The organism is Vibrio sp. Vb0304 (assembly GCF_033338995.1).
Taxonomy (GTDB): Bacteria; Pseudomonadota; Gammaproteobacteria; order Enterobacterales; family Vibrionaceae; genus Vibrio; species Vibrio alginolyticus.
Map to the genome: position 1 here is coordinate 1 of NZ_JAWOTT010000024.1, position 57,671 is coordinate 57,671.

Consider the following 57,671-nt stretch of genomic DNA (forward strand, 5'->3'; position numbering starts at 1 on the left):
TGGTGTTGACTGTGGATCTGCTTCAATCGTTCAGTCGCCACGTGAGTATAAATTTGCGTGGTCGATAAGTCACTATGTCCTAAAAGCATCTGTACGACCCTGAGATCTGCGCCATAGTTCAATAAATGCGTGGCAAAGGCATGACGCAGTACGTGCGGCGACAGCTGATCAGTATCAATCCCTGCTATCAAAGCATAGTACTTAATACGGTGCCAAAACGTCTGACGAGTCATTTGTCTTGCGCGTTTACTAGGAAAAACAATATCAGATGATGTATCACCAAGTAACGCAGGGCGCCCTTGTTGAATGAACGTCTCGATCCAATCGACCGCGTTTTCCCCCATAGGAACCAGGCGTTCTTTACCGCCTTTACCAGTCACGCGCACCACCCCTTGGCGCAAGCTAACATTTTCCATGGTCAAACTGACGAGCTCTGTCACACGCAACCCTGTCGCGTAGAGTAGCTCTAGCATCGCTTTATCGCGCAATTCTATAGGGTCATTCGGGTCTGGCGCTTCGAGCAACGCGTCCACTTGCTCTTCACTAATATCTTTGGGTAAACGTTGTGGCAGTTTAGGGCTAACCAAGAGCGCACTCGGGTCATCAGCACGCACCTTCTCACGATGCAGGTATTGAAATAAACGACGAATAGCCGACAACATACGCGCACGGGACGTCTGTTTGTAATCTAAGTCTACAAGGTGGCTTTGATATTCTTGCAAGCCAGACAAACTGATAAAATCAAGACGGTATCGATGTTTTTCCATCCACACGAGCAGCTTCATTAAATCGTTTCGGTAGGAAGCCAACGTGTTCTCTGATAGGCCACGCTCCATCCACATCGCATCTAAGAATTGCTCAACAAGCGAAAAATCTTGTTGATTGACAGGCTGTTGTGCCGTCATGAATGCTTCCTTATCTGTTTATATTTACAGTATTTAGATTAAAGCACCTGCCAATCCAATACCATAAAAAATCATCCCACATAGGATATTCGCTGCAATCTTCCTCAATTTATGGTTAGAATCTTCCACAACAGCAACACAAATAACGACGAATATAATGAAAATCGGACTCTTTTACGGCTCAACGACCTGCTACACCGAAATGGCAGCAGAGAAAATTCGTACCCTTATTGGTGAAGACCTTGTCGACATTCACAATGTGAAAGAGACACCGTTATCACTAATGGCGGACTACGACTTATTACTCCTTGGCATCTCAACTTGGGATTTTGGTGAAATTCAAGAAGATTGGAACGCGATTTGGCTAGACATCGCGACCACACCACTGAAAGGCAAAGTTGTAGCGCTGTTTGGTCTGGGTGACCAAGAAGGTTACGGAGAGTGGTATTTAGATGCGATGGGCTTACTTCACGATGAATTGCAAGCCACAGGCGCAACCTTTATCGGTTACTGGCCAAATGAAGGCTACGAATTTGAAGCATCGAAAGCATTGATCGAAGATGGCAGCAAGTTTGTTGGACTTGCGTTAGATGAAGACTCACAGTACGAACTGAGTGATGAACGCATCGAAAAATGGTGTGAACAAGTTCTTGTGGAATTCCACGACACGCTTTAATAGCGCAAACACGTCATCATTAAAAAGTAAAAAGCCCGATGAAGTAATTCATCGGGCTTTTTATTATCTTGATAACGCGAAGTGATTACGCGGTTTCTTGTGCTAGCTCTGGGCGAGGTTTCGCGATGAAGAACATGCACACGATAGCCGCAAATGTTGGAAGCACCCAACCCATGCCGACTTCGAATAATGGCAACATGTTAAACGCAGAAACATCAATACCCGATACTTTTGCCGCATCAACCAACGCAAACAGCAGAGATACAAGCAGTACTGCACGGTAAGCAAAGCGTGGATTCGGCAGTTTGCTGCGCACAAATGTTAGTGCAACCAACGCAATCGCCACAGGGTACAGCGCAAACAATACTGGCACTGACAGAGAAATCAGCTGCGCAAGACCAACGTTTGCAACCAATGCACAAACAGAACCATTAATCAGTACCCATTGCTTGTATGACAGTGGTGTTTTCGAGCTGAAGAAATCTGAACACGCAGAAATCAAGCCAATCGCGGTTGTCAGACACGCTAGCAATACGATGACAGACAGAACGATTTGACCGTATGGACCAAACAACGCTTGAACGTATTGGCTAAGCACTAGGCCACCATTATCAGCACCAGCAGCAACCGTTGCACTCGTCGCACCTAAGTAAAATAGTGAGATGTAAACAAACGCAAGACCAGCAGCAGCAATACAACCTGCATAGATCAGATATTTAGTAGTTGCAGAGCGCTCAGTAATGCCTTTACCGCGCAGTGCATCAACCATCAGCATGCCAAACATCAATGACGCGAACGTATCCATTGTGTTGTAGCCTTCTAAGAAGCCTTTGGTCAGAGGCTGCGTTAGGTATTCACCGTGCGCGCCAATCATATCGCCCTGAGGATCAAGGAAGACAGCGACAGCAAGAATGATCAAACCAACGAACAATGCTGGTGTCAGTACTTTACCGATGAGATCGATCAAACGGCCTTGGAACCATGAGAACATCATTGCTGCGATAAAGAAGATCACTGAGAACGCTGTCAGATGCGTTTGTGACGCCTCAAGGAAGAAAGGTTTCACCGCCATCTCGTAAGCCACTAGGCCAGTACGAGGCGCTGCAAACGCAGGACCAATGATGATGAAAATCAGTGCAGCCATAAGAACTGCCGCTTTTTTCGGAAGATCTTGCGTCAAGTGATCCCAAGAACCACCAGCAACAGCAATAGCAACGATAGTAATAAGAGGTAGACCTACCGCTGTTAGCAAGAAACCAAACATAGCTGGCATTAAGTTTTCACCCGCTAACTGACCCGCTAGAGGTGGAAAGATAATATTGCCCGCACCTAAAAAGAACGCAAATAGCATAAAGCCTACTGCGATAATATCTGTTAGTTTTAACGTCTGCTTCACAGATAACCCTTGTCTTTTAATTAATGAATGTTGTGTATGCTTAGACCACTTTTTGTATACCTAAAGTCAATAAGTACACGTGGTTCAATCTATAAAATTTTCGCCGCATAATGACGAAAGACTCATCATTTGGCAACCTTTAAGAAAAAAACACCATATTAATTTAGTTTTCAAACTTAAAAGCAGTGGATATAACCATATCCAAATAAAAGACCAGTTCTTTATCTCGATCAATTAACAATACAATTTAATAACCAACAAAACAACAATCTATACAATTAATAAACAATAGAGCAATCCACTTAATTATTGAGCAAATATAAAACAATCATGAAGAACAAAAAACTGAAAACTAAAGGCTTCAATTTTAAGCAATTTTGTATTGAGGGTGGCGAGAGTGGTATGCCAGTCAGCACAGATGGGGTAATGCTTGGTGCTTGGATTCAAAGCCCTAACGACGCTAAAATTCTCGATATTGGCACTGGCACTGGCCTGCTTGCCCTGATGTGTGCTCAACGCTTTACAGAAGCTCAAATAACCGCGGTCGATATCGAATTAACAGCCGTTGCTGCCGCGCAAAAAAATATGGCCCAGTCTCCTTGGTCAGATCGTGTAAGTGTGCATCACACCGACATACTGCACTTTACGCCGACACATCCATTCCAACGCATCATTTGTAACCCGCCCTACTTCAACAGCGGCGAGCAATCGAAACACAGTCAACGTGCAACCGCGAGGCACACTGATACGCTAGGCCATAACGCATTGCTGCAGCGTTGCTATCATTTGCTTGATGACGAAGGGAGAGCTAGTTTTGTGTTGCCAATCACCGAAGGCGAGCAGTTCATTGAGCTAGCATTAAACCAAAGTTGGTATCTATCGCGGATCTGTCGTGTGCAACCATCAGAAAAGAAACCAGTACACCGACTGTTATTTGAACTGTCAAAACGACCTTGCGATTTGCAGACGTCACATTTAATTATCCGTTCAAATGACGGCTATAGTGATGATTTCATCCAGTTAACCCGCGAGTTTTATCTTAAGATGTGAAATAACATGTGATCCTTATCACCAATCACTTTATAATGTGCGACCTTTTTGTATTCTATGCTGTTGTGGCGAACCATTAACCAAGCTTTGCTTGTGGAGAACTCATTGTGATCAGAACCTTTGCTGAACTTGATCTAGACCAAAACCTACTTGAAGCCATTGAAGAGATGGGTTACGAACGCCCAACAAAAATTCAGGCAGAAGCGATTCCACAAGCGTTGGACGGTCGTGACATTCTAGCGTCAGCGCCAACAGGAACTGGTAAAACGGCCGCCTTCGTCCTGCCAGCATTGCAATACTTGCAAGACTTCCCTCGTCGTAAGCCTGGACCTGCGCGTATTTTGATCCTAACGCCTACTCGCGAACTGGCGATGCAAATTGCCGATCAAGCACGTGCTTTGGCAAAAAATACCAAACTCAACATTTTCACCATCACTGGTGGTGTTCAGTACCAAGAGCACGCCGACATCCTTGCAACAACACAAGACATTGTGGTTGCGACACCTGGCCGTTTAAAAGAATACATTGATGCAGAACGTTTTGATTGTCGTGCAATCGAATGGTTAATCCTTGATGAAGCAGACCGTATGCTAGATATGGGTTTTGCTCCTACAGTCGATCGCCTATCTAACGAATGTCGCTGGCGTAAGCAAACCCTTCTGTTCTCAGCAACGTTAGAAGGGAAAGGCGTAGAAGGCTTTACCGCTGATCTGTTGAATGACCCAGCAGAGATCGACGCAAAATCGCCGCTGCGTGAGCGTAAGAAAATTGCTCAGTGGTACCACCGAGCTGATGATGCTGAACACAAACTGGAATTACTAAAACACATTATTACTCAGCAAGCTGAGCGCACTATCGTCTTTTTAAAGACTCGTGAGCGTTTGGCTGAGCTACGAGCGCAGCTTGAAAGTGCACAGATTCCATGTTCTTGGATTCAAGGTGAAATGCCGCAAGATCGTCGTAACAATGCGATTTCTCGCTTCCGCGATGGAACTGTGAACGTGCTGCTCGCGACGGACGTTGCTGCGCGTGGTATCGATCTTCCGGATGTATCACACGTTATCAACTACGACATGCCGCGCACGGCTGATGTTTACCTTCACCGTATCGGCCGTACGGCTCGCGCAGGTAAGAAAGGTAACGCTATCTCAATCGTAGAAGCACACGACCAACCAATGATGGATCGCGTTGCACGTTACGTGAAAGAAGACATCAAAGAGCGTTTCGTGAAAGAGATGCGTCCTAAACACAAAAAGCCTGTGTTTAAGAAGAAAAAGAAAAAAGACGACAAGAAAAAAGTAGCGAAAAAGAAAACCGCTAAGAAGAAGTAATCTTGTTGGGGCCAAGTAGCTCAAGCTAGAAAATAACAAAGGGTTGGCAATGCCAACCCTTTTTCGTTTGTGCTGATAGAGATTAACGTAGACTACGTCTCAATCAGCTTTATTTTTGCTCTTCGCGTTTAAATACTAACTCTGTTGGCGTCGATTCATCTTCCACAAAGTAGTAACCCGCCGTATCAAACTTAGTCAGGTCTGCAACGCTCTCAACACGGTTTTCAATGATGTAACGCGCCATCATACCGCGCGCTTTCTTCGCGTAAAAACTGATGACCTTGTATTGACCATTCTTACAATCTTTGAATACTGGCGTGATCACTTGCGCATCTAAATTCTTTGGCTTAACCGCTTTAAAGTATTCATTTGATGCAAGGTTGATAAGGACATTATCACCTTGAGCAGAAATCGCTTCGTTAAGCTTGTCCGTAATTACATTGCCCCAAAACTGGTACAAGTTCGTACCCTTGTCGTTTGCAAGCTTGGTACCCATTTCAAGACGGTATGGCTGCATCAAATCAAGTGGTTTTAGTAAACCATAAAGACCCGATAGCATACGCAGATGATCTTGAGCATATTCGAAGTCCGCTTCAGATAAACTTTCGGCGTCTAGCCCTGTGTAAACGTCACCTTTAAATGCAAGAATGGCTTGTCGTGAGTTTTCAGTGGTAAACGTTTCACTCCACTCTTGGAATCGACCCACATTTAAATCGGCAATCTTGTCGCTCACTTTCATTAAAGAGGCAACATCAGCAGGAGTCAGTTTGCGGCAAACATCGATAAGCTCTTTTGAGTATTCGACCAACTCAGGTTGAGTAAATTTTTCTGTCGCTAACGGAGACTCGTAATCAAGAGTCTTCGCTGGAGAAACTACGATAAGCATGACTTTCCCTTCTCTAATTTTGTTTTTAATAGGGTACAAAAAAAGCCATGCATTGTCTGCATGGCTTTTTACATCGTACTAATAGCTTTCAACTATGAGTGATAGCTCACTTAGTCTTTTTTATCGTTGTACCAAATGCCTTCTTCAAGCTGAGATTTCAGCTCTGGGAAATCATTCGCATCAAATGTTGGCACTTTGCCTTCACCAAGCTGGCGGTTGTAATCTTTGGCCAGTTTAATCACGATGCCAGATAGCAAGATGATCGCCACCAAGTTGACTATCGCCATCAGACCCATAGAGACATCAGCAAGCGACCATACGACTGGTAACGAAGCTAGTGCACCAAACATCACCATACCAAGAACAATAGCGCGGAAAATGCTTAAGCCCGCTTTATGATTGTGCTCTAGGAAGATTAAGTTCGTTTCAGCATACGAGTAGTTTGCAATGATTGAAGTAAACGCAAAGAAGAAGATTGCCACAGCAACAAAGATGCCGCCCCAATCGCCAACTTGTGAGCTCAATGCACGCTGAGTTAGCTCGATACCCGTCACTTCTGTTGCTTGACCGACATACTCACCAGACATCAGGATGATAGCCACTGTCGCAGAACAGATAACGATCGTATCCATGAACACGCCTAGCATCTGTACGTAACCTTGAGACGCTGGGTGTGGTGGGTAAGGTGTTGCTGAAGCTGCCGCGTTAGGTGCAGAACCCATACCTGCTTCATTCGAGAATAGACCGCGCTTGATACCGTTAATCATTGCCTGTGCAATTGCGTAGCCAAGACCACCTGCTGCTGCTTCTTGCAGACCAAATGCACTCTTAAAGATAAGCATCAATACATCAGGTAATTTCTCTAGGTTAGAGAACATGATGAACAGCGCTAGGGCTAGATAAAGTAGTGCCATGATCGGAACGATCATCTCAGCAACTCTTGCGATACGCTTGATGCCACCGAAAATAACAATTGCAGACAGTAAAACAACGGCAATACCGACATACAGGTTATTCCAACCAAATGCGTTGCTCATTGCATTGGCAATTGAGTTAGCTTGTACGGCGTTGAATACCAAACCAAAAGCGATGATTAGGAAAACTGAGAACAACACGCCCATCCAACGCATGCCCAGGCCTTTTTCCATGTAGTAGGCAGGACCACCACGGTAGTTGCCATCATCATCTTTGGTTTTGTATAGCTGCGCCAGTGTGCTCTCAGCAAACGATGTTGCCATACCAAGCATTGCAATCAGCCACATCCAGAAGATCGCACCAGGACCACCCGCAGTCAATGCAACTGCAACGCCCGCCATGTTACCTGTACCAACACGTGCAGCAAGACTAGTACAAAGCGCTTGGAAAGAGGAAATACCAGCTTTGTCTGCTTTACGGCTGTTCTTAAGAACAGAGAACATGTGGCCGAAATGGCGGAACTGAATGAACCCTAATCGAACGGTGAAGTAAATACCAACACCAACAAGAAGATAAACCAGAATCGAGCCCCAGAGGAGATCGTTCATCAAATTGATTAAGTCTGTCATGTGTACCTCAAAGTGAGTTGCGCCAGTCTATGCGTCCTAGCCATCCACCAAATTGCCTGCTAAGTGTCAAAGTGTGCTTAGCTTTTTAAGTAATGTTTATGGGCAATCTAGAATCGTAAACGTCGCTTCATGCATCCATTTTACGTACCAGCGTATTTTTTGACGGGCGGATAATGCAACCTAGGAGCGCAAAAATCAATATGCAACAACAAGAATAATGTTGTTATTTTTCACTATAAAGTCACCAAAAAATAACATAAATAGAAGACTTAACACTCAAACTGCGCAACATTTCAATTACCAAACACCAACATAAATAATTATTCTTCATTAAATGGAATGGCAAACCGTATAAACAAGAACAAGCTAGTATTCACAAGGTGTTACATAAATTTACGCTAGTGACTTACCATCTAATTGAACACTATTCCATCAAACTGATTTTATGCAACTTTAACCTTTGCGCAGTGCACCCATTCATCAAATCGAATTAACATAGAAAATCTCTCTATTTAATCGTTTTCTTGAGATCGTTTGTGCATTTTTTATCCACATCGTTGCAATAAAAAGTGTGATTTTGAGAATATTTTTGCACGAAAATGTCATGCTACCGACACAAATGCGAAATATATCATGGTTATTCTCACGGCTATTGTGGTACTTAAAAAACTCCACAAGGACTGGTTACAACAGTTTAGCTTAAGAAAGGTAAAGGTGGCTTATGGAAGGCTTTCAACTAGATGACATTTTTAATCTGGATACTACCTCAACAACCAAATCTCGTGCCAAACCAGTAAAGCGAAAGTGGCGTGAAATAGAAGAGATGAACGACAGACGCAATTTGCTTAAAGAGCTGCGCGAACTTGATGTCTGTACCGATTATAACTTGGAAGACATTAAACTCTAATTCAAACAAAAGGCACCTTACAGGTGCCTTTTGTTTTTTGTTTACAGTGACCGTAAACACCGTGAGTTTATGTACCAAGGTTTAAGTATGAATACCATTATTACTCAATGAGAATCTTCCGTACTTTTTGCCGAGAAATATGCACACTAAATTTTCGGTTGATTCCCAATAAATAAGAAATGTATCTCACAAACCCGAGAGACGGCTTTCGCTCGCTCAGGTTTCATCACTCAGGCTTAAACATACTCAGTATCACTTTGACGAACACGTTCGGCCAACTGCTTATAACGATCAGCAATCGTGTCACCAAACACAGGATCATCCTCACTGACGCTCCATAAGCTCTCGACGTGCTGCCAATCTTCTGTGGTAAATAACTCTTCAATGAGAGGCAAAATTTTTCGCTCTTCTAGCTCCAAGTGGTGCCTTTGCGATTCTATGAAATCTTCTAGGTGAGCGACAAACATGTCTTGTGGCACAACAGCATCCTGAAGGATCATCTCTATCACGGATGAAAACTCTCTGGTTTTACTCGCTAACTCTAGATGTTCTTTCTCTAAATTTTCCATGGTTTGTTGCTTACCATAGTGTTCAAGAAAGTGGTGATAGAGGATATCTTCTTTCGGGTGGTGTACTTTCTCCGAATGATTAGAGAGGTAATCAACAATCTCGCTTACTAACGCATAGTTGATTACACGTTCTTTTTTTATCTCATTAAGCTTATGGCGCAGTATCGCCAACAGACGAACCATATAACCATGTTCGCGTCGAATTCTTTCGATCATCATAGCGTCTCTCCTTAACACCTACTTTTAGTAAGTGTACATGAGAAATTTACTATCAGCCTCGAGCGTGCTCAAAAAAACAGCGATCATACCACCCATGATCGCTGTCTCTTCATTTATACCGTTAATGGCAAATGCCAGTTAATTGGTGCTTTTTCTTGTGATGTAAGCAACTGGTTTGCTTGAGAGAAATGCTTACAACCGAAAAAGCCTCGATGTGCAGAAAGTGGCGATGGGTGTGGGGCAGCTAACACATGGTGCTTATTGCGATCGATAAAACGACCTTTCTTCTGTGCATGTGAACCCCACAGCAAGAACACTACACCTTCTTGATGCTGATTAATGGCTTCAATCACTCGATCAGTAAACGTTTCCCAACCTGTCTTTGAATGTGAATGCGCTTTACCTTGCTCCACCGTTAATACCGTATTGAGTAACAATACGCCTTGTTCAGCCCAGCTTTGCAAAAAACCATGCTGAGGGATTTGGAAACCTTCAATATCTTGCGCCAGCTCTTTATACATATTAACCAGTGACGGTGGCGTTTTAATGCCAGGAAGTACAGAGAAACACAGGCCATGCGCCTGATTTGGGCCGTGGTATGGGTCTTGTCCTAGAATCACGACCTTAACGTCTTTGAACTCGGTAAAACGAAACGCGTTAAAGACATCTTTTGCGGGAGGAAAAATAGCTTTGCCTGCGGCGCGTTCGGCTTCAACAAAATTCAAGGTGTCTACAAAGTAGATCTGCTTTTTCTCTTCGCCGATCACATCGTGCCAAGTGGGTGACTGATTCATGGAAAGTTCCTGTCCTAAATTTTGCTTCTATTCTAACGAGCGAAACTCAAACAAACAAAAACTTACCACGAACTTGAGACAAGTAATAAAAGACTAATGCTTCTGTGGCGTTCGAAAGTGCCCCTGTCCGGTAATGTGACGATTAGGCATCGGTAAGCGAAGCACGCGACGAGTGTAAGCATAAGGAGTAAAAGAGAGTGGTCGAGACATGTTGGCATCCTTCTTTGCTAATTCAGAGATTGATGTTCAATGACTAAGAAAGAAAGGTGCCAACTTTGTGGTTACGCCATTAACTGTCAATGGCCGCTAAATGGAATTGACGCAACGTGTTGATCTCTTGCTGCCAAATATCTGGATCAATTGTTTCTAAAATCAGAGGGATACCATCAAAACGAGGGTCTTTCGCGATGTACTCAAAGCAATCCCACCCGATCTCTCCTTTACCAAGAGAATGGTGGCGATCTACTTTGCTGGCAAACTCTACTTTTGAATCATTTAGATGCATTGCTCTTAAATAGTGCATACCTACGATACGGTCGAACTCTGCAAAGGTGCGCTCGCAATCTTCTTTTGTACGTAAGTCATAACCAGCCGTAAAGGTATGGCAGGTATCAATACAAACGCCGACACGATCTTTATCTTCCACTTGCTCGATGATTTCAGCAAGGTGCTCAAACTTCCAGCCTAAGTTAGTGCCTTGACCTGCCGTATTCTCGATAACAGCGATCACATTCGGCACCGCTTTATGCGCAAGATTGATCGACTCGGCGATCGTTGCGAGGCACTCCTGTTCAGAGACTTTCTTTAGGTGACTACCCGGGTGGAAGTTAAGCAAAGTCAGCCCTAACTGATTACAACGCTCCATTTCATCAATAAATGCCGCGCGGGATTTATTCAGCTTTTCTTCTTCCGGCGCACCCAAGTTAATCAGATAAGAATCATGGGGAAGAATATGTTCTGCTCCGAAACCCAGCATTTTACAGTTCGCTTTAAACGCACTGATGGTTTTTGCTTCTAAAGGCTTCGCCACCCACTGGCGTTGGTTTTTTGTAAATAGTGCGAATGCATTCGCGCCAATTTCACGAGCTCTCAACGGAGCTTGATCGACCCCACCAGCAGCAGAGACATGTGCACCAATGAGTTTATTCCCAAGCTTGTTTTTCATGTTTGTCATTTAATCACTTTAGACTTTCAGTATTGCTACCTAAATACAGATAGTTGCGTTAACCAGTTTAAACTTTAATCTCAATTTGTAGTAAATTTACAACAAAACCAGTTATTAAATATTTTTTATATTATCAAATAAATTGTAATTAGTTTGTTTTCAAAGGTTTTATTGATTTAACTCAATAAAATTACCTTAATAAAAATGATGTTTTTGGTTGTTTTTTGACTTAAATCAATATTAAAATAGTGGATATTAGCTATATAATACTCAGCTCAACGAAAATTCGAAAATTAACACCAATAATCACCACGTAAGTGGTCTAGGAGATAGTGATGATCCAAGGTATCCAAATTACAAAAGCGGCAAACGACGACCTACTAAACTCTATCTGGCTATTAGATAGCGAAAAAAATGAAGCTCGTTGTGTTGCTGCAACTGCTGGCTACGAAGCAGACCAAGTTATCGCAATCAGCGACCTAGGTGAATACGAAAGCCGTGAAGTTGCAATCGAAACTGCTCCTCGTATCGAAGGCGGCCAACACCTAAACGTGAACGTGCTTAAACGCGAAACACTAGAAGATGCAGTTGCACACCCAGAGAAATACCCACAACTAACTATTCGTGTTTCTGGTTACGCAGTACGTTTTAACTCGCTAACTCCAGAGCAACAACGTGATGTAATCGCTCGTACTTTTACTGAGACTCTATAATCTCTCAGTAAACTAGCTCGCTAGAATTTAAAAAGCTTGGTCTGCAATGACCAAGCTTTTTTTGTTTCAGAATCCTTCTAAACCCTTTCTATAATGGAAAGCAACTCGCCTCTAAGGTGCATTTCTTTGCGAAGGATCTTTCTGAAACGCTTGCGCTAAAGAGGTTGGATCAAGCCTATCTCTTTGCAGTGACGCCCCTTCTGCCCACCAAATCATTTGATGCATAGTGCGATTCATATAGTTGTCCCACTGCGTCTGCTCCGACTCATCCGCAGCAACGCCCTGTTCATCAAAGACTTCTTGCGCTTTCGGAATGTGGATCATCGCAGAGACAGGTAGACATCCAAGTTCAGATAAGAAGGTACGCATAGAAACAGCAGCTCTAACACCACCCCATTGTCCGGCAGAATAGGTCACGATAGCACTCGGCTTGTAAGAAAACAGCGAACTGCCGAAATGGTTAAGCATGTTCGCCAAAGCAGGACTCATCGAATGGTTATATTCCGGGCTAACCATCACATACCCATCGGCCTGTTTGATTTTGTCTGCCAGCTCACTTAGGTGCTGCGGAACTTTAGAGCGGCGATAAGCAAACTCGGGCTTAAACACATCGCCAAAGTCGTAATTCAAAGGGTCGATGATTTCGACCGTATGTTGCGAATGTTGACTCGCGATGAGTTTTTCACACGCTTTACTGACTCGCATTCCTAAACGGGCTGGTCGTGGTGGCGTGCTGTTTCTCACTGAGCCAAGAAAAATCAAAAAATGCATGCTTCTCTTTTCATCTCATTTAGTTAAGTTCGTTTCTCAATAATAAAGAGAGTCAAAACTTACCGACAATAAAAAAGGTGAATGATTACTCATTCACCTCTCGTTATTTCTGTTTTTGATACTTACTATACTTTGAAGCTTACTGCACGCGGCGCAGTACTTGTTTCAATGCGTCAAAGTCTGCGTCGAGCTCTTCCGATAGCAGCTCCATCGCAGCGTGCTTCGCTAGTGGCGCAGGAAGCTCGATATCGGATTCTAGAATATCATCCACGACTTCTTTGAACTTCGCAGGGTGAGCAGTACATAGGAACAGACCGGTTTCACCGTCTTGCAATTGTTCTTCAAGAACGCGGTAAGCAATCGCACCGTGCGGTTCGCATAGATAGCCTAGAGCATGTAAGTCTTTCACTGACTGTGCGCTTTGCTCATCAGATACTGCACCTTTACCTAACGTCTCCAAGCCCCACTCTTTCACACGGCACAGCTCTTCGATACGAGGCCAGTTGTTTGGTTGGCTCACGTCCATCGCGTTCGATGTTGTTGCGACTGTTGGTTTTGGCTCCCACTTACCTGTTTCTAGGTAGCGAGGAACCGTGTCATTGGCATTAGTTGCAGCGATAAAGCGTTTGATAGGCAAGCCCAACGCTTTTGCCAATAGACCAGCAGTTAGGTTACCGAAGTTACCGCTTGGTACTGATACCACTAGGTTTTCACGCTCTTGCTTGCTCATTTGCGCAGCTGCTTCAAAGTAGTAACAGATTTGCGCCATCAAACGGCTGATGTTGATTGAGTTTGCAGAGTTCAGACCGATCTCTTCACGCAGTGCAGAATCATCAAAAGCTTGCTTAACCAGTGCCTGACACGCATCGAAGTCGCCATCGATCGCGACAGTGTGAATGTTTTTACCAAGCGTACAGAATAACTTCTCTTGCAGTGGGCTGATTTTTCCTTTCGGGTAAAGAATCACAACATTGATGTCTTCCATACCGTAGAAAGCATGCGCAACGGCTGCGCCAGTATCGCCAGACGTTGCCGTCAGAATGGTGATCTTGCCGCCGTCCGAAACCGCAGCAAGAGATTGCGCCATAAAGCGACCACCAAAGTCTTTAAACGCAAGCGTTGGACCATGGAACAGTTCCAGTGCATAAACACCGTCTTTTACTTGGTTGATAGGCGCAGGGAATTGAAACGCAGCATCAACAAGGGCATTCACTTGCTCCTCTGTAAGTTCATCTCCAATTAACGCCGATAGAATCTTAGTGCTACGAGAGACAAAGTCTTCTGCAAGCAGCGCATCGATATATTCAAATTTTGGTAATTCCGATGGAAAAAATAGACCTTGGTTACGGCCTAACCCTTGGCGAACGGCTTGGCCAAAGGAAACTTGTTCATCATTTTCTTTTATATTGTAAAGCTTCATAGCTCACTTCCTGTTACTTTCGAACCCTGCTTATCTAGACGACAAACGTGGACGAATCCTTCTTCGTTTTGTACGTAGTTTTGTTCTAACCAGCGAGCAACTCGCTCAGCGACATCTTTCTCTTTGCAAATACTGAACAGTGTCGGACCACTGCCAGAAATACCGGTTGCCAATGCACCCGCAGACGCTGCGTATTGACGTGCATTCGCAAAACCTGGAAGCAGTTTCTCACGATACGGTTCTGCGATCACGTCTTTGATCATTTTTGCAGCAAGTTCTGGCTGACCAGAATGACACGCATGAATAAAGCCCGCAAGGTGGCGACCATGAGCAATGATATCTTGTCGGCGGTATTGAGATGGTAGGATCTCACGCGCTTCCGCCGTTGATACCTTGATACCCGGATACGCCATCACCCAGTACCAATCATCAAAGCAAGGTACTTCTTGACTGATGATACCCAACTCTTCAAGCATCAGTTGCACACCACCAAGGTAACATGGCGCAACGTTGTCGTAGTGAATACCACCAGAGATCTTGCCTTCCATCTCTCCCATCAGCGCTAGTAATTCTGTCTCGTTAAGTGGCTGTCCATGGAATCGGTTCAATGCATCTAATGCAGCAACGATAGAACATGCACTTGAGCCTAAACCAGAGCCAATTGGCATGTTCTTTTCTAGCGTCATCTCAAGTGGTTTTAGCTCAACGCCTTTTTTGTCTAACTCACGAGCAAACACAAGCCAACAGTCGTAGACGATGTTCTCTTTTGGTTCAGTTGGCAATTTCTCAACAAAATCACCCGCCGTTTTAAGGCTGAACGGGTCAGCCCCAGATTTCACCAATACACGGTCACCCAATAGTGTGCCATCCACTGGAGACACGGCAGCCCCCAGCACATCAAAGCCAACGCTTACATTACCAATTGATGCTGGGGCATAAACCACTACATCCATATCACTTGAACTCATTATTGTTATACCCCTAGTTTCCAACCTAAAGTACGCATCACGTCAGAAAATACACCCGCAGCCGTTACTTCGGTGCCTGCACCATAGCCACGTAACACTAGTGGGATTGGCTGATAGTAACGGCTGTAAAATGCCAGTGCGTTTTCACCGTCCTTGATTTTATACATTGGATCGTTTTCATCCACCGCAGCGATGCTTACTGTGCACTTGCCCTCATTAATCTCACCAACGTAGCGCAGTACTTTGCCTTCTTCCGCTGCCTTTGCAGATAATTCTTTAAAGTAGGCGTCTGCTTCAGGTAAACGCGCCATAAATTCATCAACGCTACCAGAATCATCAAAACCTGGTGGCAGTGCTTGATCAACCACAACGTCTTCTAGTTCTAGAGACATGCCTGCTTCACGAGCTAGGATCAGAAGCTTACGCGCGACATCCATACCAGAAAGGTCATCACGAGGATCCGGTTCAGTAAAACCATTTTCTTTTGCGATATTAGTTGCTTCACTTAGGCTCATACCTTCATCTAACTTACCGAAGATGTATGACAGAGAGCCAGAAAGAATACCGCTGAAGCGCTCTAGCTCATCACCCGCTGAGATTAGGTTTTGCAGGTTTTCGATTACCGGTAGACCCGCCCCCACAGTTGTTTCGTACATCAGCTTGCGACGAGAGCTGCGCGCAACATCGCGAAGCTGATGGTAGTATGCCATGCTTGCTGTATTTGCTTTTTTATTTGGTGTAACGACATGGAAACCAGCAGCTAGGAAATCAGCGTATTGATTCGCAATATCTTCACTTGATGTACAGTCAACCAATACTGGGTTGATGATGTGGTTACGTTGAACCAAAGAAATCAAACGCGCTAGGCTGAACTCTTCTGTCGCTGCCGACATACGATCACGCCAATGATCGAGTGGCAGACCTTCACTATCAAGCAGAAGACCTTTGCTGTTTGCCAAGCCACACACGCGAATAACGATGCCTTTTTCCGCAAGCTTCGCCTGTTGACGCTCGATCTGATCCACCAGCTCACCACCAACGCCACCAATACCAACCACGAATACGTCTAAGAAGTGCTTAGAGTTGAATAGGTTTTCGTGACACGCTTTGATCGCTTCAGAGATTTTATCTTCAGGAATCACGGCTGAGATAGCACGCTCAGATGAGCCCTGTGCGATGGCTACAATGTTTACGTTCACTTCAGCAAGAGATGAGAAGAAGCGAGATGCAACACCGCGCGATGTACGCATGCCGTCACCAACCAACGTTATGATTGAAACATTATCAATAAACTCGACCGGCTCTAATAAGCTATCTTTCAGTTCCAACTCAAACGCATCGGCCAGTACTTGTTGCGCTTTTGCTTTATCTTCTGCCTCAATACAGAAGCTAATGCTGTACTCAGAAGAAGACTGAGTAATAAGAACAATAGACACACCAGCGGAAGACATTGCGCCAAATACGCGGCTTGCCATGCCAACCATACCCTTCATACCTGGGCCGGAGACGTTAACCATAGTTAGGTCGTTTAGCGTCGTGATACCTTTGATCGCCAGATTGTCTTCACCAGTGTCTTGCCCAATCAAAGTTCCTGCACCTTGTGGGTTAAAGCTGTTTTTGATCAGACATGGGATGTGGAACTGTGCGATTGGGGCGATGGTTTTCGGGTGCAGAACGGAAGCACCGAAGTAAGAAAGCTCCATCGCTTCTTGATAGCTAAGAGATTTAAGTAGGCGAGCATCTTCGACTAAGCGAGGGTCACAGTTGTACACACCATCTACGTCTGTCCAGATCTCACAGCAATCTGCGCGCAGACACGCCGCAAGAACCGCCGCCGAATAATCAGAGCCATTGCGACCAAGTGTTACCAATTCACCTTTCTCGTTACCTGCGGTAAAGCCAGGCATGATGTTCACATGACCTTGAGGAAGAGGATTCTGGCGGAAGTTCTGAGTCGAAACTTCAACATCGACCATGGCTTCAAGGTGATCACCTTTTGCGTATAGGTATTCAACTGGGTCGATAAGATGTGCAGGCTGGCCTTTGGCTTCTAACACCGCTTTCATCAATTGAATCGAAACGCGTTCGCCTTTGCTAATAATACGTGCATTAACATTGTTTGGGCACATGCCAAGAAGATTGATGCCATGAACGAATTGGCGTAATTGAGAGAGAGAAGTTTTCACTTGGTTATCGAAAGCTGAACCATCGATATTGGGTAGTACTGCTTGGACTTGAGTGAAGAGCGTTTTAAACGACTCCTCCAACTCTTTGATTTGTAGTTCTGCTTCACCATTGCGCAATGCGCCTTCAATGACCGCAACCAATTTGTTTGTTGTTTTACCAGGAGCGGAAAGAACAACCGCCACTTCTTCTTGTTGAGCGTTATTGGCAATAATGTCTGCCGCTCTCAAAAAGCGATCTGCATCAGCTAGTGATGATCCGCCAAACTTCAATACTCGCATCCCTTCCTCCGGTATATCTTCTTAAATTTGTCTAAATTCTGGATAAAAAAGCATAAAAAAAGGCCTGTATCTTGTTGGATACAGGCCTTTTTTGTGAATTTCTTTCGCTCAGCAGCCTGCCCCAACATGTGTCGTGTCGGTAATAATAATGGTCGTGGTCATTACTACTAGGCTGTTAGATGGCATAAATAAATATTCAACGTTAATTGTGTTTGCTTAACTCTACGTTTACCGAGTTTCTGATACATAGTCAACAAAAAATTGTTTGTTTTTCCATCTTTCAGAGAATTCTGCTAAGCAATGTCATTGATATTTATAGTTAATTACACATTATTGATCATTTAAAAATCTACAGTTAGTTTTTGTAAAGGACTTAACCATCATCACCAGTTCGGTTTTTTATCTAATAACTAGTCTGATCTTTGCCATAAAGCGTACGATCAAATAATTCGAGAGGGTTGTGACACATAACAACAACTTAACTGTGACTTATGTTCATAGGATCGAATTATTTAGAAAATAGGTGAGCTAGCTTTCATATTCTATGCTTTAATAGTGAGAAGCTTTGGGCGCATACTAATAAAAAAGTTGACACAAGGAGTGGTGAACATGAAAAGAGGGCTTTTTCTGTTGCTGTTTTTTGTGCCTGGTGTTTGTCTAGCAAACGAGCTTCCGCCGCTTCCAGGTAAAATATCCCCTTCTCCTCATAAACTATTCATTTCCAGCGACAGTTATCAGTCTGACAGTTTTGATGTTTGGAATATCGATACGGGTTACGCTTACGAACTTTTTGATTCGGTAGACGTTTATGTCGGTGCGCGAGTCAATAACTCTCCTACCAAAAATCAAAGTGGTTTTTTGAGTGGGATCAGCTATCACTTTAATGATCGTGTCACGCTGAAAAGTACAGTTCGCTCTTACAAGAATGAAACAGCGGAAGGTATTCGCCAAGACGACAGTAGCCTCGCGGCTGAAGTATCAAGTCGCGTAAAAATTACCGATAAACTGGATCTTCACGCGACTCTTGATTACCAAGATTGGCAACAAGGCTTTGAGGTTGGTTTAGGCTTTCGTTTTTAGAAGTCCAGCTTTTGCTTAGAAATCAACACACCGTTCCAGTCCGCGTAAACGTAGTGCTTAGGTTGAACGATTTGGTTTTGCATCGTTAAGGTTACGTTTACCTCTCCTATCCCGCGTTTCTCTGTTTTAAACGGGTTAGTTCCAAGAGCTTGAACGCCAATGTCCATTTGAGATATTTGTGCTACGTCGCGTATTGCACCATAGACAATGATACCTTCCCACCCATTTTCTATTCCGAGTATCGCTAATTGATCGCCGAGTAATGCTCTCTGACACGATCCATGTCCGTCAACAATCAATACTTTACCCGTTCCATCTTCGCCCAGTACTTCACGCACTTTCGAGTTATCGTGATAGCAGCGCACCGTAACGATTTCACCGTAAAAAGCGCTACGTTGACCAAAGTTCTGCAATGGTAAAGTAAGCAAGCTCACTTGGTCTTCAAATTGGTCACAAATATCGGGTGTAATGTCTCTCATATTTCCTCCGTGAATTTTCTCACCCAAGCGGTGCTTCAGTGAGCAGTATCCTTTTCTATACCTTCTATACGAGCCGAGGTTTAATGGAGCCTAACGTATGAAAAACTTTCGGCTGCGAGCACGCAATAAGATAAAGTTGGTCATTAATGACGTAATAAATCGCGTTTTGTTGAAAGTCACTCGCCAATTCAACGGCTACCTCTGGCGACAACTCGACGGCAAAGCTTTCCTCATACCATGTAAAAGCGCTATCACCTACCGTGACAGGCGCGTAATTAACGTGCTGTAGCTGTTTTTCTAACGCGTGATTGTTTATGCTGTTCTCTTCTTTGGACCTCAAGTTACTGTATGGGTTCCAAGCGGTTATCACAGCATAGTTTGAAACACGCCACTCGGCTTCGAATCTGAAAAAAGATTCTGAATAAGCATTCCATAACGATGCGTCTATGTTCTTATTACTTTTTTCTATCATAAGTCTTAAACGATTAATAACAGTTACATTTCATCAATTGATATAAATCAACAAACTGAATGGAATTAACATTTGAGCATTGTTAGCATGCTGTTAACAATATAAAATCCGCTCAATATCTTAGGGTGTTTACGTTTCAGGCCCCACTGAAAGCAGGAAATGAAAGGTAAACAAGCCCTTTAGAATAAACGTCGCCATTGGATACTGGTGAGTTGGCAAAATTCCATGGAGGGCGGATAACTGAAAGAAGTGTTTTTTTGATCAACTTGATTTATTATCAAAATCACATTACCTGTATGTTATATTTTTGCCTAGAATTTATTCTATTAGCACAATTTTGTCACAAATTTAGGTACCGCCAATGCAAACCCCGCAGATTCTTATCGTTGAAGATGAGCAAGTAACTCGTAACACTCTTAAGAGTATTTTTGAAGCAGAGGGATACGCTGTTTTTGAAGCCAGTGACGGTGAAGAGATGCACCAAGTGTTGTCTGATAACTCAGTCAACTTGGTTATTATGGACATTAATCTTCCAGGCAAGAATGGCCTTCTACTAGCGCGTGAATTACGCGAGCAAGCGAACATTGCTTTAATGTTCCTGACAGGCCGTGACAATGAAGTAGACAAGATCCTAGGTCTTGAGATTGGTGCAGATGACTACATCACTAAACCATTCAACCCACGTGAACTAACTATTCGTGCACGTAACCTACTTAGTCGCTCAATGAGCTCTAACGCGGTGCAAGAAGAGAAGCGCTCGGTAGAAAAGTATGAATTCAACGGTTGGGTACTAGACATCAACAGCCGCTCTCTAGTAAGCCCTGCTGGTGATAGCTACAAGCTACCTCGCTCTGAGTTCCGCGCATTACTGCACTTCTGTGAGAACCCGGGTAAGATTCAAACTCGTGCAGATCTTCTTAAGAAGATGACTGGTCGTGAACTTAAGCCACACGACCGTACTGTAGACGTAACGATTCGTCGTATCCGTAAGCACTTTGAGTCTGTTTCAGGTACGCCAGAAATCATCGCCACTATCCACGGCGAAGGTTACCGCTTCTGTGGCGATCTAGAAGACTAGATTTAACCGCTAATATGCAAAGGGCTTGCTCATTGAGCAAGCCCTTTTTGTTTTAGGTCTAACGACTAATGCAACATCATTGCGGTTAATAAACCTTGTTAATCTTCACGTACTTTTCGACTAACCAACGCTGTTTACCCGCATCGTCTAGAAGCACTGCGATATCAACCGATTTTTCTGTGTTCACATCAATGTGAGACGAGAACGCCACCTCCCATCGGCTTTCACTGTGCGTTCGAGTATCTAAAGACGCACTGTCCACCAACCACTCTTTTTGCCCCTGTTTAATAATAAGAGCTTCTGCCGTTAGATTTGCAGGAAGTAACTGATCTCCTTCGAGGTAAAGTGCACCTTGAATACTTTGCTCTTCCACGTCCCCAATATTCGGCATGAGGTTCACCCATAAATTACTTTTGAGCTCAACATTAACCTCATTAATCGTAATCTGACTGTTTTGTTGCCAATTCACATTTGGAACGGAACTACAGCCTGCCATCAATGCCATGGCTAATGCCAATGGTGCGATTCTTTTCATGTTATTTCCTTTGTTCCAACCAACTTTTGAGGACTTGAATATCGTTTTGGTATTCATTTTTGATCTCTTCAACCCAGTCTGAAATGTTTTCCCACCATGCTGGCATATCGGGCGATTGCGCTTTTTGCGCCACACTTTGGATACGTTTCAGGCCAATTGAACCTGCAGCACCTTTGATTTTATGCGCTTCAGAAACAATCCCATCTTGATCTTTCGCTGTCATGTTCGAATCTAAGACATCGATATAGTCTGGCATCATATCTTCAAACATTTTTATGCTGTCGTAGACAGGTTTTGCACCAACAATGTCGACGTAAGACTCTAACATATCCATATCGAGCAAATGTGTCTCAATCACAGGAGAAGGCACTGGCTCTTCCACTGTTTCGGGACCGCTCACCACTTCCTTAGGTTGTTCTAACTGGTGAGCGAAGAATTTATCAATCACTGACTGAATAGCATTCACTGCCAGCGGCTTACTGATCGCATCATCCATGCCGTTATCTAAGTATTCACGACGATCTTTCATTACATTAGCAGTTAAGGCGACCAATGGAGGAAGATTGTTATAATGCTTGCGGTAATAATTGGCGACATCAAAGCCCGTCATATCAGGCAGTTGGATATCCAACAACGCTAAGTCGTATTTTTCTGGCACAAAGTTCACTAACGCTTCTTGGCCCGTCATTGCCACGGTGACAGAGTGCCCTAGGCTCTCTAGTAACGATTTAGCCACAGTTACGTTAAGCTCGATGTCTTCGACCATAAATATGTTGAGGCGCACATTGTCGCGTTTCGCATCAATGACTGGCTCAGCTAGTTCAACAATCGGAACGTGGATCGATACAGTAAAAGTGCTACCAAAGCCTTCCTCACTGGTAACCGTAATGTCACCATCCATCATATTGATCAGTTGCTTAGATACCGCCAAACCAATACCTGTACCGACCGCATGCAGGTTGTCCTTGCCTGATTTCACTTGGTAGTACATCGCAAAGATCTTATCTAGCTCTTCGTCTGGGATACCAATACCTGTGTCTTCCACTTCCATAATAATGGTCGCAAAATCGTCTTCGACATCCGCGCTCACTGTCATCACAACGCCACCTTCCTTGGTGAACTTCATTGCGTTGCTGACCAAGTTCCAAATCACCTGACGTAGACGGGTTGCATCCACTTCAATTGCTTTTGGCAAGTCGCTTAAACGTTCTAAGTCAAAGCGTAACCCTTTTTGTTCCGCCATCAGAGCTGAGATACTCTCAATCTCTGCGACGAAGTCTTCGAAGTTAAGTGGCGCAGGTAATAGTTCTAACTTACGGCGATCAAATTTATCCATATCGATAATATCGTTGAAGATGTTACCTAGAGTAATCGCACTCACATTGATGGTCTGCATGTGTTTACGCTGCTCTTCTGTCAACGGACTATCTAGAAGCATACGACTTAAGCCTACAATGCCATTCAGCGGCGTTCGCAGCTCATGACTGATGGTTGAGATGAAGGTAGTTTTGTCGCGGCTTGCTTTCTCTAACGACTCTTCATGGCGCTTACGTTCAGTGATATCACGACCGAACCCAACGAGACCAAGGTGGCGGCCATCTTTGCTGTAAAATGGCACTTTACGCAGCTCAAAGTAATGCTTGCGACCATCTGGGTATTCGAGCCATTGCTCGTAAGTAATTGCTTGATTATCGGCAAAAACCTTTTGGTCAGTATCAACGATATGCTCGGCGATTTCTTTGCTATACACATCCCAAGGGCTTAATCCGACTAACTGGTGCTCTTTCTTGCCCGTTAGCTCTTCCATCGCGCGGTTACAGCCAGAGAAAACACCATCCGCATTGCGGTAGTAAATTAAGTCTGGTGAGGCATCAATAAATGAACGCAGTAATGCGGTACGTTCTGCCAACTCTAATTGAGTACGTTCGCGTTGGAACACCTCATTTTCGAGGTCTTGCATCGCCTCTTCACGTGCTTCTTCCGCTTTAATACGCTCTTCAATTTCTTGGTTAAGCTTTTCAATGTTTTGTTGAAGTTGGTAATTCAGCTCTTGATCTCGCGAACGCATGTCCTTCAGTTTGGACACCAGCTTAGTTAAACGCTGGCGAGACTCTTCTAGTTGATCGACAACCACAGAGAGGAAGTAAACCGCCCAAGGGGTGATCAATAGACCAAAAAACACCGAACGGACAATGTCGATATCATCTACTCGCCCTTTGAGAGCTAAAGTAATCCCTACCTGCACCACAACAGCTAATGCCACCAGCGCAAGGGCTAGCAAAATAGAGAAGCGAACAATCCCCAGTTTGACTAGCAAGTCGACATAATACTGGGCGAGATTTTTCATGGGTTTCATTAACTACTCCATGGTGGTGGCTAGATAGCGCCATTCGATGATGAAAAACAGGTAAATGCACTCGACCTAACGCAATTTAGGTCTGTTTGATTAGTGAAAAACACACGGTGCGATCTGCGCTTGTGACACGAGATAGAAAGATAAACCAACGAGCGCACAGGCTTCTGTAAGTTTAACGTGTTTAATACGGTGATTTAAACAATCAGCTATCAACTTAGAGCAAGCGGTCACAAAGCGTTAGCAAGAACTGGGGTGGATACAGGTGCGATTACGTCCATCAGCTTTAGCTTGGTATAACGCACTGTCAGCCATAGCGATGCCCATTTCGGGTTCATCACCATGCTGAGGAATGTAAGAGACCAGACCGATACTGACGGTAAGGCGTTCAGATGCTTCTGAACTGTCGTGTTCCATATCAAGCTGTAGAATTTTCTCATGAATACGCTGCGCTACGTTGCGCGCACCTTCCGTGGTGGTATTCGGCAATATAAAACCAAACTCCTCGCCACCATAACGCGCAACACAATCCGAAGAACGATTGATGACTTGTGTAAACACGGTAGCGACACTGACTAACGCTTCATCACCTTGTTGGTGACCGTAACAGTCGTTGTAATCTTTGAAAAAGTCGATGTCACATAACATGATGGTGAGCGGCAGCTTTTCTCGAGCGTGGTGGTACCACAATACCTGCAGCTGTTCGTCAAAACGGCGTCGGTTCGATACTTGAGTTAAGCTATCCATAAAGCTCAATTTTTCTAACTCTAGGTTGGCTTTTTCCAACTTTTGTTCTGCAAGATAACGCTCAGAAATATCACGCGCCATGATCAGCACACCATTCGTTCCTGATGCTTTATCTTTAAAAGGCGATTTCACCACATCAAACCACGTACTTTTACCATCACTACTCACGACTTTATCTATGTATCGAACTGGCTCTAACTGGCGTAATGCTTCTAAGTCACTGTCTGCTAAGCGCGCGTACATCTCTTTAGGAATCACGTCTTGGAGGCGCTTACCTATCAAATCAGAAATTTTTGAAATGCCTAACGCCTTAACAAAAGGCTGATTACACGCTTGATAGACCATGTTCTCATTGAAAATACCAATAGAGTCCGGACTGGCATCCAGAATCGTTTGTAAGATAGTATCTCTTTGCGCTAGCGCCACCTCTGTATCTTTGCGACGCTCCATTTCATCTCGCAGATTCTGTTGCATCTTGTGCCATTCAGTCACGTCATGACTAATAGACAGCGTACCGATAAGCTCACCACTCGGCGAAACAAGAGAGTTTTGATTGACTTCCAATAAGCAACTTCGACCTTGTGGATCCGTTGTCCATTTACGTTCGCTTTTTCTGGTCATCTCACCCAAGGCCTTGGATGCGCAAGCTTCTTCCCTTCGCCCTTGCCAGAATTGATCAAATGCTCGATTGGTCGTTAATAGATTGCCTTGGCGGTCTTGGGTACAAATCAGCTCTGAAAGTGAGTCTAATGCCGAACGTGCGATGATTAATTGGGCAAGTTCTTGTTGCTGCTCTTGGTGAGTGGCTTGATATGGCTGAGCATAAAGAATCCAAACTCGATGATTGCGCAATAAACTCTTTCTGCCTGACAGCTCCACTTTAATAGATTCACTATCAGATAGTCGCCAGTCAAAAGCCTGCTGACGAAAATGACGACTAGAGAAGCGCTCGAGAAACTGCTCAAGCTCATGAATATCGAATAAAGCAGGATACAAATACCCCGTTCCCAAAGAGCGAATGCCTAATAACTGCATCGCAGCCTGGTTAGATAGCAAGAGCTGAGCATGGCTAGTGTCCACCACTATGACTGGATAGGGAGAATCCGTTACTAGTTGCTTAAGTGATGTCTGAAAGTGCAAATAGATCAGTGCTAACGCGCACACGCCTGCGATTAACAACAAGACGACATAGCCATAACCGCCTTGACCACCCCAAAGCCAATTGAGTAACTGATCCATCGTTTAAACCTTCAAAGAACACTGGTTAAAATATATCAGTTATTTATTGAGCGATCTGCTATTAATTCCGGTTTAGTATAGATAAAGGTATTCCCCGTAAGACTCCCTTGAGCACCATGAGCACTGAGATCTCGACCAATTTCCGTCATCGCTAGCCAACGGTTTTCACACCACAGAGGCGATAATAACGTGGGCCTCCTAGCTGCTGATGAAACGCGATGATAAATCACATCTGGTGGTGTCATACGAATCATTTCACTGGCGATCGCAACATATTCTTCTAATTCAGGGGCTTCTAGCTTTCCAGCACGCCAAGCTTTCGCCATGGTGCTACCTTCGACAATATGCAAGCCATGTAACTTGATGCCATCCGTTCCCACGGCTAACACTTTTTGCAGCGTTTCAATATTTTCGGCGCGGGTTTCTTTGGGTAAACCCACAATTAAGTGAGTACAAACCTTGATTCCGAGTGTTCGCGCACGCTTAGTGATTTCGGCATAACACTCAAAGTCATGACCACGATTGATACGTTTTAGGGTGTCATTGTTGGCGGTTTGAAGACCTAGTTCTAGCCAAATTTCATAACCTTGCTGTACATAGCCCGACAGTAAATCCAATACCGCATCAGGGACGCAATCAGGACGCGTCCCCACACAAAGACCAACCATGTCTGCAGCCTTTAGTGCTTCCTCATACATGTTTTTGAGAACTTGTACTTCTGCATAGGTACTGGTGTAGGCCTGAAAATAAGCGAGATACTTCTTCGCTCTGTGAATTTCACCTGCGCGATCTTTTAACTGTTCGTGAATGCTTTTTATCTGGACTTCTTCATCTGCAAACGAAGCCACATTGCAAAATGTACATCCTCCCCGCCCAATCGTGCCATCGCGGTTAGGGCAACTAAATCCACCGTGCAATGTTAACTTATGAACCTTTTCACCGTATCGACGCTGAAGATCTTGGCCGATTGTATTGACCAACTCATGTAACTGCATAAATTCTCACCAACAATAAATCGTAATCAATCTCACTACGATCTGTGTAAATAAATTACATCCCTGCAAGAAAAAACACACAATATTAATCAATTCAAACACCCATCATGCGGGTCAAAATCAATAAACTTGCATAATTAAAGACAAAAAACGTTCATGTTGCGTAAATGTTAAACTAAAAATGCATAATTAAACGAAAAAATTGGGTCACAACGCCGACTTTTTCATTGCATTCTGAAGTGACAAAATTGTAGGATACTTACACAACCCCGTTATTTTTGTGACTTTTATTACAAAGCACACTGCGGGATTTGTCGGTGTTATCCCACTCCTACCTATATAAATCACTAGATAGTGATAATAAATAAAGGGATACCACTAAGGATTGTTTTTCTCGCAAAACTTTTCCTGCGAGATACGGAAAGGAATCAAGACCGGTCAACCTAGATCGGTGGCGATAATAAATATAAAGGACAAGACGTAATCAATAGTCTAGGTAGTATTTTCTGCCCGGTACTTTTGCGTCGACATTGAACTGGAAGGATGTATCTATGGTAGATAGAGAGCAAAATCCACAGGGTCTGTACACTCCGGAACTGGAGCATGACGCTTGTGGTATCGGTTTTGTTGCTCACCTTAAAAACCGTAAATCTCATGAAGTAGTGACTCAAGCATTGGATATGCTGGCTCGCATGGAACACCGTGGTGGTCAAGGTTGTGACCCATGCAGCGGTGACGGTGCGGGTATCTTGCTACAAAAACCTCATGAATTCCTATTAGAAGAAGCCGTTAAGCTAGGCATTAAACTGCCTTCGTTTGAAAAGTATGGTGTTGGTGTCGTTCTTTTCCCGAAAGACGAATACAAACGCGAGCAATGCCGTGACATTCTAGAACGTAATGCACAACGTCTAGACCTTGAAGTTATCGGCTACCGCGTATTGCCAACCGATAACTCAATGATCGGTGCAGACCCACTAAGCACAGAACCTCAGTTTGAGCATGTGTTTATCTCTGGTGGCCCTGGCATCACACCTGAAGAGCTAGAGCGCAAACTGTACGTACTTCGTAACTACACTGTACGTGTTTGCCTAGAAAGCGTTTCGAACATTGGTGACGACTTCTACATTAACTCAATGTCTTACAAGACATTGGTGTACAAAGGTCAGTTAACGACCGAGCAAGTACCTCAGTACTTCCTTGATCTGCAAAACCCGACCATGGTGACTGCACTAGCACTGGTACACTCTCGCTTCTCTACCAATACCTTCCCGAAATGGCGTCTTGCACAGCCTTTCCGTTACATTGCCCACAACGGTGAAATCAATACAGTTCGCGGTAACTTGAACTGGATGAAAGCCCGTGAAGCAATTCTAGAATCAGACCTGTTTACTCAGGCTGAAATCGACATGCTTCTTCCAATCTGTCAGGAAGGCAGCTCAGATTCATCTAACTTTGACATGGCACTTGAGCTCCTAGTTCTGTCTGGTCGCAGCCTGCCACACGCATTGATGATGATGATCCCGGAAGCATGGCAAGAAAACAAAAACATGGATCCTAAACGTCGCGCGTTCTATCAGTACCACGCGAACATCATGGAACCATGGGATGGTCCTGCTTCAGTATGTTTTACTGATGGTGTTCAAGTTGGTGCGACACTAGACCGTAACGGTTTGCGCCCTTCTCGCTACACAGTGACCAAAGATAACTTCCTAGTGATGGCATCTGAATCTGGTGTTGTGGATATAGAACCAGAGAACGTTGAGTTCCGTGGTCGCCTACAACCGGGTCGTATCTTCGTTGCAGACCTAGAGCAAGGTCGCATCATCTCCGATGAAGAAGTGAAAGACACCATCGCAACAGCACAGCCTTACGAGAAATGGGTAGAAGAAAACCTACTGAGCTTGAAGAAGCTGCCAGATGCGAGCAACCAGTTCAGCCAACCTAAGCCAGAACACCTTCTACACCGCCAACAAGCGTTTGGCGTAAGCACTGAAGAAGTGAACGAAATCATCGTTCCAATGGCGAATGATGCGAAAGAGCCATTATCAGCAATGGGTGCCGACTGGCCTCTTGCGGTTCTATCTCATCAATCTCAGCATCTTTCAAACTACTTCAAGCAGCTGTTTGCACAGGTAACTAACCCACCGATCGACCCGATCCGTGAGCGTATGGTTATGTCGCTGAACACTTACTTGGGTAAAGACCAAAACCTTCTGACTGAAACACCACTTCACTGTCAGAAAGTAGAATTGGAATCACCTGTTCTAGCCAACTCAGAGCTTGAAAAGCTGCGTGCGATCGATAACGAGCACCTACAAGCGAAGACGCTGGATATCGTGTTCCAAGCCAATGAAGATCAAGGCAAGCTTGAGCGTGCACTAAAACGTATCTGCCAATACGCAGAAGACGCGGTTATCGATGGTTACTCAATCATCCTACTCACTGACCGTGCAGTGAATTCAAACCACGCGGCGATCCCAGCAATGCTGGCAGTTGGTGCGGTACACCACCACTTGATCCGTAAAGGTCTACGTGCGAAGTGTGACATCGTGGTTGAAACTGGTGACGCGCGTGAAACGCACCACTTTGCAACGCTACTTGGTTACGGTGCGAATGCGGTTAACCCTTACCTAGTGATTGAAACCATCATTGAACTTCAACGTACGAAGAAGTTGGATCCAGAAGCGAACCCTCGTGATCTGTTCAACAACTACCGTAAAGCGATCAATGGCGGTCTTCTGAAGATCTTCTCGAAGATGGGTATCTCAACGCTACAGTCGTACCATGGTGCGCAAATCTTCGAAGCCTTGGGCATCCATAAATCCGTGGTAGACAAATACTTCACAGGTACAGTTTCTCGTATCCAAGGTCTAACCCTTGATGATATCGCCAAAGAAGTGCTGATCCGTCACCGCATCGGTTACCCACAACGCGAAATCCCAATTCAAATGCTGGATGTTGGTGGTGTTTACCAATGGAAACAGCGTGGTGAGAAGCACCTATTCAACCCAGAAACCATTTCTCTACTGCAAGAGTCTACGCGCAACAAGAACTACGATCAGTTCAAGCAATACGCGACTGCAGTAGATAAGCAAGGTGACAACGCGGTAACTCTGCGTAGCCAACTTGAGTTCATTAAAAACCCAGCAGGCTCTATCTCTATCGATGAAGTCGAGCCAATTGAAAGCATCGTGAAACGCTTCGCGACAGGTGCAATGTCATTCGGTTCTATTTCTTACGAAGCACACTCCACACTGGCAGTTGCGATGAACCGTCTTGGCGCGAAATCGAACTCTGGTGAAGGTGGTGAAGACCCAATGCGTTTCGAGCGCAAAGAGAACGGCGATTGGGAACGCTCTGCAATCAAGCAGGTGGCTTCAGGTCGTTTCGGCGTAACCTCTTACTACCTAACTAACGCTGAAGAGCTACAAATCAAAATGGCTCAAGGTGCGAAGCCAGGTGAAGGTGGTCAGCTACCAGGCGATAAAGTAGATGACTGGATCGGTGCAACGCGTCACTCGACTCCGGGCGTTGGCCTTATCTCTCCACCACCACACCACGATATCTACTCAATCGAAGATTTGGCTCAGCTTATCTACGACTTGAAGAACGCGAACCGCGCAGGCCGTGTAAACGTGAAGCTGGTATCAGAAGCAGGCGTAGGTACGATCGCTTCTGGTGTCGCGAAAGCGAAAGCGGACGTTGTACTAATCGCAGGTTTCGACGGCGGTACAGGTGCATCACCAATGTCTTCAATCCGCCATACAGGTCTTCCTTGGGAACTTGGCTTGGCAGAAACGCACCAAACGCTACTGAAGAACGGTCTACGTAACCGTATCGTGGTTCAAGCGGATGGTCAGATGAAGACACCTCGCGACCTTGCAGTGGCAACACTACTTGGTGCTGAAGAATGGGGCGTAGCAACCGCAGCATTAGTGGTTGAAGGTTGTATCATGATGCGTAAGTGTCATAAGAACACTTGTCCTGTTGGTATCGCGACTCAGAACAAGACGCTTCGCGAGCGCTTTGATGGTCGCGTTGAAGACGTCGTAACCTTCTTCCAATACATGGCACAAGGTCTACGTGAAATCATGGCTGAACTTGGCTTCCGCACTATCGATGAAATGGTCGGTCAAGGTCAGAAGCTGAAGATTCGCCAAGACATTTCTCACTGGAAATACAAGAACCTAGATCTGTCTCCTGTTCTCCACGTTGAGCAACCACGTGAAGCTGATGGTGTATTCAACCAAGCTCAACAGAACCACAACCTAGAAGAAGTGCTAGACCGTAAGCTGATTCAAGCAGCGATTCCTGCACTAGAGAAAGGCGAAGCGGTGAATGCCGAGTTCCCTATCGTCAACACGGACCGCTCTGCAGGTACCATGTTGTCGAACGAAATCTCGAAAGTGTACAAAGATGCGGGTCTACCTCAGCCAATGAACGTGAAGTTCAAAGGTTCTGCGGGTCAGTCATTCGGTGCATTCCTAGCTAAGGGCGTGAAGTTCGAAGTGGAAGGCGACGCGAACGACTACTGGGGTAAAGGCTTATCTGGCGGTACCTTAGTACTTTACCCAGATGCAAAATCAAGTATTGTCGCGGAAGACAACATCGTGGTTGGTAACGTGTGTTTCTACGGTGCAACCTCGGGTGAGTCTTTCATTCGCGGTATGGCTGGTGAACGTTTCTGTGTTCGTAACTCAGGCGCGAAAGTAGTAGTAGAAGGCGTCGGTGACCACGGTTGTGAATACATGACGGGCGGTGCAGCAATTATCCTAGGTTCAACAGGTCGTAACTTTGCCGCAGGTATGAGTGGCGGCGTGGCATACGTATGGGATAAATCAGGTGACTTTGAGTCGAAACTGAACCCAGAGTTAGTAGACCTAGATCCAATCGAGCAAGAAGACAGAGATCTATTACTCGACATGCTAACTAAGCATGTTCAATTCACAGGAAGTGAAGTCGCTCAGTCTTTCCTAGACAACTTTGAAGCAAGCCTAGCCTCTATGGTTAAGGTAATGCCGCGTGACTACAAAGCGGTTCTTCAAAAGCGTAAAGCTGAAGCACAGTCTCAAGGAAACGAAACTCAAGTGGAGGCCGTATAATGGGTAAGCCTACTGGATTTTTAGAGCATGGTCGTGAACTACCACAGAAGATCGACCCAGCTGAACGCATCAAGAACAACAAAGAGTTCGTTCTGAACGAGGAGTTTGGTGACAAGATCAATACTCAGGCTTCTCGTTGTATGGATTGTGGTGTGCCGTTTTGTCATAACGGCTGCCCTATCGGTAACATCATCCCAGAGTTTAACGATGCGGTTTATCGTGATAGCTGGGAAGAAGCTTGGAACATTCTAAGCTCAACCAATAACTTCCCAGAGTTCACTGGTCGTGTTTGCCCTGCTCCGTGTGAAAGTGCTTGTGTACTTGGCATCAACCAAGATCCAATCACTATCTGTAATATCGAGAAAACCATCGTAGAAACGGCGTATCGTGAAGGGTACGCCAAACCAAAAACACCACGCTCTCGCACTGGCAAAACCGTTGCGATCATTGGTTCAGGTCCTGCTGGCCTTGCGGCAGCAGAGCAGCTAAACAGCGCTGGTCATACTGTGACGGTATTCGAGCGAGACGAGAAAGTGGGCGGTCTGCTACGTTTTGGTATCCCAGACTTTAAACTGAGCATGGAAGTCATTGATCGCAAGATCAATCTAATGGCAGAAGCTGGCATTGAGTTTAAAGTAAACCAACACGTCGGTGTTGATGTAAATGCTCAACAATTGCGTCAAGAGTTCGATGTGGTTCTACTAACCGGTGGCTCAACCGTTCCTCGTGATTTGCCCGTTCCGGGTCGTGAACTAAAAGGCGTTCACTTCGCAATGGAATTCCTAGGTCAAAACAACCGCCGTGCAAATAACATGGACCTGAAAACGGAAGAGATTCACGCAAAAGGTAAACATGTGGTTGTCATTGGTGGTGGTGATACCGGTTCAGACTGTGTAGGTACGTCAAACCGTCACGGCGCAGCAAGCGTAACTCAAGTGGAAATCATGCCGACTCCACCAGAGAAGCGCCCAGCCAATATGCCTTGGCCTCAATACCCAATGATCCTACGTACTTCGACCTCTCATGAAGAAGGTGTTGATCGTCACTGGAACATCTTAACCAAAGAGTTCATCGGCAATGACAAAGGTGAAGTTACCGGTCTTCGTCTAGCTGATATCGTTTGGCAAGATGCAAAACCTGGCGAGCGTCCAAGCTTCAAAGAAGTAGAAGGCAGCGAGCGTGTGATTCCATGTGATATGGCATTTCTAGCGATGGGCTTCCTACACCCTGAACCAACAGGCGTACTTGCTCAACTGGATATCGCACTAGACGATCGCGGTAACGTAGCAACTCAAGATTTTGCTACTAACCAAGAAGGCGTATTTGCTGCTGGTGATATGCGAACAGGCCAATCTTTGGTGGTTCGTTGTATCAATGAAGGCCGCGAATGTGCCCGTGCTATCGATGATTACCTAATGGGTGGCACAAACCTAGAAGCAAAAGCAGATTCACTGATGCTTTCTGCTTAACGAAGCAGTCATGCTTCTCTCTTTCAATTGCCTAATAGCCATCAGCAATATCGATGGCTATCGGTGAAGAAAGAAAACAATTCCTTCCAATCTTTCTATTTTGGCCAGCATTTTATGCTGGTCTTTTTTATCTCCCACAGAATCAAATGTTACTTTTTTGTAACAATTGATTTTCTATCTATTTGAAATCATTAAACTATTTTAGCTTATTAAATGGTAAATCGTATATTCACGTGATGATCCACTAATAACTTGACCTTTTTTACAATAAGCTATAGCTTGTGAAGTTGATGAAAATAAAACACTCAAAAAATGTTAAATATTTCACAACTTTTACTGAATAATTATACATAAAGCTATAAAGATGACGCATAGTTAGTCATCGATATCAACGTAAGCAGTGTTGATATATCTGTCGGGATGACGGATAAGCAAAGGGAGAATTGCAATGGCTCTTTATGATCCAAGTCTTGAGAAAGACAACTGTGGATTTGGCTTGATCGCGCATATGGAAGGCGAACAAAGCCACAAGCTGGTACGTACAGCAATTTCTGCACTTGACCGCATGACTCACCGTGGTGGTATCGCCGCCGATGGTAAAACTGGTGATGGTTGTGGTCTTCTATTACAAAAGCCCGATTCCTATTTACGTCTTATTGCCGAAGAAAATGGTTTCAACCTTGGCAAGCAATACGCCGTAGGGATGATTTTCTTCAACCAAGATCCAGTCAAAGCTCAACTCGCTAAAGACATCGTCAACAAAGAACTGGCGCAAGAGACGCTAACTGTGGCTGGTTGGCGTGAAGTACCAACTAATTCAGAAGTACTCGGTCCAATTGCGGCCAACTCGCTTCCAAATATTCAGCAAGTCTTTGTCTCTGCACCGGCAGGTTGGCGCGAACGCGACATTGAGCGTCGCCTCTACATCGCACGCCGTCGCATCGAGAAACAAATCACCGAAGATCCGGATTTCTACATCTGTAGCTTGTCGACTCAAGTTTTGGTGTACAAAGGCCTATGCATGCCTGCGGACTTACCGCGCTTTTATCTTGATCTTGCCGATCTACGTATGGAATCTGCTATCTGTCTGTTCCACCAGCGTTTTTCTACCAACACTCAACCGCGTTGGCCATTAGCTCAACCGTTCCGCTACCTTGCTCATAATGGTGAGATCAATACCATTGAAGGTAACCGACAATGGGCACGCGCTCGTGCTTACAAGTTCTCGTCACCACTGCTGCCTGACCTACAAACTGCAGCACCGTTTGTGAACGAGACAGGCTCAGACTCGTCTAGCTTAGATAATATGCTAGATCTCTTTTTAGCTGGCGGCATGGATATCTTCCGTGCCATGCGTATGCTCGTACCGCCAGCATGGCAAAACCACCCGGATATGGATCCGGATTTGCGTGCGTTTTACGATTTCAACTCCAAACACATGGAACCATGGGATGGCCCAGCAGGTATCGTACTGTCCGATGGTCGTTATGCTGCTTGTAACCTAGACCGAAACGGTCTACGTCCTGCGCGTTATGTAATTACCAAAGACAAGCTGATCACTCTGGCATCTGAGGTAGGGATTTGGAATTACGCCCCAGATGAAGTTGCCAAAAAAGGTCGTGTAGGTCCGGGGGAATTGCTCGTCATCGACACTCGTAAAGGTAAGCTTTGGCAGTCTAGCGAGATCGATAATGACCTGAAATCTCGTCACCCTTATCGCGAATGGATGGAGAACAACGTTCGCAAACTAACACCGTTCTCTCAGCTACCTGAAGATCAAGTAGGTGAGCGCAGCTTTGATGAAGACTTGCTTAAGACTTATCAAAAGCAGTTTGCCATGAGCAATGAAGAAGTCGATCAAGTATTGCGTGTCCTCGGTGATATGGGGCAAGAAGCCGTCGGTTCGATGGGTGATGACACCCCGATGGCGGTTCTTTCTTCGAAAGAGCGCTTGGTGACTGATTACTTCCGTCAGAAGTTCGCGCAGGTCACCAACCCACCAATCGATCCGCTGCGTGAGAAACACGTCATGTCGCTAGCGACCAGCATCGGCCAGGAGATGAACGTCTTCTGTGAAACCGATGGCCACGCGCATCGTGTAACCTTTGATTCTCCAGTACTGCTCTATTCAGACATGCAGCAATTACTAGAGCTGAGTGACGATCATTACCGTAATACCATTCTCGATATCAACTACGATCCACAACAAAAAGATCTTAAACAAGCCATTGATGATCTGTGTGAGCAAGCAGAGCAAGTCGTTCGTGAAGGCACGGTTTTAGTGGTTCTTTCGGACAGAGCCTTGGTCAAAGGTAAGTTACCAATTCCGGCAGCAATGGCAGTCGGCGCCGTTCAAACTCGTCTGATTGACGCGAACTTACGTTGCGATGCCAACATTGTTGTCGAAACCGCAACAGCCCGTGATCCACACCAATTTGCCGTCTTGCTTGGTTTTGGTGCCACTGCGGTTTACCCATACCTTGCTTATGAAGCGTTAGGTAAACTGATTGATGATAAAGCACTAGAGAAAGACTACCGCGATGTGATGCAAAACTACCAATACGGCATCAACAAAGGCCTGTACAAGATCATGTCGAAAATGGGGATCTCAACTATCGCCTCTTACCGCTGCTCACAACTATTTGAAGCAGTTGGCTTGAGCCAAGATGTGGTCGTTCTGTGTTTTAAAGGCGTCACAACTCGAATTGAAGGCGCGAATTTTGACGACTTCCAGCAAGATCTTACAAACTTATCTCGTAAAGCATGGGCGAAACGCAAATCGATTGATCATGGCGGCTTGTTAAAGTACGTCCATGGAGGTGAGTATCATGCTTACAACCCGGATGTTGTCGGCACGCTGCAACAGGCCGTTAAATCTGGCGAAAGTAACGACTATCAGAGCTTTGCTAAGCAGGTAAACCAACGCCCTGTTGCCATGCTGCGTGACTTAATGTCGCTGAAAAAATCAGACTCACCGCTGCCACTTGAGCAAATAGAACCACGCACTGAACTGTTCAAACGCTTTGACTCAGCGGCAATGTCCATTGGCGCACTTAGCCCAGAAGCGCATGAAGCACTTGCAACGGCGATGAACCGTCTTGGTGGTTACTCTAACTCGGGTGAAGGCGGTGAAGATCCTCGCCGTTTCGGTACTGAGCGTAACTCACGTATCAAACAGATTGCTTCTGGCCGATTTGGTGTAACGCCGCATTACCTGACTAATGCGGATGTACTGCAAATCAAGGTGGCACAAGGTGCGAAACCGGGTGAAGGTGGACAGCTACCAGGACACAAAGTCACCGCAGAAATCGCAAAACTGCGTTATTCGGTACAAGGCGTGACTCTGATCTCCCCTCCTCCGCATCACGATATCTATTCGATTGAAGATTTGGCCCAGCTGATCTTCGACCTTAAACAAGTCAACCCGAATGCGCTGGTTTCGGTAAAACTCGTCTCCGAGCCAGGTGTCGGCACCATCGCAACGGGTGTAGCCAAGGCTTACGCTGATCTTATTACCATTTCGGGTTACGACGGTGGTACCGCAGCAAGCCCATTAACTTCGGTAAAATACGCTGGTAGCCCTTGGGAGTTGGGGTTGGCAGAGACACAACAAGCTCTGGTTGCTAATGGTCTGCGTCATAAGATCCGCCTACAGGTAGACGGTGGTCTAAAGACTGGTTTAGACGTAGTTAAAGCCGCAATTTTAGGTGCAGAAAGCTTCGGTTTTGGTACTGCGCCAATGGTCGCTATGGGTTGTAAGTTCCTACGAATTTGTCACCTCAACAACTGTGCAACTGGGGTTGCGACTCAAGACGAGACACTGCGTAAAGAATACTTCAAAGGTCTACCAGAAATGGTGATGAATTACTTCATCGGCCTGGCAGACGAAGTGCGCGGATTACTCGCCGAACTTGGCGTTGAAAAGCTGACGGACTTGATTGGTCGTACCGATTTACTTGAGGCAGTAGAGGGATTTACAGCGAAACAGACCAAGCTGGATCTATCCAATATTCTAGAAGCTCCAGTATCACCTGAGGGCCATCCGCTATTTTGGACAGAGCCAAACAAACCGTTTGATAAAGCTGAGCTCAACCAAAAGATCGTTGATGATGCCATGCATGCGGTCGAAAACAGTCAATCGGCAAGTTTCTTCTACAATGTCATCAACACTGATCGTTCTGTTGGTGCACGCTTATCTGGCGAAATAGCAAAACGCTATGGCAACCAAGGGTTGGCGGCTTCCCCTATCAAAATCTATCTTGACGGCACCGCAGGCCAGTCCTTTGGTGTTTGGAACGCAGGTGGTGTAGAGCTTTACCTCACGGGCGATGCGAACGACTACGTGGGCAAAGGCATGGCGGGTGGTAAAGTGGTTATCAAACCTCACCTTGGCACTGCATTTAAGTGTAATGAAGCAACCATCATTGGTAACACCTGTCTGTACGGCGCGACCGGCGGTAAACTATTTGCAGCCGGTAAAGCAGGTGAGCGTTTCGGCGTACGAAACTCAGGTACGATAGCCGTCATTGAAGGTGCTGGCGATAACGCTTGTGAGTACATGACTGGCGGTATTGTTGCCATTCTTGGTGCGACAGGTGTGAACTTTGGCGCGGGTATGACTGGAGGCTTTGCCTATGTTCTGGATGAGAACCAAAGCTTTGAAGGTCGAGTTAATACTGAGTCTGTCGAAGCCATCTCATTGTCCGATCTTTACATCCACCAAGAACATTTGCGTGGCCTAATTGCGGAACACCTTGAAGAAACAGGGTCGAGTCATGCTGAAAATATTTTGGCGAACTTTGATGAATGGATTCCAAAGTTCTATTTGGTGAAACCACAAGCGGCAGATCTTCGCACGCTACTTGGTCACCAGAGCCGCAGTGCCGCAGAGCTGCGTGTTCAAGCACAGTAATCATGGAGGATGTTTGAATCATGAGCCAGAACGTTTATCAATTTATCGATGTGCAGCGTGTAGATCCTGCGAAAAAGCCTATCAAAGTTCGTAAGATCGAGTTCGTTGAAATCTATGAACCGTTCACTAAACAACAGGCGACTGCACAAGCGGATCGCTGCTTAGATTGTGGCAACCCATATTGTGAATGGAAATGCCCAGTCCACAACTACATCCCTCAATGGTTAAAACTTGCCAATGAAGGTCGTATTCTTGAAGCGGTTGAACTATCGCATCAAACCAACAGCCTACCGGAAGTATGTGGGCGCGTTTGTCCTCAAGACCGCCTATGTGAAGGTTCATGCACGCTTAATGATGACTTTGGTGCCGTCACCATCGGTAACATAGAAAAGTACATTACCGACAAAGCGTTTGAAATGGGCTGGAAGCCAGATATGTCCAAGGTGGAGTGGACCGATAAAAAGGTCGCAATCATTGGAGCAGGCCCAGCTGGCTTGGCTGCCGCGGATATCCTAGTGCGCAATGGCGTTAAGCCAGTCGTGTTTGACCGCTACCCTGAAATTGGAGGCCTTCTGACCTTCGGTATTCCTTCCTTCAAGCTTGAAAAAGGCGTGATGGAAAACCGCCGCCGTGTGTTCACTGAAATGGGCGTCGAGTTCCGCATGAACATGGAAGTAGGCAAAGATGTCCAAATGCAAGAGCTACTTGATGAATACGATGCTGTTTTCTTGGGCGTTGGCACCTATAAATACATGCGTGCTGGTCTAGATAATGAAGATGCGCCGGGTGTGTATGACGCGCTGCCATTTTTAGTTTCGAACACCTACAAAGTCATGGATCTTGAGAGTAACCAACCCTTTATCGATATGGCAGGAAAGAAAGTCGTCGTACTGGGTGGTGGTGATACAGCAATGGACTGCGTTCGTACCTCAATTCGCCAAGGTGCCTCCAACGTAGTTTGTGCTTATCGTCGTGATGAGGCCAACATGCCAGGCTCTCGTCGCGAGGTAAAAAACGCAAAGGAAGAAGGCGTGAAGTTCATGTTCAACCTTCAGCCTTTGGGAGTGGAAGTGGATGCGTCAGGCAAAGTCTCGGGGGTCAAAGTGGTGAAAACCGCACTTGGTGAACCTGATGAAGCGGGTCGCCGACGTCCAGAACCCGTTGAAGGCAGCGAGCACGTTCTACCAGCAGACGTTGTTATCATGGCGTTTGGTTTCCAGCCGCACAAAATGGACTGGTTAGCACCGTTTGATGTCGATTTGGATCAATGGGGTCGTATCAAAGCCCCAGCGAAGCAAGAGTTCCAGTTCCAGACCAGCAACGAAAAGATCTTCGCGGGTGGCGATGCGGTACGAGGTTCTGATCTTGTCGTAACCGCAATTGATGAAGGACGAAAAGCGGCAGAAGGCATTCTCGATTACCTCGAAGTTTAATCTCAGCTAACCTCACAAAAAGGGTCCTGTTATTGGATCCTTTTTCTTTTGTATCCATATAATTAGAAACAAAATTATAAGAGTAAATACAATGAAAAAAGCCGCTCTCCTTTCCATTACTTTGCTCGGCTTAACCGCTTGTAGCCAAGGAGTCACAACCATGACGGATCGTTCTCAATCACCTTGTGGTGACAAACCAAACTGCGTCTCCACCCAAGACACGCGAGAAAAATACAACCTAACGCCATTCATCTTAGTGGATTCAGCGAACATCGACGCTATTGAGCAAGTTGCGCTTGAACTGCCAGGCGCGAAAACCGCGGTGAAAGAAAGCAACTACCTTCGTATCGAGTGCACATCTAAAATCATGCGCTTCGTGGATGACCTCGAACTAAAAATAGCAGGAGACCAACTGATTGTGCGCTCGGAATCTCGTGTGGGCTACTCTGACTTTGGCGTAAACAGAAAGCGCGCCGATCAATTACGAGAAAAGCTCACTCAAGCGAAGCTCATCAAATAGAAAACTGCCAACGGGGAGTGCTATACTCTCGGCCAACTAAAATATTTACTTAAAGAGAGTGTTATGAAAGTTGGTATCATCGGTGCGATGGAACAAGAAGTGACCATCCTGAAGCAAGCAATTACAAACTGCAAAACTGTAAATAAAGCAGGTTGTACGTTTTTCTCTGGTCAAATTAACGATGTTGAAGTCGTCGTACTACAATCGGGCATCGGTAAAGTTGCAGCGGCGGTGGGCACGACAATCCTTCTTGATGAATACCAACCAGACGTTGTGATTAACACAGGCTCTGCTGGCGGTTTCGATTCAAGCTTAAACCTTGGCGATGTAGTTATCTCTACAGAAGTTCGTCATCACGATGCAGACGTAACCGCTTTTGGTTATGAGATTGGCCAAATGGCCGGTCAACCAGCTGCATTCAAAGCGGATGACAAGCTAATGGACTTAGCCGAAAAAGCCCTAGCACAAATGGAAAACACTCATGCGGTTCGCGGCCTAATTTGTACTGGCGATGCGTTTGTTTGTACTGCTGAGCGTCAAGAGTTTATTCGTAAACACTTCCCGTCAGTTATCGCTGTAGAAATGGAAGCATCTGCTATCGCTCAAACTTGTCATCAATTCAACACTCCGTTTGTTGTTGTGCGTGCAATCTCTGATGTCGCTGATAAAGAATCACCAATGAGCTTTGATGAGTTCCTGCCTCTAGCAGCAAAAAGCTCTTCCGAAATGGTATTCAAAATGCTGGAACTCATTAAGTAAACGACTCATTCATGGAAGAAGTTTTTCAGTCATTTTATGCCAACGGTGCGCTCCTTATAATGTGGGGCGCACTGCTCTTGCACCTTCTAGTGCCAATCCCCCATTCAGCGCACCCCATCACTTTATGGCGAAAGCTAGCAGAACAGCTAGCCAACAAAGTGAACAATAATCACAATTACTCACAGAGTGTAATCTCAGGCAGTCTTGCACTAGGCTTGATACTGTTTCCTTGTTTGATATTACTGATTGCAGTAAAGCCATTTGTTTGGCAAATCCCTTTATATGAACTGGTTCTATTGATCCTTGCGCTAGACTGGCGCAACAGCGAAACGTTAACGAAACAGCTCGTAACTAGTATGTCTTCGGAAGACAAAGCTCAGTGTCGAGCATTACTGAGACCATACCTTAATCGCGATACTGGTAGCCTCTCGCTCGTTGGCATAGGTAAAGCTGGCTCAGAAACCCTGATTATGGCATACAGCCGCAACGTGATCGGTGTGCTATTTTGGTACGCACTAACAGGTGGTATTGGTGCGTTAATGTATCGACTCACAACAGAATTAGCGCGAGTGTGGTCCCCTAGCCGACGCCAATATTTGCCCTTTGGTAAACCTGTGATTCAACTGGTTGCTACTCTGGATATTATTCCACTTCGTCTCTTTGCCATACTTTTAGCTGCCGGAAAGAATACAAGTAATGTGCTCTCTGGAATACAACAGCAAGCGAAGTCTTGGCCCTTACCAGGACCTAGTTGGGTGTTATGTACTATCGGACACAAACTACAACTGTCTTTATGCGGCCCTGCTATCTATCAAGGTGTGCGTGCAGAGCGCGCAAAAATCGGTGGGCGCATTGCGCCATCGGCTATTCACCTTTCACAAATACATACGCTGCTCGTTTGGCGCGTCCTGGCTTGGATCGCAATCCAAAGTTTGCTTTTAGGAATAATTTATCAAGGATTATGATGAATAAATTATGCTTCGCATTAACGCTGTTTGTTTCGACAGCGACCGTCGCTCAACCCGCTCAACGCATTATAAGTTTAGCTCCACATGCCACCGAAATTGCCTTTGCTGCAGGGCTAGGAGACCAGCTTGTTGCTGTCAGCGAAATGAGCGATTATCCAGAACAGGCAAAGCAGCTAGAAAGAGTCTCAAATTATCAAGGAATTAAATTAGAGCGCATTATTGCTCTTCAACCGGACTTAGTGATTGCTTGGCCAGCCGGAAACCCCGCTAAAGAGTTGGAGAAAATTAAACAGTTCGGTATTCCTATCTATTACTCCACTACAGGTTCATTAGAAGATATCGCCAATAATATCGAGCAACTCAGCCAATACAGCGAAACTCCACAAGTAGGAAAAAAGGCCGCTGAAGATTTTAGAACGCAGCTGAGTACACTAAAAGAACAGTACAACACGAACGAGAAAGTTCGTTACTTTTATCAGTTGAGTGAAAAGCCTATCATCACTGTCGCCGGAAAGAACTGGCCAAGTGAAGTCTTTACTTTTTGCGGTGGTGAGAACATTTTCGCCGCATCCAGCGCGCCTTATCCTCAAGTTAGCATCGAACAAGTCATTACTCGCCAGCCAGAGGTTATTTTTACTTCTCGTCACGCAATGAGTAACGATGGTATGTGGGCTGAGTGGAGTAATGAGCTTCTTGCCCTTAAAAACAAACACATCTGGTCCCTAAACTCTGATTGGATTAACCGTCCGACACCACGCACATTGAACGCGATCAAGGAAGTGTGTGAGCACTTTAAAAGCGTTCGTCAAAAACGCTAACGATTTCGTGGCAAATACCGTACAATTTCCGCCCATTTTTTCTCACACTATTTAAAGGTACTAAGTAACATGGACTCCATGCTGCTTTATATGATCGATTTGTTCGGTACCGCTGTTTTCGCTATCTCTGGCGTATTACTGGCGGGCCGTTTAAAAATGGATCCATTCGGCGTTATCGTGCTCGGCAGTGTGACTGCTATAGGTGGCGGAACAATCCGAGACATGGCGCTTGGTGCCACTCCCGTATTTTGGATAACAGATACGACTTACTTATGGGTGATATTTGTTACGTGTCTACTAACCATGCTTGTTATTCGAAGACCCAAGCGACTCTCATGGTGGGTATTACCCGTTTGTGATGCCATCGGTCTCGCTGTATTTGTAGGAATAGGAGTAGAAAAGGCACTCGCCTACAATGCATCTGGGATGGTCGCGGTGATAATGGGGGTTATTACTGGCTGTGGCGGTGGCATTATACGAGACGTGCTGGCTCGCGAAGTTCCTATGGTATTAAGAAGTGAAGTCTATGCTACGGCATGTATTATTGGCGGCATCTTCCATACGATGGCGGTAAACATGGGTTATGACCACTCAACGGCTTTACTCGCTGGTGTAATCTCAACGCTCATTATACGTCTCGGTGCGATTCGTTGGCATCTATCCCTGCCAACTTTCGCCATTAACCGTTAAACACCAACAACATCACTCACCATGGAGTCGACCAAGTGTCGGCTCCTCTCATTTATGCTCATTTGATTCGCCAATTCTTGGGCAATTCGCTAAATTATCTCAACCATTCCTAACTTTCATTAATCATTATGTTGCTTGAAGGTATTGAAACGTTACTTGTCCTCAGTAAAGAAAAAACCATGAGCCGCACAGGCAGTCAACTCTATATTAGTCAATCTGCCGTGAGTAAACGTATTTCAAATCTAGAGAAGAAGTTAGGAAAAAAATTGATAGAGCCAAATGGTCGGCACATAAAGCTGACCTCCGATGGCCTTGCCCTCATAAACACAATAGAACCCACGTTCAATGAGTTAAGAGGAAAAATCCACGATCAACAACAAATAGAAGATACTTCTTTAATCAAAATGGACTGCTCTGAAACCTTAGTGGCGGGATACCTCAGCATGATCATGGCAGAACACTTTGCCCATGATCAGTACATACGAATATCGACCAATCATACGCCACGCATTATTGAGAATGTGAAATCAGGCAAAGCAACATTGGGATTTTGCGCTGGCTATCTACCACCTCATCATGGATTAATGAGCCTTCACCTCGCCGATGAACCTTTCTCAATTGTCAGTCGACATTCACTTTCACAACTACCTAAAGCTATTTTGACCAATGACTTAACTAACCCTGCCAACACATATCAACAAGCTATTTTATCCAAACACGGAATCGAACCTTTGATGGAAATGGATTCGTATACTGCGGCAGCACAACTGGCTTTGGGAGGTATGGCTCCCGCTTTAATCCCTAAATCTATCCTAACGACACTTAATATCACATCTAAGTTCTGCTATGACTTTGAAGAGCTAGATCAGTTAGTTCGACCAATACATATCTGCTTACGTCACAGCACATATCGTAGCGAACGAGTTAAAGCACTGACAGAATCCATTGCTGATGTTGTTGCCAAAGAAGTTTCGTTGCCATAAGCATCGACATCACTATAACTAGAGGACGAATCCATTTTTGTCCTTTACTTACCACGACCTTCGCTCCTAACTGAGCACCAAGAAAACCGCCAACAGCCATGGTTAAGCCAAGCTTCCACACAGGCAACCCAGCGAAGATAAAAAAGAGTAGTGCCGCAATGTTTGACGTGAAATTGAGAATTTTGGTTCTAGCAGTGGCTTCGACCAAAGAAAAGTGACCTAGTGCAACAAAACAAACAGTAAAAATAGATCCAGTCCCAGGGCCAAAAAAGCCATCATAGAAACCGATTCCGCCACCAATGCATAGCGCAAACATCGCTTCAGATAACTTTGGTTCTCCATCGATTTTTCGCGTACTTGGCGCGAGTAAAAAATAGAGGGAAATGGCTATCAAAAGAACAGGGATCAAACTGGTGAGTACGCTAGCATCAATAAACTGCACAGCCTCGGCACCGATTGCAGCGCCTATAAAAGTGCAGAGTATCGCAAAACGCATTTCCTTTAAGCTAACAATACCGTTACGCACGAAATACCAGCTAGCAGAGAAACTGCCAAACGAACTTTGTAACTTATTGGTCGCTAGAGCTTGAGTCGGACTCAACCCCGCAGCCAAAAGCGCAGGGAGCGTAATGAGCCCTCCCCCACCAGCCATCGCATCAATAAAGCCTGCGGCAGTCGCAACCAAAAATAAGGCCAACAAAATTTCAACCGTGATTTCCACTACACTTCCTTTTTGAAGAGGTATCAAAGAGGAAGAAACGGTAGCACTTATTCACAAAACTACCAATGGAAAGTCAAGACACCAATCTATTCCTAATTTTCATCAGTTAATAAATCTAGAGAATGATACATTAAAAATATCAATTACATCCAAATATAGAGCCTCACCTCAAGAGCCTCTTAATATTTTGATAGAAAAAGAAAATGCTGTCTTAATAGGAAATATTTAATCTGATAAAAAACGAAAATAATGGAAGCCTTACTGACTCGACCATCAATAAAAGAACAGCAATTACGCTTAAAAATCGAACAGATAGTGAATATTAATCAGCTATTCAGCGTTATTGACGCTAAACCAGAGACTAGCGGTGCGGGTGTAATTTATATTGATAACAAATTCACCGTTGTACGCTTAAGAGACTTTAAATCCACATGCCATATCAATCCTACCTTTATCATTCTACGAGAACCGATAAAATTACAATCATCTCAAGAATTTGCAAAAAAAATAAAACAGGAAGAGTCAAAATCAAGATTCAATCAAGAGCTTCTATCAGCGAGCATTAGCTGTATTGGTGCAGCGATTGGCTGGATTGGGGTAGTTGGTTCGGGGCTAACAATACCAGTAAGTGGTCCTGTGGGCGTAACTATGTCCTATATCTCACACGCCGCTACTGTTGCTGCCACAGCTCAATGTGCTATTGGAGTAGCAAGAACCCGTATGGTATCTAAATCACCAGACAAATTATCGGATATAGACAGTAATGAGTGGTATCAAAATACAACTAAAGCTTTAGATTACATCTCCTTAGCTGGAGCGGGCGCTAGTGGATATCAAACGATAAAAATGGTTCAATCTCTTAAGCAAACCACTAAGAAAGGCGTTCCCGAGATTCTAAAAGGCTTAAACAGACAAGAAAGAACAAGATTAACTAAAGAAATCATCCGTAAAAACCTTCCGAGCATTTCGAATAAAGCTCGTAAACAGCTAATGTTGTCAGGAGAAATTCCTAAGAGGTATTCACAAGCAACAATATCCGCATCCATTTCTCATCAGCTTCTAGATGCAATTGGAGGCTCAATTAGCATAGTAGGAAGCGGTTATTCGGGAGAGTTAAGAAATCTTGCTATTGGAATCTATGAGGAATTGAAAGTTGAATACTAAATCAATTAGCATAGCAAACATCTCACTAAGTATATGTTTATACTTGGCATTGACTATTGGTCTGGCTATTAGCTTAAGCATTTGGAATGACTGGTTTTCTTTCACTCAACACATTGCTCTAGATACTTACCTCCTTACATTGGGAGCTATTACGGTTGTTGTTGTATGCATTCCAAACATTCTGACAATAAGCAAAGGATTAAGTGTTGCTGCAAAAATAAACTTACTTACTATCTCTTTTATCATTCTCACTTGCAGCATTAATTTTGTTGTAGCAAATGGTAGTACTATTTCTTCATCTTTGGGTACATTGCTTGCCATCATTAGCTTAATGATCTTCAAAAGCGAAGCATACCAATCGTTCCTAGCACACTTTAATGCTCTTCATTTTAGAAAAACCTCGATATAAAAAAGCCCGCTCAAATGAGCGGGCAATGAGGTTGTCATGTAAGTCCTGATTAATGAGCTTACTGATTTTTATCTGTTACGCGTCTAGACTCGCTTTCACTTTAGCGTGTAACTCTTGAACCGAAGTTACTGACGCTTTTGCGTCTGCAGTATGAGACATACATGTAGCGAACGCTGCATTCAGTGTCGTTGTGTAGTTCACTTTTTCAGCCAGTGCACCACGGCGTAGAACTTTCGAATCTTCAATCGCTTGACGACCAGCAGCCGTGTTTACGATGTAGGTGTATTCGTTGTTCTTGATGCGGTCAAGAATGTGTGGACGACCTTCGTGTACTTTGTTTACCAAACGTGGGTTAATACCCGCTTCGCCCAGAATTACAGCTGTACCGTGTGTCGCATCCAACTGGTAACCCAGTTTCACTAACTTAGAAGCTAGGTCAACAACACGCTCTTTATCACCTTCACGTACAGACAGTAGCGCACGACCACCTTCAGGATAAACCGCACCACAACCTAGCTCTGCTTTCGCGTAAGCTTCTGCGAACGTTGCACCCACACCCATTACTTCACCTGTTGAGCGCATTTCAGGGCCCAATAGAGGGTCAACACCAGGGAATTTGTTGAACGGCAGAACCACTTCTTTCACTGAGTAGTAAGGAGGGATAATCTCTTTAGTAAAGCCTTGTGACTCTAGAGATTGACCCGCCATTACACGTGCAGCGATTTTCGCTAGAGGAGCGCCTGTCGCTTTCGATACGAATGGTACCGTACGAGCAGCACGAGGGTTCACTTCAATTAGATAAACGTCGTTATCTTTCACAGCAAACTGCGTGTTCATCAAACCGCGCACACCGAGTTCGAATGCTAACTTCTCAACTTGCTCACGCATCTTGTCTTGAATTTCCTGACTTAGCGTGTATGCAGGCAGTGAACATGCAGAGTCACCAGAGTGAACACCCGCTTGTTCGATGTGCTCCATGATACCGCCGATAACGACGCGTTCACCGTCACAGATAGCATCAATATCAACTTCGGTTGCATCATCCAAGAAACGGTCTAGCAGAACTGGAGACTCGTTCGATACGCTTACTGCTTCGTTGAAGTAGCGACGCAGGTCTTGCTCGTCGTATACGATTTCCATCGCACGACCACCGAGTACATAAGATGGACGAACAACTAATGGGAAGCCAATTTCTTTCGATTTCTCAACCGCTTGCTCCATCGTTGTTACTGTCGCGTTTTCTGGCTGAAGTAGACCTAAACGGTCAACAGCGGCTTGGAAGCGTTCACGGTCTTCCGCACGGTCGATAGCATCTGGGCTAGTACCAATGATTGGCACACCAGCCGCTTCTAGAGCACGAGCCAGTTTAAGTGGCGTTTGACCACCGTACTGAACAATCACACCTTTTGGTTTTTCAACGCGAGCGATAGACAGTACATCTTCCAGAGTTACTGGCTCGAAGTACAGACGATCAGACGTATCGTAGTCAGTAGATACCGTTTCTGGGTTACAGTTAACCATAATGGTTTCGTAACCGTCTTCACGCAGCGCAAGTGATGCATGAACACAACAGTAATCGAATTCGATACCTTGGCCGATACGGTTTGGACCGCCACCAAGAACCATGATCTTATCTTTGTCTGTTGGGTTTGCTTCACATTCTTCATCGTAAGATGAGTACATGTAAGCCGTGTCAGAAGAAAACTCTGCTGCACATGTATCCACACGTTTGTAAACCGGATGAATATCAAACTGCTCACGAGCACGGCGAATTTCACTTTCAGCGACACCAAGCAATTTAGACAAGCGAGCATCAGAGAAGCCTTTGCGTTTCATCTGACGAAGCACTTCTTTGGTCAAACCTGCGTAGCCGCCCGCCTTGACTTGTTCTTCGAGTTTTACAATTTCTTCGATTTGAACCAGGAACCAGCGGTCGATTTGAGTCAAGTTGAACACACCGTCGACTGACATACCCGCTCGGAATGCATCGGCGATGTACCAGATACGCTCTGCACCTGCTTCTTTAAGTTCGTGACGAATCTTAGTCAGTGCATCTGGCGCTTCCAGATCGACCATCTCATCAAAACCAGTTGCGCCAACTTCTAGGCCACGCAGTGCTTTGTGAAGAGATTCTTGTTGGTTACGACCAATCGCCATTACCTCACCAACCGATTTCATCTGAGTTGTCAGACGATCGTTTGCACCAGCAAATTTCTCGAAGTTAAAGCGAGGGATCTTAGTTACGACGTAGTCGATAGTTGGTTCAAATGACGCAGGTGTTGCACCACCTGTGATGTCGTTTTGTAGTTCGTCTAGCGTAAAGCCAACAGCCAGTTTCGCGGCAATTTTCGCGATTGGGAAGCCTGTTGCTTTTGATGCTAGCGCAGAAGAGCGAGATACACGTGGGTTCATCTCGATGATGACCATACGACCATCTTTCGGGTTGATACCAAACTGTACGTTTGAACCACCTGTTTCAACACCAATCTCACGTAGAACGGCTAGCGATGCATTACGCATAAGCTGGTATTCTTTGTCAGTCAGTGTTTGTGCTGGAGCAACCGTGATTGAGTCGCCCGTATGGATACCCATTGGGTCAAAGTTCTCGATTGAACATACGATGATACAGTTGTCCGCTTTGTCACGAACGACTTCCATTTCGTACTCTTTCCAACCGATTAGTGACTCATCGATAAGAAGTTCGTTGGTCGGAGATAAGTCCAGACCGCGACGACAGATTTCTTCGAACTCTTCTTTGTTGTACGCGATACCACCACCAGTGCCACCCATGGTGAACGATGGACGAATGATACAAGGGAAGCCAACCATATCTAAAACTTTGTAAGCTTCTTCCATGCTCTTCGCTGTATCTGCGCGAGGACACTCAAGGCCGATAGACTTCATCGCTTTATCAAAACGAGAACGGTCTTCCGCTTTGTCGATTGCATCAGCCGTTGCACCAATCATCTCTACGCCAAACTCTGCGAGAACGCCGTGCTTCTCTAAATCTAACGCACAGTTAAGTGCTGTCTGACCACCCATAGTTGGCAGAACTGCATCAGGACGTTCTTTCTCGATGATCTTGCGTACAACTTCCCACTGAATCGGCTCGATGTAAGTCGCATCTGCCATCTCTGGGTCAGTCATGATGGTTGCTGGGTTAGAATTAACCAGGATAACTCGGTAACCTTCTTCGCGAAGAGCTTTACACGCTTGTGCGCCAGAGTAGTCAAACTCACATGCCTGACCGATAACAATCGGACCAGCACCAAGAATTAGAATACTTTGAATGTCAGTACGTTTTGGCATTATCTACTACTCCGAATTAAGCGCTGTGTTTTTTGATTAGTTCGATAAAGTGGTCAAATAGCGGTGCCGCGTCATGTGGACCAGGGCTCGCTTCTGGGTGACCTTGGAAGCTAAATGCTGGCTTGTCTGTGCGGTGGATACCTTGCAAAGAGCCATCAAATAGCGATACGTGAGTAGCACGTAAGTTTTCCGGTAATGTTGCTTCATCTGCCGCAAAGCCGTGGTTTTGCGAAGTGATCATCACAACGTTACGCTCTAAATCTTTTACTGGGTGGTTTGCACCGTGGTGACCAAACTTCATTTTCACCGTTTGAGCACCTGATGCTAGCGCCAGAATTTGGTGACCTAGACAAATACCAAAAATTGGCAGGCCTTTTTCTAGGAACACTTTGGTTGCTTCAATCGCGTAAGTACATGGTTCTGGGTCACCAGGGCCGTTCGATAAGAATACGCCATCTGGATTTAGTGCCAGAACTTCTTCCGCTGACGTTTCTGCAGGTACAACCGTTAAGCGGCAGCCGCGGTCAACCAACATTCGTAAGATGTTGCGTTTTGCGCCAAAGTCGTAAGCGACAACGTGGTATGGCAGCTCGCTGTCATCTTTCGCCTCTGGAAGTCCACCTTCAAGCGTCCACGAACCTTGCTTCCATTGATACGCTTCTTTTGTTGTAACTTCTTTCGCAAGGTCCATTCCTTTTAAGCCTGGGAATTCTTTTGCTTTCGCTAGTGCCAAAGCTTCGTCTAGGTTGTTGCCCGCAACAATACAGCCGTTTTGAGCACCTTTTTCACGCAGGATACGAGTGAGCTTACGAGTATCGATATCAGCGATGCCAACGATATTTTGAGACTTAAGATAATCAGAGAGGGATTGTTCGTTACGGAAGTTAGAAGCGATTAGAGGAAGATCGCGAATCACAAGGCCTTGTGCATGAATGGAAGAGGATTCTTCATCTTCGGAAGTGGTTCCGGTATTGCCAATATGAGGATAAGTGAGAGTGACGATTTGCTGAGAATAGGAAGGATCAGTGAGGATTTCTTGATACCCCGTCATCGAGGTATTAAAAACGACTTCACCAACGGAAAGACCATCTGCCCCTATGGACACTCCGCGGAACACTGTCCCATCTTCTAGGACCAACAGTGCTAATTTACCCAAGACAACCTCCAGAATAAAAATGCAAAAAAAATAAATCAAACTGCAAACATGCCTTCCTTTACCTATAAAATCTACATAAATAGGTATTTCAGACAAATTGGCGGTATTCTAAAGTTGGACTCGAAACCTGTCAACCTACAATCAAAAATAAATGATTAATTTCTAGCGAGTAAGGTCATTTTGAATCAGTAAGGCCCAAAAAGATAACTTTTACATGCTATTACATAGAGAGGCATAGAGGTTTAATGAATTTTACAAATTTGAACTTTTTAGAGATCACAAAAAAGTATGAGTTTTTCACGCAAACGTTCACCCAACAAAAAAGACATTAGTTTTTAGACATCAAAACCCAAAACACCCACAAAACAACCAAAACAACAACAAAAGTAAGCACCAAAATACTTTCTGTTAGAATCATTTCATTTACAACTAATTCTATAGATATAAAAAAGCCGGCTACCGCCGGCGAATAATTATGTATTTAGAGTTCATTCAATCCCAAAACATCTGTCATGGTATAAAAGCCCGCTGGTTTGGCACTCAACCAAACAGCGGCCTTGACGGCGCCATTAGCAAACGTCATACGATCGGTCGCTTTGTGCGTTATCTCCACTCGTTCCCCGATATCAGCAAACATGGCTGTGTGCTCACCGACAATATCGCCAGCGCGAATTGTAGCAAAGCCGATCTCATCTTTAGTACGTTCACCTGTGATACCTTCTCGCGCATAGACAGCTACATCATTCAGCTTGTTGCCCATCGCACCAGCAATGGCTTCGCCCATCCCGATAGCGGTACCAGAAGGAGCATCAACTTTATGACGATGATGTGCTTCGACAATCTCAACATCACAGTAGTCGCCCATCACTTTGGCTGCTTTCTCAAGAAGCTTAAATACTAGGTTCACACCAACAGAGTAGTTAGGAGCCATGACAACAGGCACTTGCTTAGCGGCTTCGTCAATCAGTTCACGCTCTGCATCACTGAAACCAGTCGTCCCAATCACAATACTCTTTCCATGCTTCTTACACAGTTCAAGATTCGCCAACGTACTTACTGGGGCAGTAAAATCGATGATTACATCAAAATTATCGACGTCTTTAGCAAGATCATCCGTTAAGAACACATCGAATTTGCCTTCACCACAAAGTTCACCGATATCGACACCGACAAGTGAGGACTCAGGTCGTTCTGATCCCGCGCTCACTGTCGCCTCTGGGTTAAGGTGTGAAGCTTTAACCAAATTACGGCCCATTCGGCCTGCTGCTCCTGCGATTGCAATACGAACCATTGCGCTTTCTCTCCTTCTCTGGATAACGAGGTTTGCTCTCGTTCTCTCGTTTCGCTTAATCTGTTTAAACTAACAACATACCGTGGTTACCACAAGCAAGTTCATCAGGCTTAAGCGAACTCTTTTACGACACGCACCAAGATAGGCACGTTCGCTTCAGGAAAGGCATAGTTACCCAATTCTCTTATCTCAACCCAGCGACCTTCTTGACCTTCTCGGCCGTAAGGCTCATTACTGAACTTAGATACCGTAATAAAATCAAACTTAAGTGATTTGTCTGGATAGTCATATTCCAAATGCTCGAAAAGGGCTTGCTCAGTAACTTCAATTCCTACCTCTTCTTCAAGTTCTCTTGCTAGAGCATGTTCAATACTTTCTCCTGACTCGACTTTCCCGCCGGGAAACTCCCAAAACCCGCCTTTATGCTTGTCGTCTGGACGCTTTGTAATAAAAATTTTTGATTTGTCTTGGTTAAAAATAATAGCCGCGACTATGTGAATTCTTTTCATAGGGGTTCCTAACTCTCAAGCCGTTACACTTCAACGGTCTTTGAATCTCTAAAACTATCCGATGCTATCAAAACTTATGAAATTCGACAGCCACAGAATTTGCTTAAAAAAAGAGCCGCCTAGGCGACTCTTTAAAAAATTATCTGACTAATACGTTAGTCGATTTTGCCGTGGCACTGTTTATACTTCTTACCACTACCACAAGGGCAAGGCTCATTGCGACCTACTTTGCGTTCATCACGTACCATTGGCTGACTTGAACCTTCTTCAGATTCTTCACCTTCAGAAAGAGGGTTTTGTGCTGCTGCGTGTTGCGCTTGAGCACGACGAGCGGCCTCTTCAGCTTGCGCACGACGTTGCTCTTCCATACGTTCAACTTCTTCTTGTTGCTGAACTCGAACGCGAGATAGAACAGTAATCACATCAGTTTTCAGCGCTTCTAGTAGACCTTCAAACAGTTCAAACGATTCACGCTTGTATTCCTGTTTCGGGTTCTTCTGCGCATAGCCGCGTAAGTGAATACCCTGACGCAAGTGATCCATTGCTGCCAAGTGATCTTTCCAAAGCGTATCCAGAGTTTGAAGCATAACCGATTTCTCGAAGTTACGAAGCACTTGCGCACCCACCACTTCCTCTTTCTCTTTGTACACTTCAACGGCTAGATTGATGATCTTCTCGCGTAGCGCCTCTTCGTAAAGCTTATCGTCTTCTTCAAGCCATTGCTTCACTGGCGCATCAAGATCGAAGTCTGCTTTCAAGCGCTCTTGCAGACCTTCAACGTCCCACATATCTTCTAGTGATTGTGGCGGGATGTACTCATCAATAACCGCGGTTAGCACATCTTCACGGTTTTGCTCGATCATACCGCTGATGTCTTCAACGTTCATCAATTCGTCGCGCAGCTCGTAGACAACCTTACGCTGATCGTTCGCCACATCATCGTATTCTAGTAGCTGCTTACGGATATCAAAGTTACGACCTTCCACTTTGCGCTGTGCTTTTTCAATTGAGCGAGAAAGCATTTTCGATTCAATAGCTTCACCTTCTTCCATACCACTTTGAATAAGGCTCGCCATACGATCAGAAGTGAAAATACGTAACAAAGAGTCTTCCATAGATAGGTAGAAGCGCGATGAACCCGCATCACCTTGACGACCAGAACGACCACGTAGCTGGTTATCAATACGGCGAGATTCGTGGCGCTCAGTACCAATGATGTGTAGACCACCAGCATCTAGTACTTGATCATGTACCACTTTCCACTCTGCTTTAATCGCATCGATTTGTTCTTGAGTTGGGTTCTCCAAAGCTTCCACTTTTGATTGCCAACTACCGCCAAGCACAATGTCCGTACCACGACCGGCCATGTTGGTCGCGATAGTTACCGCACCAGGCATACCCGCTTCAGCGACAATTTCCGCTTCCTTCTCATGGAATTTTGCATTCAATACGTTGTGTTTGATCTTAGCCTTCTTCAATGCGTTAGAAAGAAGTTCTGATTTTTCAATCGATACGGTACCAACCAATGTTGGCTGACCTTTCGCAACGCGCTCTTTGATATCTTCAATGATTGCAGCAAACTTCTCAGCTTCGGTACGGTACACTACATCCGGCATATCGTTACGAATCATTGGTTTGTTGGTTGGGATAACCACCGTTTCCAAGCCATAAATAGATTGGAACTCAAACGCTTCAGTATCCGCAGTACCTGTCATACCAGACAGTTTTTCGTATAAGCGGAAATAGTTCTGGAAGGTAATCGAAGCCAAAGTTTGGTTTTCGTTTTGAATCTTAACGCCTTCTTTCGCTTCTACTGCTTGGTGAAGACCTTCAGACCAACGACGACCTGGCATTGTACGACCAGTATGTTCATCAACAATTACTACTTCACCTTCGTCAGTAACGATGTAATCAACGTTGCGCTCAAACAACACATGAGCACGCAAAGCGGCATTCACGTGATGTAACATGCTGATGTTAGTCGGAGAGTAAAGTGTGTCACCCTCTTCCATAAGACCATTTTTCACCAACAGTTCTTCAACGTACTCTTGGCCCGTTTCTGTGAGGTATACTTGCTTTGATTTCTCATCAACAGTGTAGTGACCATCACCACGATATTCTTCAGAGTCTTCTTTGTCTTGCTTTTTAAGATGCGGGATCAAAAGGTTGATTCGGGTGTATAGCTCAGAGCTATCTTCAGCAGGACCAGAAATGATTAAAGGGGTACGAGCTTCATCAATTAGGATTGAGTCCACCTCATCGACAACTGCAAAGAAGCGTTCACGTTGTACGCGATCTTCGCTACGGAAAGCCATATTGTCACGAAGGTAGTCAAAACCAAATTCATTGTTCGTTCCGTACAAGATGTCAGCTTGGTACGCTTCTTTTTTCTCTTGAGGAGGCATGTTTGGCACGTTTACGCCAACAGTCATACCTAAAAATTCAAACAGAGGGCGGTTTGTCTCTGCATCACGTTTAGCTAGATAATCGTTCACTGTTACAATATGAACGCCTTTACCAGCTAGGGCATTTAGGTAAGCAGGGAGCGTTGCCGTCAGCGTTTTACCTTCACCCGTACGCATTTCAGCGATTTGACCCGCATTTAGAACCATACCACCGATAAGCTGGACGTCGAAGTGGCGCATACCGTAGACACGCTTAGATGCTTCACGAACCGTAGCAAAAGCTTCTGGAAGTAGTTTATCAAGAGTTTCACCCTTCTCTAGGCGCTCACGGAACTCAACCGTCTTTGCTTTTAACTCTTCGTCACTTAGAGCTTCGAATGTTGGCTCAAAGTTATTAATTTCTTTTACAATTTTTCTAAGGCGGCGCAGTGTTCGGTCGTTGCGACTGCCAATCACTTTTGTCAGTAGCTTAGTTATCATTTTTCGTGAATCTCTCTTTATTCAGACCGTTCCCGATCTACTCATAATGCCTTCAGTCTCTGCCAGTTTGGAACTAAGAATACTGAGATAAATCATTTATCAAAGATATTGAGTTCAAACATCCATATTTCAAGGCTAAGTTTTGAAACAATGTGGCTTAGTGTAAGGATTTTTAATCGATACAACCATAAATAGACGTATTTGTTTGAAGCACTCTGAAGTTTTTACTTAAAGTGGTGACTGATTAGCCGATATTGCATACCGCAATATGTGTAATCCATCCAGAGCAAACTTTGCTTTTTACCTTGCTACATTGTAAAACTGAAGCTAAAGACGTTAATGTAAACTATACCTTGATAGAAAGCTGCTCTAGAATAGCTATATCTCAACAAAATTAGATTTTACCTATGCGTGATCACCGTCCAACCTCGACTGAAGATGTTATTGCTGAGTCACAGTTCAAGCAGATTCAAGAACATGCTGGAGAAATCTTACAGCTTAACCAAGCTTTGCAAGAGGTCTTACCCACGGGGACGGCCGATCATTGCCGAGTAGCGAATGTTCGTAACGGCCATCTATTGATCGATGTCTCTAGTGCCGCGATCAAAATGAAGATCGATTACGATCGCCTCATGATCCTAAATAAACTTCGTACTCAAGGCTTTGCCAAGCTGATGAGCGTTGAAGTGAGGATCAATCCTTCACTATATCGAAACCGCTTTCAACAAGACGACAGACCTAAGCGTCCACCACTAACCGCATCTGCAGCAAAGTCATTAATGACGATTGCCGACATGGCGCCACCGAAAATTCAAGAGCGTTTAAAACGATTAGCCGATATAGCAGAAAAGGAAGATCGTAAGTGAACGTTATTTCAATATGCTGAAAACTTGAATGTTATTGATAAATCCAGGATTAAAGCCAAATAGCAAAAAACCAGGCATAAGCCTGGTTTTTTATTAATTCTAATGCCAAGTATTTACGCAAGCACCATATTTGGTTCTGCGAATGCTACTGGTGAGCCGACTTCTTCTTCGAATGTAGTCCACTCCCACGCTTCCTGATCTGCAAGAACAGCACGTAACAGTTGGTTATTTAAACCGTGGCCAGATTTAAAGGCACGGAATTCACCAATGATTGGGTGGCCACACATGTAAAGGTCACCAATCGCATCCAACACTTTGTGAGTCACAAACTCATTTTCAAAGCGTAGACCTTCTTCATTAAGAATACGGTAATCATCCAAAACGATAGCATTGTCAAAACTACCACCCAAAACTAGGTTTTGAGATTGTAGATATTCGATATCACGCATAAAGCCAAACGTACGTGCTCGAGAAATCTCACGAACAAAGCCTTTTGACGAGAAATCAAACAGCAAACGTTGCTCGTCTGATTCAATCGCTGGGTGATTAAACTCAATTTCGAAGTCCATACGGAAGCCGTTAAATGGTACAAATTCTGCCCATTTATCACCATCTTCAAAACGAACTGGCTTTTTGATGCGGATGAAGCGTTTTGGCGCATTTTGCGTTTCGATACCTGCTTGTTGTAGCAAGTATACAAATGGGCTTGCACTACCATCCATGATCGGAATTTCAGGTGCGTCTACTTCGACAACAATGTTATCGATGCCCATACCAGCAAGTGCCGCATTCAAGTGCTCAACAGTTGAAATACGCACACCTTCATCGTTTACCAATGCAGTACAAAGCATGGTGTCACGAACCGAAGCTGGATCAGCTGGAAAATCTACAGGTGGATTTACATCTGTACGACGGTAAATGATACCTGTATTTGCAGCAGCCGGGCGCAG

The 57,671-nt window shown here is 44.9% G+C and carries 45 protein-coding genes and 1 other annotated feature (1 of these 46 running past the window's edge); of the genes, 20 read left to right on the forward strand and 25 right to left on the reverse strand.

The genetic code is table 11. The features are described 5' to 3' along the window. Positions 1-905: site-specific tyrosine recombinase XerD (xerD, locus tag R7P35_RS20085; RefSeq protein WP_318086043.1), on the reverse strand; the 905-nt coding region annotated here is incomplete at its 3' end. Between the two features lie 157 nt (positions 906-1,062). Between xerD and fldB the strand changes: the two genes are divergently transcribed. Further along, positions 1,063-1,581 (forward strand): flavodoxin FldB, encoded by a 519-nt coding sequence (fldB, locus tag R7P35_RS20090; RefSeq protein WP_258458301.1) that lies wholly within the window; start codon positions 1,063-1,065, stop codon positions 1,579-1,581. Between the two features lie 85 nt (positions 1,582-1,666). Here the strand turns inward: fldB and brnQ are convergent, their stop codons facing one another. After that, entirely contained in the window at positions 1,667-2,977 is a 1,311-nt protein-coding gene (gene brnQ, locus R7P35_RS20095) for a branched-chain amino acid transport system II carrier protein (protein ID WP_005381792.1), read from the reverse strand. A 330-nt stretch (positions 2,978-3,307) separates the two neighbouring features. Between brnQ and R7P35_RS20100 the strand changes: the two genes are divergently transcribed. Next, positions 3,308-4,027 carry a tRNA1(Val) (adenine(37)-N6)-methyltransferase gene (locus R7P35_RS20100; RefSeq protein ID WP_017635070.1) on the forward strand — a complete coding sequence of 240 codons (720 nt, stop codon included), beginning with the start codon at positions 3,308-3,310 and terminating at the stop codon, positions 4,025-4,027. Positions 4,028-4,134: 107 nt separating this feature from the next. Beyond that, on the forward strand, positions 4,135-5,358 hold the full coding sequence (srmB, locus tag R7P35_RS20105; RefSeq protein WP_005381797.1) for an ATP-dependent RNA helicase SrmB: 1,224 nt from the start codon (positions 4,135-4,137) through the stop codon (positions 5,356-5,358). Between the two features lie 109 nt (positions 5,359-5,467). On the opposite strand, the gene yaaA is transcribed toward srmB, so the two are convergent. Both yaaA and R7P35_RS20115 read right to left on the reverse strand, forming a co-directional pair. Then, the gene (gene yaaA, locus R7P35_RS20110) at positions 5,468-6,244 is read right to left on the reverse strand and encodes a peroxide stress protein YaaA (protein ID WP_005382848.1); all 777 of its coding nucleotides are present in this window, start codon (positions 6,242-6,244) and stop codon (positions 5,468-5,470) included. 110 nt (positions 6,245-6,354) lie between these two features. After that, positions 6,355-7,788 carry a sodium:alanine symporter family protein gene (locus tag R7P35_RS20115; RefSeq protein ID WP_318092528.1) on the reverse strand — a complete coding sequence of 478 codons (1,434 nt, stop codon included), beginning with the start codon at positions 7,786-7,788 and terminating at the stop codon, positions 6,355-6,357. A gap of 721 nt (positions 7,789-8,509) precedes the next feature. On the opposite strand from R7P35_RS20115, the gene R7P35_RS20120 reads away from it, so the two are divergent. Further along, positions 8,510-8,695, forward strand: a complete 186-nt coding sequence (locus R7P35_RS20120) for a DUF3545 family protein (RefSeq protein WP_005381805.1) — start codon at positions 8,510-8,512, stop codon at positions 8,693-8,695. 236 nt (positions 8,696-8,931) lie between these two features. Here R7P35_RS20120 and R7P35_RS20125 read toward each other — a convergent pair whose 3' ends face one another. The 3 genes from R7P35_RS20125 to nfo all read right to left on the reverse strand — a co-directional run bounded on the left by R7P35_RS20125 (position 8,932) and on the right by nfo (position 11,451). Continuing rightward, on the reverse strand, positions 8,932-9,483 hold the full coding sequence (locus R7P35_RS20125; protein WP_005381807.1) for a hemerythrin domain-containing protein: 552 nt from the start codon (positions 9,481-9,483) through the stop codon (positions 8,932-8,934). 113 nt (positions 9,484-9,596) lie between these two features. Next, positions 9,597-10,277, reverse strand: coding sequence for a uracil-DNA glycosylase (gene ung, locus R7P35_RS20130; protein ID WP_042521850.1), 681 nt, complete (start codon positions 10,275-10,277; stop codon positions 9,597-9,599). Between the two features lie 289 nt (positions 10,278-10,566). Further along, positions 10,567-11,451, reverse strand: coding sequence for a deoxyribonuclease IV (nfo, locus tag R7P35_RS20135; RefSeq protein ID WP_017821508.1), 885 nt, complete (start codon positions 11,449-11,451; stop codon positions 10,567-10,569). 326 nt (positions 11,452-11,777) lie between these two features. On the opposite strand from nfo, the gene grcA reads away from it, so the two are divergent. Continuing rightward, on the forward strand, positions 11,778-12,155 hold the full coding sequence (grcA, locus tag R7P35_RS20140) for an autonomous glycyl radical cofactor GrcA (protein ID WP_005381814.1): 378 nt from the start codon (positions 11,778-11,780) through the stop codon (positions 12,153-12,155). Between the two features lie 111 nt (positions 12,156-12,266). Here grcA and R7P35_RS20145 read toward each other — a convergent pair whose 3' ends face one another. From R7P35_RS20145 to thrL, 5 genes are all read right to left on the reverse strand, one after another. Further along, positions 12,267-12,926, reverse strand: a complete 660-nt coding sequence (locus R7P35_RS20145) for an NADPH-dependent FMN reductase (protein ID WP_213904804.1) — start codon at positions 12,924-12,926, stop codon at positions 12,267-12,269. A 139-nt stretch (positions 12,927-13,065) separates the two neighbouring features. After that, positions 13,066-14,346, reverse strand: coding sequence for a threonine synthase (thrC, locus tag R7P35_RS20150; protein WP_318092531.1), 1,281 nt, complete (start codon positions 14,344-14,346; stop codon positions 13,066-13,068). Beyond that, complete coding sequence (gene thrB / locus R7P35_RS20155) at positions 14,343-15,299, reverse strand: homoserine kinase (protein WP_017635074.1); 957 nt, start codon at positions 15,297-15,299, stop codon at positions 14,343-14,345. Before thrB ends, thrC begins: the two co-directional genes overlap by 4 nt. 20 nt (positions 15,300-15,319) lie before the next feature. Then, positions 15,320-17,779 carry a bifunctional aspartate kinase/homoserine dehydrogenase I gene (gene thrA, locus R7P35_RS20160; protein WP_017821509.1) on the reverse strand — a complete coding sequence of 820 codons (2,460 nt, stop codon included), beginning with the start codon at positions 17,777-17,779 and terminating at the stop codon, positions 15,320-15,322. 53 nt (positions 17,780-17,832) lie between these two features. Next, positions 17,833-17,952 (reverse strand) — a sequence feature (Thr leader region). Beyond that, on the reverse strand, positions 17,888-17,965 hold the full coding sequence (gene thrL, locus R7P35_RS20165) for a thr operon leader peptide (RefSeq protein ID WP_074192076.1): 78 nt from the start codon (positions 17,963-17,965) through the stop codon (positions 17,888-17,890). Its footprint overlaps the feature before it by 65 nt. Positions 17,966-18,388: 423 nt before the next feature. On the opposite strand from thrL, the gene R7P35_RS20170 reads away from it, so the two are divergent. Beyond that, positions 18,389-18,859, forward strand: a complete 471-nt coding sequence (locus R7P35_RS20170) for a hypothetical protein (RefSeq protein ID WP_017821468.1) — start codon at positions 18,389-18,391, stop codon at positions 18,857-18,859. On the opposite strand, the gene R7P35_RS20175 is transcribed toward R7P35_RS20170, so the two are convergent. Both R7P35_RS20175 and R7P35_RS20180 read right to left on the reverse strand, forming a co-directional pair. Further along, positions 18,856-19,338: a putative 4-hydroxy-4-methyl-2-oxoglutarate aldolase gene (locus R7P35_RS20175; protein WP_005381822.1), complete on the reverse strand. Its 483-nt coding sequence runs from the start codon at positions 19,336-19,338 to the stop codon at positions 18,856-18,858. The two genes, R7P35_RS20170 and R7P35_RS20175, sit on opposite strands and share 4 nt — an antisense overlap. 64 nt (positions 19,339-19,402) lie before the next feature. Beyond that, positions 19,403-19,810 (reverse strand): DUF3293 domain-containing protein, encoded by a 408-nt coding sequence (locus R7P35_RS20180; protein ID WP_005381823.1) that lies wholly within the window; start codon positions 19,808-19,810, stop codon positions 19,403-19,405. Between the two features lie 361 nt (positions 19,811-20,171). Here R7P35_RS20180 and arcA point away from each other — a divergent pair, with 361 nt between their 5' ends. After that, positions 20,172-20,888, forward strand: a complete 717-nt coding sequence (gene arcA, locus R7P35_RS20185) for a two-component system response regulator ArcA (RefSeq protein ID WP_005381824.1) — start codon at positions 20,172-20,174, stop codon at positions 20,886-20,888. 85 nt (positions 20,889-20,973) lie between these two features. On the opposite strand, the gene R7P35_RS20190 is transcribed toward arcA, so the two are convergent. The 4 genes from R7P35_RS20190 to R7P35_RS20205 form a co-directional block, all read right to left on the reverse strand. Next, on the reverse strand, positions 20,974-21,423 hold the full coding sequence (locus R7P35_RS20190; RefSeq protein WP_005381825.1) for a hypothetical protein: 450 nt from the start codon (positions 21,421-21,423) through the stop codon (positions 20,974-20,976). Between the two features lies 1 nt (position 21,424). Beyond that, complete coding sequence (gene arcB / locus R7P35_RS20195) at positions 21,425-23,779, reverse strand: aerobic respiration two-component sensor histidine kinase ArcB (RefSeq protein WP_005381826.1); 2,355 nt, start codon at positions 23,777-23,779, stop codon at positions 21,425-21,427. 237 nt (positions 23,780-24,016) lie between these two features. Next, on the reverse strand, positions 24,017-25,762 hold the full coding sequence (locus R7P35_RS20200) for a GGDEF domain-containing protein (protein ID WP_025768422.1): 1,746 nt from the start codon (positions 25,760-25,762) through the stop codon (positions 24,017-24,019). 35 nt (positions 25,763-25,797) lie between these two features. Beyond that, entirely contained in the window at positions 25,798-26,757 is a 960-nt protein-coding gene (locus R7P35_RS20205; protein ID WP_017633631.1) for a TIGR01212 family radical SAM protein, read from the reverse strand. A 551-nt stretch (positions 26,758-27,308) separates the two neighbouring features. Between R7P35_RS20205 and gltB (R7P35_RS20210) the strand changes: the two genes are divergently transcribed. From gltB (R7P35_RS20210) to R7P35_RS20255, 10 genes are all read left to right on the forward strand, one after another. Next, the gene (gltB, locus tag R7P35_RS20210) at positions 27,309-31,859 is read left to right on the forward strand and encodes a glutamate synthase large subunit (RefSeq protein WP_275593451.1); all 4,551 of its coding nucleotides are present in this window, start codon (positions 27,309-27,311) and stop codon (positions 31,857-31,859) included. Continuing rightward, a complete protein-coding gene (locus R7P35_RS20215) occupies positions 31,859-33,328 on the forward strand; it encodes a glutamate synthase subunit beta (protein ID WP_213904802.1) in 1,470 nt (489 codons plus the stop codon). Before gltB (R7P35_RS20210) ends, R7P35_RS20215 begins: the two co-directional genes overlap by 1 nt. Before the next feature lie 448 nt (positions 33,329-33,776). Continuing rightward, entirely contained in the window at positions 33,777-38,240 is a 4,464-nt protein-coding gene (gene gltB, locus R7P35_RS20220; RefSeq protein WP_213904801.1) for a glutamate synthase large subunit, read from the forward strand. 20 nt (positions 38,241-38,260) lie between these two features. Next, a complete protein-coding gene (locus R7P35_RS20225) occupies positions 38,261-39,673 on the forward strand; it encodes an FAD-dependent oxidoreductase (protein WP_005381833.1) in 1,413 nt (470 codons plus the stop codon). Positions 39,674-39,764: 91 nt separating this feature from the next. Beyond that, complete coding sequence (locus tag R7P35_RS20230; protein ID WP_025768418.1) at positions 39,765-40,193, forward strand: DUF1499 domain-containing protein; 429 nt, start codon at positions 39,765-39,767, stop codon at positions 40,191-40,193. A 63-nt stretch (positions 40,194-40,256) separates the two neighbouring features. After that, positions 40,257-40,952 carry a 5'-methylthioadenosine/S-adenosylhomocysteine nucleosidase gene (mtnN, locus tag R7P35_RS20235; RefSeq protein WP_005381837.1) on the forward strand — a complete coding sequence of 232 codons (696 nt, stop codon included), beginning with the start codon at positions 40,257-40,259 and terminating at the stop codon, positions 40,950-40,952. Positions 40,953-40,963: 11 nt separating this feature from the next. Further along, positions 40,964-41,917, forward strand: a complete 954-nt coding sequence (locus R7P35_RS20240; protein ID WP_064353626.1) for a cobalamin biosynthesis family protein — start codon at positions 40,964-40,966, stop codon at positions 41,915-41,917. Next, complete coding sequence (gene btuF, locus R7P35_RS20245) at positions 41,917-42,738, forward strand: vitamin B12 ABC transporter substrate-binding protein BtuF (protein ID WP_025768416.1); 822 nt, start codon at positions 41,917-41,919, stop codon at positions 42,736-42,738. Before R7P35_RS20240 ends, btuF begins: the two co-directional genes overlap by 1 nt. A gap of 69 nt (positions 42,739-42,807) precedes the next feature. After that, positions 42,808-43,428 (forward strand): TRIC cation channel family protein, encoded by a 621-nt coding sequence (locus R7P35_RS20250; RefSeq protein WP_005387377.1) that lies wholly within the window; start codon positions 42,808-42,810, stop codon positions 43,426-43,428. Between the two features lie 128 nt (positions 43,429-43,556). Beyond that, positions 43,557-44,411: a LysR family transcriptional regulator gene (locus tag R7P35_RS20255; RefSeq protein WP_064353625.1), complete on the forward strand. Its 855-nt coding sequence runs from the start codon at positions 43,557-43,559 to the stop codon at positions 44,409-44,411. On the opposite strand, the gene R7P35_RS20260 is transcribed toward R7P35_RS20255, so the two are convergent. Continuing rightward, positions 44,353-45,132 carry a TSUP family transporter gene (locus tag R7P35_RS20260; protein ID WP_005381847.1) on the reverse strand — a complete coding sequence of 260 codons (780 nt, stop codon included), beginning with the start codon at positions 45,130-45,132 and terminating at the stop codon, positions 44,353-44,355. The two genes, R7P35_RS20255 and R7P35_RS20260, sit on opposite strands and share 59 nt — an antisense overlap. 249 nt (positions 45,133-45,381) lie before the next feature. On the opposite strand from R7P35_RS20260, the gene R7P35_RS20265 reads away from it, so the two are divergent. Further along, positions 45,382-46,296, forward strand: a complete 915-nt coding sequence (locus tag R7P35_RS20265; protein ID WP_025768414.1) for a hypothetical protein — start codon at positions 45,382-45,384, stop codon at positions 46,294-46,296. After that, entirely contained in the window at positions 46,286-46,705 is a 420-nt protein-coding gene (locus R7P35_RS20270) for a hypothetical protein (protein ID WP_155396149.1), read from the forward strand. Before R7P35_RS20265 ends, R7P35_RS20270 begins: the two co-directional genes overlap by 11 nt. Positions 46,706-46,780: 75 nt before the next feature. Here the strand turns inward: R7P35_RS20270 and carB are convergent, their stop codons facing one another. From carB to secA, 5 genes are all read right to left on the reverse strand, one after another. Then, on the reverse strand, positions 46,781-50,014 hold the full coding sequence (carB, locus tag R7P35_RS20275; protein WP_005381854.1) for a carbamoyl-phosphate synthase large subunit: 3,234 nt from the start codon (positions 50,012-50,014) through the stop codon (positions 46,781-46,783). A 16-nt stretch (positions 50,015-50,030) separates the two neighbouring features. Next, on the reverse strand, positions 50,031-51,170 hold the full coding sequence (carA, locus tag R7P35_RS20280; protein ID WP_017821483.1) for a glutamine-hydrolyzing carbamoyl-phosphate synthase small subunit: 1,140 nt from the start codon (positions 51,168-51,170) through the stop codon (positions 50,031-50,033). A 481-nt stretch (positions 51,171-51,651) separates the two neighbouring features. After that, positions 51,652-52,461 (reverse strand): 4-hydroxy-tetrahydrodipicolinate reductase, encoded by an 810-nt coding sequence (gene dapB / locus R7P35_RS20285; RefSeq protein WP_005381860.1) that lies wholly within the window; start codon positions 52,459-52,461, stop codon positions 51,652-51,654. Positions 52,462-52,571: 110 nt separating this feature from the next. Next, the gene (gene mutT / locus R7P35_RS20290; protein WP_005381867.1) at positions 52,572-52,970 is read right to left on the reverse strand and encodes an 8-oxo-dGTP diphosphatase MutT; all 399 of its coding nucleotides are present in this window, start codon (positions 52,968-52,970) and stop codon (positions 52,572-52,574) included. Positions 52,971-53,125: 155 nt separating this feature from the next. Continuing rightward, the gene (gene secA / locus R7P35_RS20295; RefSeq protein WP_213904800.1) at positions 53,126-55,855 is read right to left on the reverse strand and encodes a preprotein translocase subunit SecA; all 2,730 of its coding nucleotides are present in this window, start codon (positions 55,853-55,855) and stop codon (positions 53,126-53,128) included. A 407-nt stretch (positions 55,856-56,262) separates the two neighbouring features. On the opposite strand from secA, the gene R7P35_RS20300 reads away from it, so the two are divergent. Then, complete coding sequence (locus R7P35_RS20300) at positions 56,263-56,721, forward strand: DUF721 domain-containing protein (protein ID WP_017821484.1); 459 nt, start codon at positions 56,263-56,265, stop codon at positions 56,719-56,721. Positions 56,722-56,834: 113 nt separating this feature from the next. Here R7P35_RS20300 and lpxC read toward each other — a convergent pair whose 3' ends face one another. Next, positions 56,835-57,671, reverse strand: partial view of a UDP-3-O-acyl-N-acetylglucosamine deacetylase gene (lpxC, locus tag R7P35_RS20305; protein WP_005381871.1) — the 3' portion only. 81 nt of this gene lie beyond the right edge of the window; 837 of the gene's 918 nt are visible here — the last part of the coding sequence; the start codon falls outside the window, past its right edge; it ends in the stop codon at positions 56,835-56,837.

Coding starts and splice junctions, on each gene's coding strand:
- R7P35_RS20145 (WP_213904804.1), bottom strand. CDS start 12,926: ATGCATTTTTTGATTTTTCTTGGCTCAGTGAGAAACAGCACGCCACCA.
- R7P35_RS20265 (WP_025768414.1), top strand. CDS start 45,382: ATGGAAGCCTTACTGACTCGACCATCAATAAAAGAACAGCAATTACGC.
- btuF (WP_025768416.1), top strand. CDS start 41,917: ATGAATAAATTATGCTTCGCATTAACGCTGTTTGTTTCGACAGCGACC.
- nfo (WP_017821508.1), bottom strand. CDS start 11,451: ATGACAAACATGAAAAACAAGCTTGGGAATAAACTCATTGGTGCACAT.
- R7P35_RS20200 (WP_025768422.1), bottom strand. CDS start 25,762: ATGGATCAGTTACTCAATTGGCTTTGGGGTGGTCAAGGCGGTTATGGC.
- grcA (WP_005381814.1), top strand. CDS start 11,778: ATGATCCAAGGTATCCAAATTACAAAAGCGGCAAACGACGACCTACTA.
- R7P35_RS20255 (WP_064353625.1), top strand. CDS start 43,557: ATGTTGCTTGAAGGTATTGAAACGTTACTTGTCCTCAGTAAAGAAAAA.
- ung (WP_042521850.1), bottom strand. CDS start 10,277: ATGAATCAGTCACCCACTTGGCACGATGTGATCGGCGAAGAGAAAAAG.
- R7P35_RS20175 (WP_005381822.1), bottom strand. CDS start 19,338: ATGAGAGACATTACACCCGATATTTGTGACCAATTTGAAGACCAAGTG.
- R7P35_RS20120 (WP_005381805.1), top strand. CDS start 8,510: ATGGAAGGCTTTCAACTAGATGACATTTTTAATCTGGATACTACCTCA.
- arcB (WP_005381826.1), bottom strand. CDS start 23,779: ATGAAACCCATGAAAAATCTCGCCCAGTATTATGTCGACTTGCTAGTC.
- R7P35_RS20240 (WP_064353626.1), top strand. CDS start 40,964: ATGGAAGAAGTTTTTCAGTCATTTTATGCCAACGGTGCGCTCCTTATA.
- fldB (WP_258458301.1), top strand. CDS start 1,063: ATGAAAATCGGACTCTTTTACGGCTCAACGACCTGCTACACCGAAATG.
- mutT (WP_005381867.1), bottom strand. CDS start 52,970: ATGAAAAGAATTCACATAGTCGCGGCTATTATTTTTAACCAAGACAAA.
- carB (WP_005381854.1), bottom strand. CDS start 50,014: ATGCCAAAACGTACTGACATTCAAAGTATTCTAATTCTTGGTGCTGGT.
- R7P35_RS20230 (WP_025768418.1), top strand. CDS start 39,765: ATGAAAAAAGCCGCTCTCCTTTCCATTACTTTGCTCGGCTTAACCGCT.
- R7P35_RS20100 (WP_017635070.1), top strand. CDS start 3,308: ATGAAGAACAAAAAACTGAAAACTAAAGGCTTCAATTTTAAGCAATTT.
- R7P35_RS20215 (WP_213904802.1), top strand. CDS start 31,859: ATGGGTAAGCCTACTGGATTTTTAGAGCATGGTCGTGAACTACCACAG.
- thrB (WP_017635074.1), bottom strand. CDS start 15,299: ATGGATGTAGTGGTTTATGCCCCAGCATCAATTGGTAATGTAAGCGTT.
- gltB (WP_213904801.1), top strand. CDS start 33,777: ATGGCTCTTTATGATCCAAGTCTTGAGAAAGACAACTGTGGATTTGGC.
- R7P35_RS20225 (WP_005381833.1), top strand. CDS start 38,261: ATGAGCCAGAACGTTTATCAATTTATCGATGTGCAGCGTGTAGATCCT.
- R7P35_RS20300 (WP_017821484.1), top strand. CDS start 56,263: ATGCGTGATCACCGTCCAACCTCGACTGAAGATGTTATTGCTGAGTCA.
- arcA (WP_005381824.1), top strand. CDS start 20,172: ATGCAAACCCCGCAGATTCTTATCGTTGAAGATGAGCAAGTAACTCGT.
- thrA (WP_017821509.1), bottom strand. CDS start 17,779: ATGCGAGTATTGAAGTTTGGCGGATCATCACTAGCTGATGCAGATCGC.
- R7P35_RS20125 (WP_005381807.1), bottom strand. CDS start 9,483: ATGATGATCGAAAGAATTCGACGCGAACATGGTTATATGGTTCGTCTG.
- thrC (WP_318092531.1), bottom strand. CDS start 14,346: ATGAAGCTTTACAATATAAAAGAAAATGATGAACAAGTTTCCTTTGGC.
- gltB (WP_275593451.1), top strand. CDS start 27,309: ATGGTAGATAGAGAGCAAAATCCACAGGGTCTGTACACTCCGGAACTG.
- R7P35_RS20205 (WP_017633631.1), bottom strand. CDS start 26,757: ATGCAGTTACATGAGTTGGTCAATACAATCGGCCAAGATCTTCAGCGT.
- secA (WP_213904800.1), bottom strand. CDS start 55,855: ATGATAACTAAGCTACTGACAAAAGTGATTGGCAGTCGCAACGACCGA.
- thrL (WP_074192076.1), bottom strand. CDS start 17,965: ATGCCATCTAACAGCCTAGTAGTAATGACCACGACCATTATTATTACC.
- R7P35_RS20250 (WP_005387377.1), top strand. CDS start 42,808: ATGGACTCCATGCTGCTTTATATGATCGATTTGTTCGGTACCGCTGTT.
- yaaA (WP_005382848.1), bottom strand. CDS start 6,244: ATGCTTATCGTAGTTTCTCCAGCGAAGACTCTTGATTACGAGTCTCCG.
- R7P35_RS20190 (WP_005381825.1), bottom strand. CDS start 21,423: ATGAAAAGAATCGCACCATTGGCATTAGCCATGGCATTGATGGCAGGC.
- R7P35_RS20115 (WP_318092528.1), bottom strand. CDS start 7,788: ATGACAGACTTAATCAATTTGATGAACGATCTCCTCTGGGGCTCGATT.
- dapB (WP_005381860.1), bottom strand. CDS start 52,461: ATGGTTCGTATTGCAATCGCAGGAGCAGCAGGCCGAATGGGCCGTAAT.
- mtnN (WP_005381837.1), top strand. CDS start 40,257: ATGAAAGTTGGTATCATCGGTGCGATGGAACAAGAAGTGACCATCCTG.
- R7P35_RS20180 (WP_005381823.1), bottom strand. CDS start 19,810: ATGATAGAAAAAAGTAATAAGAACATAGACGCATCGTTATGGAATGCT.
- R7P35_RS20170 (WP_017821468.1), top strand. CDS start 18,389: ATGAAAAGAGGGCTTTTTCTGTTGCTGTTTTTTGTGCCTGGTGTTTGT.